Here is a 57,239-nt window from a genome sequence, read left to right on the forward strand (position 1 = left end):
GTTCCACCGCCGCATCCAAGATTTCTTGGGGGCGATCTTCTTTTTTACGCTGCCAGCGCGGACCGAACTTCGATGCGTTTTTTTCGATTTCTTCTGCCATCATATTTCAAAGTTAGTTTAATGAAGTCCCGTTCATCATAGCCAACCGCGGAAACCGAAGCTCAACGGGTTCCAAAGTTCCGCCTGAGATTCATAAACCAGAGCATAATCAATCTGGAAGAAGTACTTTCTCTTGCCCAAACGCAGACTGAATTTGTAACCCAAACCAAACGTGTAGTTGAATTCGTCAAAACCGCCACGCACAATCAAATTTTCAAGAGCTTCCCATTCCATACCAAAACGACCCGTCCAAATATGCCAATCCGGGTCAAAAACGAGGAGTGTATCCGCAACCTGGTAATCGAGCGCTTCCATCCAAACGGAAATCGGACGTTCTAAAAGTTTCGTATGGTAACCGAGACCGATCTGCAGAACCTTGGGGCGCACACCTTCGCTCTGCTCCACGGAATTGTCATTCGAAGCATTGCGAGTCCACTTTGCCGAAAGGTTCTTGCTAAAGCTCAAGTTGCGAATCACGACTGCAGTCGACCAATGTTCGTTCCATTCTCGATGCCAGCCAAGGTTCAAAACGACAGGGCTCTGGTAAGAATCCACGAGATCCGCATCTTCATAGTCGCCCGAAATATCCAGGTTGTCGTAGCTCATCGCCAAAGAAAAGCCGATACCGTCTTTACGGGTCAAACGATAACCGACGCCGATGTAAGTCGTCGTAAAGTAGGGCTGCGCACTGCCGACCGTTTCATCATCGCTGTTGATGACTTCAAAGTCCAAATCGGTTCGGTACAAAACCGCAGCGCCAATGCCCATCCGTTTTCCCACCGAAGATTCAATGCCAAGCGATCCGCCCGCGCGATCGAGATCGCGCTTTTCCGCCGCAAGGGCGTATCCCACATTACTGCGGAACGCGAGAAGGGCCGGGTTAAAATACACCGAAGGCATTGCCGACGTATCTGCCGCACCGATGTTTCCACGTCCGAGTTCACGCCCACCGGTCGCCATACGTTCCACAAAACCGTCCATGCCGCCAAGAGCCGCCTTCTTATCGGCAAAAACACTCGCACAAGCCATCAAAAAAAAGAGTACAAATAAACGCTTCATCTTATTTGCCTCCTACGGTCATCACTTTGCCCCAACCGACATGCCCGTGATTATCCTTCACGCGCACATAATAAATGCCCATCGCCACCGCATTGCCGGCGTTATCACGGCCATCCCAATAATCTTCCGTAGCAAGTGTGCTACGCGTTGCACTGGCCGCGCGTTCTGCATCCTTGACGATTGTGCGAACGCGACGCATATCGTAGCTAAAGACTTCAATCGTAATCTTTGAATTCTTGCTCACCTTGTAAGAAACCAAGGACTGGTTATCCGCACCGATGACCGAAGGAATCATGCGGATCGAACCCAAGTTATCCTTGAGGGCCGTCTGCTTCATGATGTGCGTCCAGGTTTTTCCCGTGTCCGCCGAAACCGAAATGCCCGCACCATTCGTACAAGCGACAAGGCCCGTTATCTTGGCCGTCATCGGGAAGGCTGCGATGGACGTCACTTCTACGTTGCGATCGACCACGCCTGCGTTCAAGCCGTAAAGCCACTGGTTATCTTCATCGTCATACGGAATTGCACCGATACTGTCGAGTTTCAAAAGACCGCTTGCGCTTCCTTCCACCGCCTGAACCGAAAGGAATGCCCTGTCACCGATAAAGGCGACATCACTTGTCGTAAAGTCATTCTTGTCGTAAATATTCTTTTGAGCCTTGCCCGTGGTATCGCGAAACACGACTTCGGCAAAAGCCTTTCCATTATAAGAACGCCACAGTTTATCTTCCGTGCTGGACTTGCCACGCTTGCTCGTTTCCACAATGATCTGTTCCGGATTTCCACCGATCCAGACGCCTGTTACACGAGAAGTATCCAGGCCCTTCACGCCTGAAGCCTTGAGCTTAAAATTCGAAATGTCGAGCGTAAAAAGCCCACCCGCCGTCGCCAGATAAAAAGTTCCATCCAAAGAACGGGCCATGCCAAACACCGCCGGATTGTTCACCGTATCCACGACCGAAGAGGACTTCAAAGAATCGAGAGTCAAGCTCTTTTTGTTCACCACGAAATTCGAACGTTTCGGAGAGTTGATACCACCGCTTACGTCTTCCTTCGCCACCCCGTAAATGCCGCGAGCCATCCACAAGACGCTCGATGTCGAATCGTACACAAAGGCGGAAATCGCATGAGACATTTCCGAAAGTTCCGGAAATTCCCCCTTCGGAGCCGGAAGAGGTTTTGCAGTCACAGCATTTGCCGTGCGAGCGCTAAAATAACCATAAGGAGCCAAATAGCCCGAATCGGTTTCCGCAATCAGCGGTACGACAAATCCGAGCTTGCCCGCATTTGCAAAAGGCGTGCGACGGTGTTCCGCCGTCACATCCGAAAAGACCCCATCCTGTACCGGTGTCAGCGAATCCGGCAAAAGTTCCGTCGCCGTAATGGAATACGAAACCGTTCCCGAAGTCGGCGAAAGCGAAACGAGCGAAAGTCCGCTGCCCGCATTGCCACGGCTCACGACCCAGATCGAACCCGTCGTAGATGTAGGTCCTGCCGCATACGTGAAATTACTGACAAAGCTTTCCCCTTTAGCCGCAAACGCAGAGACGGCAAAAAGTCCAAGCTCAAGAATCGCTTTTTTCAAACGCTTCATTTCCCCTCCTAGCGCATATCGATGACGTCGACGCCTTTTTCCGGTTTCAGAATAAAGTCTTCCTTGTTCACTTTATCTAAACGCTTCAAGTTCGAAACTTCATAAGTAGAGACATTTCCCAGGCGATCGACCGATACAAGGCGCAGCGGAGAAGCGTCTTTTGTCGAAAGCCAAACTTCCATTTCGGCAAAATCCTTGCCATATTTGGAAGCGTCCAAGGTAATCACGTTCGCCGACTTTTTTCCGATCTTGTCTTGCTTCATCGAAAGAGGCTTGCACTGGAGATACTTAAACAGGATCTCCGACGGGTGCATATTGCTTTCCATGTCTTCTAAAAGCTTGAGCAGGACCTGGCGCTGTTCCTGGTTCCACTGCCAAAAGTTCGTACCGTCGCAATAGATAGCCATTCCCTGGAGCTGCAAACGGAACATGTCTTTGCCGGTCACAAGCAAGTTCCCGCTCTGGTAACCGGTCTGCGGAGAGCCTGCATAATCCACGCGGATTTTAAAGTCAAAATTCCAGGCTTTGCCCGAATCGAACCATTTTTTGGAAAGCGTCATGACGGAATCCGCCGGAGCAGCCAAAGCGTTTACGGCCAAAGCCGTGATCGCAGTCGTCAAAATTTTTTGGAAAAGTCCCATAATAGGCCTAATTTACAAAAAAGGGACCCCTACTTGATGGATTCTTTTCGTGCATATTTCTATTTTGAAGCCCAAATGAGTTTTTACGCAAAGGAAACTATGATCAAGCACCTTAGCCTTTTTGTTCTTGCCGCAGCCACTGCATCTTTCGCAGTCGATGTTGAATTGCACGGCGAAATCGATGCCGATTACGCTTCTTACTGGGATAAGGACTTTAGCCCGACCAACGCCGCGAACCAAGACATTAAGCTCGAATCCAAAGTGTTTCTCGACGAAAACGTCTCCGTGAGCATCCAGGGTCGCACCCACAGTAACTACGTCTCGGAAAACGGTACAGAAGCTTCCCAGGTGCGCCACGAAAACCGCGCAACCGCCATGGGTGACAAAGAAAACCGTTGGACAGGATTTAACTTTGACGGAGTGTCTCTCGCATGGCAGTTCACCCCGCTCGCCCGCATCGTGTTCGGTGACCTCACCTACAATGCAGGTTCCTTCTCTTATTACTACTGGCGCGACACCGAAGACTATGCGGTTATCCTCCGCGATCAGAGCATCCGCGGTATCGGCTTCGAAGTGGAAAACGGCAAGGCTTACATCGGCGCTACCGAAAACAACTCCCACTCGCTCGCCGCGTTCATCACCTATGGCTTCGACCTGATTTCCAAGACGGAAGAACGCTTCACGATTACCCCGAGCCTTGACTGGGTCTTCGGCAAGGAAATCGGCCGTTCCTACACCTATGCTCTCGGTACCGAAATCCAGTACGCCAAGAGCAGCGACCTCTTCAGTTACGGTATCAACGCGACCTGGGGTACACACCCGTACAAGGGTCACGGCGTCCACACCTTCCTCGTGGAACCGTCCTTCAACTACAAGTTCTTCAACATCGCAGCGTCTTACTACCAGGCTCTCCTCGCCGAAAAGGATTCTTCCGTCGTCGACCAAACCTTCACCGAAGACGAACGCATGTTCTACATCGAACCGTCCTTGGATCTGCACAAGAAGTTCTCCATGGGCTTTACCTATGAATTCCACGATCCGAGTACGGAACAGCACAACGACAGTCGCCACTTCGTCGGCCCGTCCTTCTATCTCTACCCGACCGTCGAAGCGGAAATCATCTTCTGGGCAGGTTACAATATCTGCAGTAAAGGTGCAAACCACTTCTCCATGGGGATGAGCGGACACGTCGAATTCTAAACGACCCGTGGCACATTCAAAACGTATTCAAGCCCTTGATTCCATTCGAGGGCTTCTTTTATTACAGATGACGCTGGACCATTTCAGCGGACCGATCAGCCATGCGCTGTACCAGAGTTTCGGCTTCTTCTCTGCTGCGGAAGGATTCTTCTTTCTTTCGGGATTTGTCGGCATGCTCGCCGTCATCAGCAAAACGGCGCGCGGCGAAGACACGAGCTGGATGCGAAAGCGCGCCTTTCGCATTTGGAAGTTCCACATCAGCTCGGTGATTTTCCTTGCCCTCACCGCGTTCTTGCTTCTTTCCAAGATTGCTCCTTTTTTCAAAGGTCTGTACGCACATCCGTTCAGCGGATCTGTTTTAATCGCAGCCCTCGCCTACCTGCCCGAATGGCTCGACGTACTTCCGCTGTACTGTTTTCTTCTTCTTTTTGGATCGTTCGTCGTCCCCTGGATGACCCGAGGTCATTTGAAGCTCGCCTGGGGAATTTCTTTTGGCATTTGGACGCTGTCGCAAGGTCCACTCCGCGAATCGATTCTGCACGTTTTCCCCAGCTGGATGAATCCCGGATTTTTTGATCTTTTCTCGTGGCAATTCGTATACTTTAGCGGAGCCGCCCTCAGTGCCATGTGGAAGCGTCCGAATTCCCCGCTGGCTTCGCCTTCGAAACTCCTCGACCATCTTTTCCCGATTGCCCTCGTCTTTTGCGTTTTCTGCTTTTTCTGGTCCCATGGCTTTTGGGGAATTCCCCAACCGAGCGAAATCCTGATTTCCAAGGCCCACGTCGGCATTCTGCGGTTTGCAAACTTTATCGCCTTCGTCTGCATCATTTCGTTTATCGTGCGTCATAGGCCCACCTGGCTCGACTTTAAGCCTTGCGCAATCTTAGGCCGTCACAGCCTTGAAGTCTATACAGCCCACACGATTTTCGTCTACCTGTGGATGGCAACGCCGAACGCGGTGCAGTACCACTTGCCGTACAACGTGACCGCACCTCTCTTGTGCTGCGTTCTCCTTCTTTTCATCGCAAAAGCTCTCGACAAAAAGCCGAGAGCTTAAAATTCCCCACCCATGTTGAAATTTTTGAAGGCTTAGAAGGCGAGCACAAAGCCCGTCACAAAAAGTCCCACACCGAGCACGCCGAATCCGAGAGCGACAATACCCTTCGTGTCGCCTGAATCGTTCAAGTCCTTATTCTGTTTCACAAGCTTCTGCGTATCGGCGCTTTCAAAGGCGCTCTTCTCGTAAGCGGTCTTCTTGTCCGCCGCTTCGCTCCAATCGCTTTCCGCCAAGTACCAGAACACGCCACCAGCGATTATCGGCACAATGGAGCTCCACAAAAGGCCACGGCCAATGTAGCGGCGGGAACGTTCGCGTTCATATTCACGCTGCATTTCCACAACGCTTGAATTATCGACCGCTTCAAGTTCCACGTAAATCGGGTTCGGCATAAAGGCGCGGACTTCGACCGTGACAGCGGTATCCAGGTAGCCGATCTTGCGCATGTAAACCGTTTTCGCGACCGACGGTTCCGTTTCAATCGCCACGTCCGTCAGGTATTTCGGCATCACGCTTTCCGTCGGCTGTTCATCGATATAAACTTCCACGCCGTCCGGGATCGTTGCCACGGTGAGCTTTGTCGTCGGGCGTTCCACGGCAATGTGAACCTTGTTCAAAGAATCCGCATTGATCTTCACCGTCTTCGATCCCCACCAGTCCACGTCCTTCAAACGCTTTTTGACCGAGAACGTGTACTTACCCGGCTTGATTTTTTGGACGGTATCCGGGGCAAACATTTCCAGGGGTTCGCCGTTGATAAAGAGTTCGCAACTGTCCGGGTAAGAGCTCACAAGGATATTCGCACCTCCTTCCGGATAGAGAGGCTCGTATTCCTCTTCATCCTCGGTATAGACAAAGTCCGAAAGCGAAAGATTCACCGGTTCCTTGTTTTCCAAGTTCGTCATGCGTTTAAAGTCAAGCTTGTAATACTTGATGTACTTCTGCTCCACAGGGATTGCAGCCTCTTTTGCAATCGAATCCTGCACTTCTTTCGCACGAATGGAATCTTCCTCCGCTTGGATTTTGGCTAAGGAGTCCGCTTCCGCCTGCTGTTCCTGTGCAAGGAGAGCCGTTTCGAAATCGTTTTCCGCTGCGGCTTGAGCCTTGGCCACCGAATCCGCCACACGCGCAGCTTCCGCAATCGAGTCGAGCCTTGCAAGAGAATCTTCGACCGCTTCCGCCGAATTGACGACCGCATAATTCGAAGACTCTTCCGCCGCATGTTCTACGGAATCCGAAGCCGTAGAATCCGGATCTATCTTGTCTAAGAGCGCTTCATCTGCCTTCTGGATTTCCGCCTTCTCTGCGGAATCAAGCGGCAACAGATAAACCGTATCTTTTTCAAGCTTTACAAACTTTGCATCCTGCTCCACGGAATCGGTGAGCAGAACAAAACGAACGGGCACATCACGCGCAAAGACGGCCACCGAAAGAATCATCAGCGACGCAAAAAAGATTTTAAAGGACGACATCATACATCGTTAAAATAATTTAAATCGTAAAAAGGGGAACATCTATTCACCTTTATCCAGGAGATTCAGATGAAAAAATATCATTGCACTGAATGCGGTTACATTTACGATCCCGCAGAAGGAGATCCGGAAGGCAACATCGAGCCGGGTATCGCCTTTGGACACTTGCCCGAGGATTGGGTTTGTCCCGTTTGCGGAACTGAAAAGAAAGACTTCGAAGTGGAAATCGACTAGTCTCAAATTACAGACAAATTAATTTTCGTTTTCCAGTTTTTCGAGCTTTGCGCAGAAGATAGGCCCTCGTCCCGCACAGCGGTCCGGAAGCATTTGCAAGCCGAATTCGGTTTGATCCGTTCCGGGAATGTCTGGCTTCATTTCCAAAACGCGGACTTTGCCCTTGCGTTTTTTCAAGATTTTGCGCACCACGTCGTCGTTTTCCATTTTGGAAAGCGCACAGGTGCTGTATATCATTTGGCCTCCCGGTTTTAGAGCATCGACAGCGCTCGCAAGCAGCGAGCCTTGTGTAATCGCAATGTGCGAAATGCGCTTCTGAGACCATTCGGCTAAGTATTTTTCGCTTTCCATCACGTGCCGTTCCGAGGAACAGGGCGCATCGAGAAGGATGCGGTCAAAAGTTTCCTTGCGGTACATGCCAAAGCGGACACCGTCGTAGCCGGAGACCTGAACGATTTTCCGATATTCTTCGGGGAGCGTGTTTTCGAGCACATGCGAAAGGCGCTGTCTGCGGTCGGGCGAACGGTCGTTAGACTGCAAGGAACCTTTGCCTTGCAAGGCTTGGGCGAGGATGAGCGTTTTACCGCCCGGGGCTGCGCACATGTCGAGAACGTCCATGCCGGGTTCTACGCCAAGAGCTCGTGCCGCAAACGCAGAGGCTTCATCCAGATAATACGGTTCCTTTTCGGGGTATTGGATCGTTTCGTAAACGGCTTCTCCACGGAGAGCCGGCAGTAAGGCGTTCCAACGTTCGCCAAAGTATTCCGAGTAGAAAGCAAAGAAATCGGGAGCTGCCATGCGGGCTAAATTAGAAACTTTAGAAGGGTTTAAAAAATAAGAAGGCCGATTCCTAAGAACCGACCTATCTTATTGAGCTACCTGGACTCGAACCAAGACAAACAGATTCAGAATCTGTTGTGCTACCATTACACCATAGCTCAGTGATTTGACCCAAAGTTAGAAAAAATGTTTAAAACGGCAAGGGGGGTGCGACAAAAAGAGCCCAAACTTGTGTTTTTTCTACCGAGTTCAGCCAATCCATGAGCCGAATTTGGTCCGAAAAGCTCCTAGAGATGTAGGAATCATCCGTAAGAATCGACTGGAGGACCACCGGGCGACGCTCCGAAATCCCTGCCAAGCGTTTGGCTTCGGTTATCGCGAGATCCATTCCGCCAATCCGGTGCACAAGACCGTTTTGAACCCCTTGACTGCCCGTGAAGACGCGCCCACCGGCAAGGCTTTTGTCCAAGGAATCCTTCGAAAGTTCCGTCGCTTCGCTGACCACACCGAGGAAGCGGTCGTAGAAGGCGTCCATGTAATTCTGCAATGCCTGTTTTTCTTCGTCGTCAAATTCGCGGCCCTGCCCTTCGGCATCGGCATGCGGATGCGTCTTGATCGGTTCCATACGAAGCTTGAGCTTGTCGAGCAGCCCCTTAAAGCTGACCTTGCCGCCAAAAATGCCGATGCTTCCGATAATGCTCGCCTTTTCGGCGATGATTTCATTTGCGCCGCATGCAATGTAATAACCACCGCTTGCGCCCATGTCGCCAATGCTCGCAATCACCGGCATTCGGGTCTTCGCAATCGTGCGCAAGCGATGCCAGATTTCATCCGAAGCCTGTGCCGAGCCTCCCGGGCTGTTGATGCGCACGATCAGCGCGGAATACTCCGGAGAATGCATCAGGTTTCCCAAGGCGTCCAGAACTTCCGCAGAACCCGTGCTGCGTGTTCCCGTGATCGGATCGTATCCGCCAGAACCGTCCACGATCGAGCCTTCGATATTCAACAAGGCAATCCTTGAACGCGGGCGCCAGTCCTCGTCGAAAATGCGCAAGCCCGCTTTCGGCACAAAGTCCGAGACCATCACAAACGGAGCTTCGATCCCGTAAAGCGTCTTCAGCACATAAGGAGCGACTTCGTCCAAGTACAAAAGCGTATCCACAAGCCCGACCCTTTTCGCATCCTGGGCGAGCAAGCTCGGATGAGCCATCATTGAATCCAAAGATTCCGTATTTGATATCCGAACGCGGGAGTCCGCCGTCATGGACCTCCACCAATCCTTGTAAAGCGTCTCGTAATTCGAACGGGCTTCGACGCTCATCGAGTCCGCGGTGTAAGGCTCAACCGCCGACTTGTAAGCTCCATGACGCAAAAGTTCCACCTTCACCCCGATCCAGTCAAAAAAGCCTTTGTAATAAAGGACTTCCCCGCCGACACCGCGGTAATTCACCCGAGCCGAAGGTTCAAGCACAATCTTTGACGCGGAACTTGCCGCAAGCAACGTCGTCGGACGGATCTCGTCGAGGTAAGCAACCGTAACACGCCCCTGTATATTGAGCTTTGCAATGCCTCTTTCGATTTCCTTCGAAATCGCGGTACCCGCTTTGTAACCGGAGAAATCAAAAATGATTACTTCCGCGCTACCGTCCGCAAGGAGCAGTTCAAAGTTTTCCCGCAACGATTCTAAGCTGAGCGACTGTTTTCCAAAAAAAGAAAAGCCCTGTTCCGTTTCCTTCAAAGGCATCGAAAGCGGAACGCGCACCACACGGGAAAGCATGTTCGCATCCGCGATTCTTGCCGAATGATACCCAATCGAAAAATGGCGAGGCTTCCAATCGTTGTCAATCGAAAGCGTTCCATGGACCGTGCGTCCAAACGCATGCGAAAGATAAACTCGGTAATCTTCCTTACCGTGAAGCGGAATCTGCACCCCGACGTTCAAGAGCTTCAAATCGGCCTGCAACAGCAAACGGTGCGTGCTCTGGTTCACCCCGGCATAGCTGACCGAAAAGCCGTCCCATAGGCGAACAGTCGCCCCGTATTCCTGCATCCGGCGTTGCTTTTCTGGGCCGAACTGCAGTGCATGGCGGCTGTCAAAACCCAAAGCGAGCCAGTTGAACGGGCGCACCAAAATGCCAGGCGTCATCGAAAAATCCGTTCCGTCAAAATCGGCGCTGCGGAATGCACCCACCGAAATTCCAAGGAACGCCAAACGGTCGAGCATCGGAATGGAACTGATCCAATTCCATCGCGATTCATCGACTCCTTCATAGTCGGAGCGGTATTCAAAAGACGCACCGAAGTAATCGCCGTTCGCACCCAAGGACATTTCATAAACATCGTCCTTGGTACATCCAAAATTCAAAACAGCCCCTGGAGAATCGAATGCGGAAAGGCCCGCCGGATTCCCAAAGAGACCGTTTGAATTCGGGAGAGATGGAAACATCCATTCCCCCGGAAGGTATGCGAAAGAAGTAACAGTCAGGGTGAATAGAATCTGGGCGATATATTTTTTCATTTCTGAAAAAATATAACCTTATTTGCACTTCACATAGAATGTCGGATTCTTGGAGAAGACGCTATCCGCAAGCCACTGACCGCTCGCCGTGAGCTCCATATTGCGGCTTTCGAAAGCGGATGCTCCCTCGGGCACACAGGAAGCCGACCAGTTCGCCGAAGAAAGCTGGAACTTGTCAACCCATTCCTGCCATTCCGAATTGTGTTCAGAAACATCACCATCGCCGTTCGCATTAATCGTTCCCCATTCAGAAACGATCACGGAAAGACCGCCCGCCATCGCCTTTTCGGCGCGAATGCCCTGGTTCGAAATCTTATGCGATCCTGCATAGTAATGGAAGGAATAGGAAATATTTTCGCCTTCCACCGGTTCCTTCACAAAAAGGTCCGGAGTCTGATCCCACGCAGGGCTTCCGACGATGACCATGTTATCCGAGTACTTGCGGATTACGGGAATCACCGTTTCTGCATAGAGCTTGATCCAGTTCCAACGCGCATCCGTCGGTTCGTTATAAATTTCAAAAATCACGTTGTCATAGGCTCCCCACTTCTGGGCGACATATTCAAAGAAGAGCATCGAAGATTTAGGATCGAGATGCGCCTTATGAGAATGGTAGTCCACGATCACATAGATATCGTTCTTGATTGCCGATTCGATTGTGGCATCCAAGAAGGCGCGATACTTTTCCGTATCCGTAAAGTAATTGCCACGGCCCCAGTTCAAATCCACGCCCATTGCAGCACGAATCAGTTCGATGTGCATGGAATCGACCATCCATGTAATCTTTTCGTCGTTGTAAAAATCCGTGCCGTTTTCTATGAGGCTCCAGTAAAGGCTCATGCCACGGACCTGGACTTCATTTCCCGGAGTCGAATACGCAGGGCAAGAACCGTAAATGCGTCCATGGCCGTCTGCATTCAAGCCAACCTTCATTTCACCGTACTGACCGACCGGTCCCACGCGGCGAGGTTCGATCGTCGGTTCCGCGACATGCACGTCCAATTGGAGCAAGGAATCCTGCAAGTCATAAACCTGCCGGATCGAATCCTGTTTCAAAGAATCGCGAACAATGGAGTCGCGAACAATGGAATCCCGAATCGCAATCTGGCGAATCGAATCTTGGATAATGGAATCGCGCACAAGCGAATCGCGAATGATGGAATCCCGTCTTGCGACTTCCGCCAACGAATCCAGAAGCTGTTCATACGCAATCGAATCTTGGATTGCAATTTCTTTCGCAATGGAATCCGCTATCGCCTGCTGGCGAGCCCGTTCTTCTTCAAGCACTGGAGACGGAGAAAGATCTTCGTCACAGGCAGACAGAAGAGAGAGAAGTAGGGCACCCAATAGATAGCGAATTTTCATATAGCCTCCCTAAGCTTTTTCTTCAATATATTTTTTGCCAAAGAGAAGCAGCCTAAGATTTCTACCGATTCTGTTTACAGCTGAACACAGGCTCTCAGAGCTGAGAAATTAGAGACGTGATCGCCACGCGCACTCACTACTCATTCGATCGAATAGCCGTCACAGTCGGGCAAGTCACTTCCAAATACGAACCGTTGTCGTTCGAAACAGCAACCGTCGGCGTTACCGATTGTCCCGCAGCCGTAAACGTTAGCGAAGCGTTAGCCCAAGTCGGGTTCACATCGCTTGACCAGGTATAGGCCGAAATACCAAGGAGGCTTTCACAACCTGAGATATTCCAGTTAGCAAGCCCATAGCCATTCGAAACATCTACCGTTTCCGCAGACGCCGTGCATTTACAGCCTGTAATCGGAGCGACCGTCACCATTAGCGGAGAACATGTGATTGTATCGCCGCCCGCAATCGAAAGCCTTGCGATGTAAGTTCCCGTTTCCGGATATTGGCCAGAAACATTGCGAAGTCCCTTTCCCGAACCCGTTCCTTGATAAGAGCCTTCAATAATCCATTTGAACTTAAGGGAGCTTGCCACACTAGTATCTGCAGGACTCGTCTGGGTAAAGACCCACGTTGCCCACTGCGTCATCACAATGGAATCTTTTTGCGGAGCACAGGTTCCAAGAATTTCAACCGATTCCGCACTGCTTGAAGATTTTGCCGAGGAGCTGGATGGTTTCGTTTCCCCCGCCACACTCGACGAAGAATTGACTTTGACGCTGGACGAAGAATTGACTTTCACGCTCGACGAAGAGCTCACAGCACTTGACGAGGAATTGCCGTTAGGGATCGTCGAAGACGATGAAACTATCTCGCTTGAGCTGGATGAAATCGTCGAAGACGATGATTCCATTACAACGGATTCGATTCCAGAAACAGTCCTCAAATCCGTATCTTCACACGCAACCATCCCAAAGATAAGCAAGCTTGCGGCCAGGGTAAAAAATTTCGATTTTTTCATTACAGCCTCACCGCCCAAAGAACGAAACGAGCACCGACGTTCCACGCCCGAGCATCGTGCTTCCTTTCATTCACAACGAAAGTCGTGGAATTTGTCAAATCGTAAGCACCGAAAAGCGCGGCTTCAAGAGACACCGCCCCCAGCGGGAAGCGGTAACCGGCAGAAATTTCGAGCGGAACTTTCACATGAGATTCAAGTCCCCAATAAATACTCTGTTCCTGACTTTCACACAAAGTAATTTTATCCTGGAGAGCGACCATAACCGCCGAGCCGAGCTCTGCCCAGACGCCCTTTTCCTTGCTGGACTGGAACCGTACAGCGGCTCCGCCACCCAAGCGCCAAAAGCCTTCATTGATCGTCGCCTGAGTTCCTTCGCTAACATAGACTGCTTCATATTCGCCAAGAGCCGACAGGCGGAATGCGAAATGATGATACCCGATTAACCCCGAAAGTCCAAAAGCAACATGCGGAGCTTTCAGGTGATCTTCCTGAAGTTTGACATTCCACATGCCAAAAGCACCATCCAAAGCAACGCCCAAATCCACCCACAGATTTTCTGAGGACGCTTCACTTGCATTAGGCGCAAGAACAAGGGTAGAACTAGAATCTGACGGCTGCGCAAAAGCGCAAGATGCCACAGCAATTAAAAATCCAACGATTCGAAAAATACGTTTCATTTCCTAGGAAAATATATACCACACCTCTCTGCAAAAAAAGCAAAAAGATTTTAATGATGTTTCCCGTTTAAAACAAAAAGACCTCTCCGAAGAGAGGTCTATAATTACTGCAAATGGATTGCATTACAAGGCTAAGATTTCATTTTCAGATAGGCCGCTTTGTTTGGAAATAAGCGAAATGCTGACTCCCGCATCCCGAAGTCCCTTTGCCATCTCCCTCCGTGCTTCAGCACGTCCTTCAGCACGTCCTTTTGCACGGCCTTCTGCACGGCCTTCGGAAAGGCCCTCTTCGCGGGCACGAGCCTTCTCCACATAAAGTTCGTAATTGTGATCGCCCATCTTCATCGCCTCGCTTACTAAGAACTCATTTGTAAATGTACTCAATTTTGCACGCTCCTGCAAGAGACGGAACATTGGGTCAACGACAGCGTTCCCAACAGTCTCGTCGTTAAGACTTTCAAAAAAGCGAAGCCACAGCGCAAGGCGACTGTTGTCCTTGGTAAAATTCCCTTTTAGGAACTTGGGAATTTCTACAAGCGTGATGGTCTGCTTTTCGTAAAACACCTCGTTTTCCTGATTTTTGAGACGGATGCTGTGGCGATAATTCCCGGAACGGGGAAAGCCGTTGAACATTTGCAGACTGATTAAATTTAAGTTGCGGAGGCAGTAGTCCTCACCCTTGACGCGGCCCGCAACCACATGCTTTGCGGCATAAAGCACCAAACGGTCGGCATAGCTTTTGCCATTCACATGCTGAACTTCAAGGACAATTCGATCCTTATGTTGGTCATCCGCCACGATATCCGAAGTCGATGTTTTTGCAAAAGCTTCTGGGCTTACAGGATTTGCAAATGTGACGTGATCAATGCAATCGGCACCATCCAATTTGAGCACTGCATTCAGAAAATCAACGGTGACAGCTTCGTTGGCGGGATTTCCCAAAAGCACTTTGAAAATATCGTCATTGTAGACATAAACATATTTATAGCGTTCAGTATACTTTGCAATACAGGCGCGCGTATCGCCGCCAGTCTTGTGGATTTCGCAAATGTCCCGAAGCATTTTCGCATATTGTTCTTTTGTCATTATTTCCTCTGCTAGTTACTTACCACTCCAACAAGATGATTCCGTTTGAAAGCATTCGTTTTATTGCAAAATTCATGCCATAAACGAAATGCCGATTTTCGTCAAAAAACAGAAGAATTCTTCAGCCGCAAAACTGATTAATCGCTCATTAATCACTTTGAGCCATTCCTAACACAGAGAAATCACAGCAAAAAAAATAGCCGGCGGTTTTGAATGCATACAAAAAAGACCTCTCCGAAGAGAGGTCTTTTTTGAAATTTACTAGGCTAATACCAGCTATTACCACCAGTTAGCACCGCATTTAACTTCGGAGGTAGCGCCAGTCAATTCAAGGCTCATAGTACCAGAGCAGTCCGAAGCGCTCACGCCTTCAATTGCAGCATGATAAGTACCAGAAGTCGCCGCACCTCCGTTGACAGATGCGCTCCAAGATTCACCGGTAGCGCTTGTGCACCAAATTTGGCAGCCGCCAGGATTCGTCGCACCCATAGAAATAGTGTAAGATCCAGCTTTCGGCAAAGTCACCAAGTCATTAGCTTTAAGAATTTCATATTCCGGAGCCGAGGAATCCGTCACCTTCACGGTACCACAAGTCACTTCTTGCTTCGTTCCTTCGGCGTTCGAAACCGTCACCGTCGGAGTCACATCGCCCTTCGCAGAAACCGTCATCGAACCTGTGTTATCCGAACCCGTCACGCCTGCAGACCAAGCAAAGCCCGTAATTGTCGCATCCGAAGTGCAGCCTGTTACCTTCCAAGAAGCCGTTGCCGTTGCACCGGCGATATCCACCGTTTCCGCATCAGCCGTGCAAGAGCAACCCGTAATCGCAGCACCGTTCACCTGAAGAGCCGAGCACGTGACCGTATTGCCGTCCACGACAAGGGTCGCACTATAAGAACCGCTTTCCGTATAAGTTGCTGTAGTCTTCTTCAACCCGGTACCATTTGCCGTGCCTTCCGTCGAGCTCGGCATCGACCAATCATAGGCAGCCTGTGCTCCAGCCGTAATGCCAGCCATACCAGCCGGGGTCACCTGGGTAAAGGTCCACGTAGTCGATTCACCCTTGTTGATCGTCGCCGGAACCGGTGCACAAGTACCGTTTACCGTACCGTCATCCTGAATTTCAACAGAAGAACTCGACACGACTGTCGAAGACGAAGAGGTCGAAGCGCTCGAGAAGTTAATCACAGCCGAAGAGCTCGACTTTTCCGTTGATGCGGAACTTGTTACTGCAGCAGAAGAAGAACCCGGTTCCGTAATTTCTGAGCTAGAAGAAGATTCTTCAATAACAGTATTATTCGCCTTTTTAGCGCATTCCGCATCGCTTGCACAGGCATTCGTGGCCGTTTCGACACGACCTACATAGTAAGAAGAATCATAAACGAAGACGTTACCCTTGTCTTCCGAAGTAACACCAGATACGTCACCGCTGCCACAAGCGACAAAAGCGCCACCGGCAATCGCAGCGAGAGCGAGTCCATACATCAACTTTTTCTGCATAAGAAAGGCCTCTTTCTTGTAAATTACAACAATCCAATGAGGAATTTAAACTTTTTTAGGCTAAACGCAACATATTTATGCGGTACAAAAGTTCCTCTTTTTCAAATCCCGTGAGTCAAAGCACGCAAAAAGGCTCGCAATCCCCCTCTGGAGCATTTTTGCCTAAATTTTTATTTACAAAAGGCGTACGGCATCGTTGTCTGCGAACAACGAATAAATTGTGAAATTCCGCTATCCTACGAAACCACAATAGATTCAGGAAAGGGAACTTTGGCTCAATTCAGAGTTAAAGGATTCAGGTTGGATGCCTATGAAAAACACATTCTGTAAAAAAAGAGCCCTGATTGCAGGGATCGTCCTCAGTTGCAGTTTTGGCTTAAGCCAAGCCGCCATTTCTCCGACTGAAGTGGTCACTCTTCCGTCCGACGCGAAGCTCGGCGGCGGTGACGCTGTCGGTTCTACTTTATCCCGCTCCACCTATAACGGCGGAAAAGGTCCGGGCATTTGGATTGTGGCTGACGGCGGTTACCGTTTGTACCATAATGGAGCCCTTCTTGCCGAAGACAACCAGGCTGGACGCGTTCGCTTTGTGCCGATGACGTTCCTTCCGGGCGAAAACGCCATTTCTGTAATCGGCGTCGATGAAGACGGCGCCCACGGCGTGATGGTGCAGATCGATGAACTGCATGAATCTTATTACAGTGGCGGTACAGGCTGGTACGCAAAACCCGACTACGGCATTTACAATAACGCATGGAAAAATAAGGGCCGCGACTTGAGCCAATGGGGCGGAGCTACCACCCTGAGCTATTCCAATACGAAAATGCCAAACGGAGCCGATTTAACGGGTTGGCCGTCCGGTTCGCAGTCCAAGTGGATTTGGACGGGATCTTCCACCGATACCACCGTGGCCCTTCTTTACAACTTAAACATCACGGCCGAAGGCTTTGGAGCATCCACCACCGGCGGCGATGCGGGATCCATTGTCATCGCCTCGGATTCGGCTTCGATCCGAAAATATTTGCAGTCTAGCGAAGCGGTAACGATTCTTGTTCCGGAAGGAACCTATGATTTTAGACAGTTCCGCGATGCCGTCACGGAAGCGACTGCCGCAGGGCGCACTTGGTGTAAATCCGCCTGCGGTGCAAATGACAAGAATTCAAGCAATACGTTCTACCGCATCAACTTTGCAGCCAACACCTGTAGCGGTCTAGACGGAACGACGATTGTCGGAACCGGTGAAATCCAGTCGTGGGATAATTGGATTACCATCAAGAACAACAAGAGCCTCATCGGCATGGGACGTGGGGCCAATCTCCGCGGAGCCTCTCTCAACAACCGCAAAAACGAAGGCGCCGGTAACAATATTTTCCGCAATCTCGCCATTTACGACGTGAACCCGCATTTGATCGAAGCGGGCGATGGTCTAGAAATTTCCGGTAACAATGGCAATGAAGTTTCGAATTTCTGGTTTGACCACATCAGTTACAAATGGATTTCGGACGGCATGGACCTGGAATTTGTCAAGGGTCTGACAGTTTCCTATGTCGACTATGACGGAGCAAACGAATACAACTGCTATTACTATGATCCCTATATGCATCTTGTGGAAAACGCACAAGCGACCATTCACGATATGTATTGGCATAATTCCTTTGGACGTGTTCCGAAAATTTATGCCAAGGACGGAAGTAGCGTCACCCCCACGGTGCACATCTACAACTCCTATGTGGATTATAACCATTGGCATATTATCGATGTCAACGGCACCTCTTCTTTAACGTCTCAACTGCTTTACGAAAACAATTACATCGGCACGGCCAATATCCAAGTCGCCGGCAAAGATGCCTATAGTAAAGTCAACATGAAGAACAACACGATCAAGAAAGCAAAAAGTTCGACTCCGTACAGCAACAACGGAACCGCAACAAGCACCGCTTTCACCGATAACGTGTTTACTCCGAGCTATTCGTACACTTTGCGCACGAACAGTACCCTTCCGGATTCCATGCCTCTGCTCACAGGTGTAGGTGGTCGCTACGGTAGTATGCCCAGCTACAATCAGGCGACAGGGATTTCCCCCATCGCATCTACGGTAAGCGTTTCGGCAACACCTGCCCAGAATGCAGTTACTTTATCTGCAACCGTCAAAAGCAACAGCGGCTCTGCCATTACCAAGGTGGACTTTTACATCGGCACGACGCTCGTCGGTTCTGCAACGTCTAGCCCGTACATGACAACCGTTTCCGATGTCTCTGCTGGCACCTACAGCGCCATTGCGATTGCAACGGATAAGAACGGTCTCGAAGGCGTTTCCTCGTATACCACTTTTGAAGTCTCGGGTGAAGCGGTTCTCACCAAGGCTACCTTGACCAAGAACGGCGCCGGTTCTTCGAATCAGACAATCACCCTGGGCGAATCGATTGCGTCCTTCAGCTATGTCTGGGGCAACTGCTCCGGAGTTGAAGTCACGGGTCTTCCAAATGGAGTCAACTACACCTTGAATGAATTCGAATCCCGTGTAACGATTTCGGGAACGCCAACGGAAGCGGGAGCATTCACTTATACCATCGCCACAGTTGGTGCAGACACAAACGTTTCCGTCGTCCGCAAGATTACGGTGAACGATCCAAATGCAAGTTCTTCGAGCGTCGCCGCGGAATCGAGCAGTAGCGAAACCGCAACTAGCAGCGCTACGGCAGAATCTTCGAGCAGCGCAGAAGAATCCACGGTGATTTCTGGAAACGTCAACTACGTCCGAGAAGCGACCACCTACTACCGCATTTTCGACATGCAGGGTCGCCCGCTCTTCTCCGGTGCACAAAAGCCAAACCAGATGCCCGCCGACCGAGTCATCGTCATCGAATACACAAAGAGCGGAAGCATTAATCGTCGATACATCCAGGCACAATAATTCGAAATTTCTCTCCTGTAAATATCAAAAGCGAGACTCTACGGAGCCTCGCTTTTTTTTACTTCAGAATCTTACCAACAAGCTGTGATCGCTAAGGAAGAATTACCCGGAACCGTCACTGTAATCGGGAACGTTGCAGAGAGCTGTCCTTTACAACCGCCCCACCATGCATTCGCATTCCATTCCACGCTTTCAGCAAACCAACTTAAGCAATCCGTTCGATCTCCCGAAAGTTGAATCGTCTTTTCGCCTGTGTTACCGCTACAAGACTGAATTTCATACGTGTACCCGCCATCCAATGTTGTTGGCGCCGATTCCACGATGACCACGGCATCTCCGCTGCTCGAGCTTCCTTCTGACGAACTCGAACTTTCCACACTGGAAGAACTTTCTGCTGAACTTGAACTTTCCGCGCTCGAAGAACTTATCTCTGAACTGGAGCTTACAAAGCTCGAAGAGCTTGTCTCGGAACTGGAACTTTCCACGCTCGAAGAGCTTGCCTCGGAGCTGGAGCTTAAGACGCTCGAAGAGCTTGTCTCGGAGCTGGAGCTTACGACACTCGAAGAGCTTGCCTCGGAGCTGGAGCTTAAGACGCTAGAAGAACTTGCCTCGGAACTGGAGCTTAAGACGCTCGAAGAGCTTGCCTCGGAGCTGGAGCTTAAGACGCTCGAAGAGGACGAAGCAATCTCCACAGAACTAGAGCTAAAGACAATCTGAAAAGAGCTCGACGAAAGAGCGCTACTCGACGAAGAGACATCCCCTGTAGATGAATTCCCTTCCACAGACGAAGAGCTTTCTGTCGACGCAGAGCTTTCGCCACCCAGTTTTTCAGCGCATTTAGCATCTGCCTTGCAAGCTTCCAACGCCTTTTCCACTTCCTGGGCATAATAGGTAGAATCCTGCAAATACTGCAGGGTTTCGTCGTCCGAAGTCACATCGGAAATATCACCCGAACCACAAGCCACAAAGACACTGGCAACGGAAAGAGCAAAAATGAGTCCCGAAAAAAATTTTTTATTCATAAAATTCCCAAGATCGTTAAAGATCCTAAAGAGAAATGTAATAACTTTCGGCAGACTGTAAACTTTAGTTTGCGGTATCTTCCGGATTAATCTTACGTTTTCCGGTAATAAACTGCTTCACAAACGGATTTGTGGTGTTTTTGATTTCATCGACCGTACCGACTTCAATAATACGTCCCTTATACAGCATCGCAATGCGGTCCGCGACCTTAAACGCGCTGACCATGTCATGCGTCACCACGACCGAAGTTACACCGAGTTTACTCTGCATATCGAGAATCAAATCGTTAATCACATCGCTCGTAATCGGATCCAAACCTGTCGTCGGTTCATCGTACAAAAGAATTTCAGGGCTCAAGGCTATCGCACGTGCTAGGGCGACGCGCTTTCTCATGCCACCCGAAAGTTCACTCGGCATCTTGGTGCGAAATTCCGGCACCAGGTTAATCAGCTTGAGCTTTTCCGTTACCACTTCCTGAACCTGTTTTTCAGAAAGTTCCGGATGATGTTCACGGAGTGCGAAGGCAATATTTTCACCCGTATCCATGCTATCGAAAAGCGCTCCGCTCTGGAACAGCATGCCCATCTTTTTACGAATGGTTCGGGTGTCAAAAAATTTGGGAGTACTGATCGTTACACCATCGACCACGACTTCGCCACCATCCGGTTGCAAAAGTCCAATCATGTGTTTCAAGATTACAGACTTACCACCGCCCGACTGACCGATGATCACCATCGTTTCACCCCGGCGAATGTTCAGATTCACATCTGCCAAAACCGTCTGCGTACCAAAGGTTTTCTGCAACCCGCGCAGCTGAATCATGATGTCATTGGGATCGATATTCACATTGGGCATAACGAAACCTATTGGAAAAGAATGGCGTCAGTGGCAAGGTCCAAAATCAAAATCATCAGGCAGCACGAAACCACCGCATCCTTTGTCGCAAGACCAACACCTCGCGCACCCGGAGCCGCATTGATTCCGTGAAGCCAACCGATCAAAAAGATAATGACTCCAAATACAAACGATTTAATGGCACCGCCGAATAAGTCCATCGGATTGAACAAATACTGCATACCCGTGTAGAACGTATACGAGGAAATGTCGAGAACGAGCACCGCGACAATCCAACCACCGATCAAAGCGAGGCAATTCGAAATGACCGTCAAACACGGCACCATCGTCATAAAGGCGACAAAACGCGGCATCGCCAAAAAGCGATACGGATCCAGCCCGAGCACCTCATGAGCATCGAGTTCTTCCTTTTCGCGCATCGAAGCGATTTCCGCCGCAAGAGCACTTCCCACGCGACCCGCCAACACGAGCGCCGTCAAAAGCGGTCCAAGTTCAATCAGCACCATTTTACAGGCGGCTGTACCCACCCACTTGTCGGCAACAAGCCCGCGGAACTGGAACGAGGCTTGCACCGTCGCCACCATGCCCGTGAAGATCGAAGTCACAAACAAAAGCGGCATCGACGAAACACCGATCGCCACCATCTGCTTGAGCACAAGTCCCCACGTGCGAAACACGTAAGGCAACTGGCGCAAGGTAAACCACAGAATACAGCATAATTCTCCAACGCTCGAAATGCCGTTGGTAATCATCTTTCCCATGAAAAATAGTGGGGCGAGGAGAATCTTTACCATACCTAAATTCCGATGTCATCCACCGAACCGAAGCCCATGCCGCCATCCGGGCCCGCTTCTTCTTCGGGAATGTAGTTGTCGAAACGCGTGTACTGCGGAATCCAAGTCAGGTCAATGTCGGCCGTTGCACCGTTACGGTGCTTTGCCACGAGCAGTTGAGCCTTGTTCTTATCCGCTTCATCATGGCTACGGTAAAACGGACGTTCAATGAACCACACCATATCAGCGTCCTGTTCGATAGAACCGGATTCACGCAAGTCGGAAAGCTGCGGACGAGCTTTGATACTGCGAGCGGCATCCGCACGTTCTTCCGTTTTACGGGAAAGCTGAGCAAGAGCGATAACCGGGATTTTCAAATCCTTCGCCAGCACCTTCAATCCACGGGAAATCGCACCGACGGCGACCGCACGGTTTTCTTCCTTGCCTGTTTTCATCAGCTGCAAGTAGTCCACAATCACTAGGTCCAAGCCAACCTTGCGTTTTAAACTTCGGCACTTGGAAAGGAGTTCCATAATGCCCAAGTCCAAGTTGTCATCCACGTAGAGCGTATTCGACTGCATAATACGGCTTGCCGCGCCCGGGAGCTTTGCAAATTCATCCTGGTTCAAATGACCCGAACGGAACTTGGAAAGTTCAATTCCCGCCAAGGAACAGATAATACGCTGCATCAACTGTTCTGCGCCCATTTCCAAGCTAAAGAACGCGACATGCTTTCCGTAGTTCACACTGGAATTCGCCGCAAGGGTCAGCGCAAAAGCGGACTTACCCATACCCGGACGTCCAGCGAGAATGATCAAGTCGGAAGGTTGCAAACCGTTCGTCAAGCGGTCAAGATCCGTAAAGCCTGTCGGGCAGCCCGAGAAACCGTCCTTACGCATTTCCACGGCTTTTAAAATTTCTTGCACGACTTCACTTGCTGGGCGCAGGGAATTCTTCACCTGCTTTTCAGCAAGTGCCATCACGGAGCCTTCGAGCTTCGAAATCACATCGTCCGGTTCCGCCGTCGGATCCTGCGCCTCGCGGATCGCTGTCGTCGATACGTTAATCAGGCGGCGCATCACCGCCTTTTTCTGAATGATTTCTGCATGGTAACGAGCATTCGCGCCGCTCGCCACGGATTCGATCAGCTTCAAGAGATATTCTCTTCCGCCTGCCGCTTCGAGTTTGTTCTCCGTTTCAAGCGCGTTGCTGAGCGTCACCACGTCGATCGGCGTGTTGAACTGGGAAAGCCTCTGAAGCGCTTCCCAAATAATCTTGTGACGTTCCTGGAAAAAGTCATCGGGATCGAGCAGCGAAACCACGTCCGAAAGGACGTTCGGGTCTTGCATCACACCGCCGAGGAAAAACACTTCCGCTTCGACTGCCTGGGGTGCTGCTCTACCGCTGTACTCGTAATTTTCTTGTTCCTGATCCATTCTAAACCTATTTGGAATTTAACCAAAAAATCCGCACTTCGGAATTTGAATTTTCCAAGTGACAAGCTTCAGCTGGCGATTCGTGAGCATTTCTTCCGGATCGATCAGAGCCGTTGCCTGGGTCTTTGCAAATTCAAGCGGTTTTCCGCCAAAGTCCACCACTTTCACGTTATTCTGCGAAAGAGCCTGTTTTAAGAGTTTATCACCAAAGAAGATGACCGTCTGCGGCTCCATCAGCAAAACTTCCTTTTCGAGCATCTTCTTCAAAACAAGAGCGACCTGCGGAAGTACCATACGGGAAACCTGCTTTTTGCAGAAGTACGTCACCCCGATTTCTTCCGGCTTGACATTCAAGCCTCCGAACATGCGAGCGACCATTTCACCCACATCGGACTTTGCATAACCGTTTTCGAGATATTTCGGAAGCGGAGAATAAACAACAAGCAGCAAACGCGGTTTGTTCAAGTTGCCTTCACCCCGAATGAACGGAGTCTTGGCATAAAGCTTTTCAGCCGCCACGAGCTCGTAAAACTTTTCAAGGGAATCCGCCTTTTCGTAAGCCGAAGGAACGGCGGATTTTGCCGATTCCGGAATCTCAATCTTCGCAGTCGGCATTAAAGCCGGACGTGGCTTTGGAGCAGGGGCAGGACGTGGAGCAGCCGGTGCAAAGCCCGGCGTAAAATTCGGAGCGGGCTTAGGCGGCGTGAACTGCACAGCAGGCTGCGCCTGCAGCGGAGACCAAGCCCAAGGTTCATCCGAATACAGTTGATCCGAATCCAAATCGATCTGCGCACGGAGATAGTTTGCAAGTTCCGAAAAATCAGGCATAGAACGCCTCCCGCTTGGCACTCACCAACTTCACCACATCCTCGGCGAGTTCTGCCTTGGAGCGCATCAAAAGTTCCGGCACAGGTTTTCCCTTTTCGAGAATCGCAAACGGAACGCGGTCATAGCCAAAACCCGCACCGTCCACGACAGGCGTATTCAGCACCAAAAAGTCTGCACCGCTCTTGGAAAGTTTTTCTTCGCCGTGTTTTTGCACATCATCGGTTTCAAGTCCAAAGCCGACAATCACCTGTTTTGCGGCTTTATTTTTGACCGAGTCCCGCAAAATATTCGGATTCGGTTCGAGTTCCAAAACGAGCTGGCCGCGGCTATCCTTGATCTTTGTTTCCGATACATGCTTTGGACGGTAATCCGCCACCGCTGCGCAATGGACAATCACATCCATCTTCGACTGGGCAGAAAGAACGCGGTCATACATATCCTGCGAACTTGTCACCGGAACATCGAAAACGCCGAACGGCACTTTCACATCCATCGGACCGTGTACAAAGAATACGCGGTAACCCGCCTTCAAAAATTCATTCGCCAATGCGACTGCCGTCTTTCCGCTGGAACGGTTCGATATGTAACGTACCGGGTCAATCGCTTCTTCGGTACGACCCGCCGTAATCAAAACAGATCCCATCTTCGCTTCAGATTCCGGTGAGTAGAATCTCAAAGCGTTGACGATTTCCGCGGGTTCCATAAAGCGGCCCGGGCCCATTTCGCCACAAGCGAGTTCCCCCGCCGGAGATTCCAAAATATGCGTGTCCGCAAAAGAACGGAGCGTTTCCAAATTCTTTTGCACGGCATTCGAAAGATACATCGCCGTATTCATCGCCGGGGCAATCCACTTGTCTCCGGTACTTGACATGTAGCAAAGAGAAACCGGATCGTCCGCAAGGCCGTTCGCAAATTTTCCAATCGCATCCGCCGAAGCAGGCGCCACAATGTACAGATCCGCCCACCGCGGAAAATCGATGTGTTGGAAAGGACGTCCTTCCGGGTTACCGTCTTTCGTGTAAACCGGGCACTTGGAAAGCGAAGCGAAAGAGAGCGGCGCCACGAACTTTGTCGCCGCTTCGGACATCGCGACGCGCACTTCCGCGCCTTCCTTTTGAAGCAAGCGCAAAAGTTCACATGCCTTATACGCCGCAATGCTTCCCGTGACACCCAAAAGGATTTTCTTTCCCGCTAAAATCATTTTGCGGCTCCTTCCTTTGTGCGCAACTGACGCAAATATTCAACAACGGCAAGGCCCGCCTTGGCACCTTCGCCCACAGCGACCGCCACTTGCAGAATTCCACCGAGGCAGTCTCCCGCAGCAAAAAGGCCGGGAACCGTCGTCATCAATTTTTCATCGACAACCAGCTTATTTGACTGCACGGCCGCACCGGTCTTGCGGGCGAGATCCGCAGCGCTAGCCGTTCCCAGGGCCACAAAAATTCCGTCCACCGGAATTTCCTTGCCGCTTGCAAAACGGATTTTCTGCACATGGTCGTCGCCTTCGACGGCGACGATCTTTTCTTTTTCCACGGCATATTCCGCAGGAATTTCCACCTTGGGCTCTTCGCCCAGCGTACAAATGGAAACCTGGGCGGCAAGCGGCAAAAGTTCCTTGGCTTCAGAAAGGGCATAAGCGCCGCTTCCTAAAACCACCACGTTCTTTTTGCGGTAAAAGAATCCATCGCAGACAGCGCAATAGCTCACGCCCTTGCCTTCAAAAGCGTCAAGGCCCGAAACAGGCGCCTTCGCACGCACAGATCCAGCGGCGACCACAACGGACTTCGCCAAAAATTCCCTTTCGCCATCGGCGCCTTTCACGCGCGCATGGAACTGGTCAGCAAACATCAAATCCAAAACTTCACCCGTAAAGATTTCGGCGCCAAGGGCCGTGGCCTGGGCTTCCCCACGGCGTTCGAGTTCTGCACCCGTAATCGGTTCTTCAAAACCGTAATAGTTCGCAATCGCATGCGCACGGGCAAGTGCACCCGTATCCTTTGCGACGATCAACACCGATAGCCCAGAACGCAAAGCGTACAGGGCCGCCGAGATTCCCGCAGGGCCTTTTCCAACGATCAACACGTCAAAGTTATTCTGCATAATGGACCTCTGCCGGTTCTAAGGCTAAAGACTTTCCCGACTGCATGGCGGCATCAAGCTTTTGAGACTTGTCTATCGAAAGCCACCAGTACACCGGTATGCTTTCATCTTCACGTCCAAACTTCGCATAAACATTCTTCGGCAAACCAAAGCGATTCCAGTACAGAATGCGGTGGAAGTCGCACTGCCACATCAAAACGTACGGAACGATTTCCGTCAAACGCTTGTCCAAGGCTCGAAGAATTTCATTGCGCTTCGCAAGATCGAATTCGGTTTTCTGCAATTTCACAAGACTATCGACAACCGCGTCCTGCAAACCGGTCACGTTGTTTGTACCCGGATCGTTTGCCGTTTCGCTCGACCAGGAAGCTTCCGGATCTTTCAAACGGGAACTTCCCCACGCGATCCAGTACATGTCAAAGTCCGCATCGTCCAAGCGTTTGCGGAGCGTGCTCTGCGACATCTGTTCGATTGAAGCCTGAATGCCCGCCTTCTTGAGTGCTTCCTGATAGAGCGTCAAATGGCGCATATCTTCGCTTGCGGTGATGAACGTGATTTCAAACGGCTTGCCGTCTTTTTCTAGCATGCCCTTTTCACCCGGAACATAACCCGCTTCGGCAAGGAGCTTTCGCGCCGCATCCATATCGAACGGATAATTCAGCGACGTCGGATTTTCATGATTTTCCCAAAGGTCCGGGTAGTAGCTGTTGAGCAAGAAGTACTGGTTGTACATATACTTTTCGTTCATCAGCTTGCGGTCCATCAGGTAAGAGAGAGCCTTGCGAACGCGCACGTCCTTGAACTTATCGCGGCGCAGGTTCATCGCCATGCCCTGGAATCCGATCGGTTCACGGTTAAAAATGCGCTGTTTCACAGCCCAGCCTTTTTGCACGGCGTCAAAGTCCGTCTGTTTAATCCAAATGGAAGACGTGTAAATCGCATACGCGTCGAGATCGCCTTTCTTAAAGGCTTCGAGTGCCTTGGTGCGGTCTTCCATAAAACGGTAACGGATCTTTTCAAAGTTGTACTTGCCGCGGTTCCAGTTCTTGTGGAAGCCCCACCAGTTCGAGTTGCGGGAAAGTTCCACGTAGCGATCTTCACGGAATTCCGAAATCTTGTACGGGCCTTCCACCACCGGGAACTTGTAACGGATCTGGTTAAAGTCCTGATCCTTCCACACGTGCTTCGGGAAAGCCACAAGGCCTGCCGCTTCCCAGAAGTTCGCCCAATGCACATCCTTCGCCGTGATCGAAATCGTGAGCGAATCGAGAATCTTCGGACGTTCAAAACGGGAAAGTCCCACCTTGAAAATCGGCGTCAGATTCTTCGGATCCATGATGACATCGTAGTAATACTGCACATCTTCGGCGGTGATCTGCACACCGTCGCTCCACTTGGCGCGCGGATCGATATGGAATGTGAAAGTCATGCTGTCCGCAGAGATTTCCCACTTGTCCGCGAGAATTCCCACCGGGCGTTCTTCCGTTGTGTGCAGCGACACGAGCGGTTCAAACATCAGGCTCATCAGCCCCGCGCTAAAGCTGTTGTAATCCTCCCACATGTTGAAGGACTTCGGCATCGCCGAACCCCACAGGCGAATCGATCCACAAGCCACTGCAGACGTATCTGCAATCGGGTCAAATTCCCCATCCGCATCCGCCGGGTACACCGTCGATGCCGGGCAGTTCACCGCACCTTTCGAAGCGGACTTTTTGTCCTTGGAAGATTCCCCGTTGCAAGCCGAAAGGCTCGCTGCGAGCAAAACGCCCACGGTCAAAAGCACAAAGCAAGCTTTCACAGAAAATTTCATTTTTTCCCCTTCGCCCGAGCTTTCGCGCAATCCTTTTCCGCACGGGCGATCGATTTTTTCGTTACCTTCGGCGGTTTCACGTTTAACAGAGCTTCATTCGTCTTTGCGGCTTCTTCTTCCTTGAACTTTTCCAAAGCGATCTTCGCCGCTTCCTGCTCCGCTTTCTTCTTCGAAGCACCCGTTCCACGGCCGTATTCCTTGTCCTGGAACATCACTGTCATCTCAAAAACCTTGCAGTGTTCCGGGCCCGATTCCGAAACGAGTTCGTAATCCGGATGTGGAAGCGCTCTCGCCTGCATATATTCAAGCAGGGCGCTCTTGTAATTGATAAAGTCCGCTTCCGAAACCACCTGCTGCACATTCGGGAAAATGTGGCGGTTCAAAAAGGCTCGGCAATGCTTGATATCGCTATCGAGATAGATCGCGCCGAGAATCGCTTCAAAAGCGTCCTCCAAAAGGCTGTCGCGGTCGCGACCGCCATTCTTCGCTTCGCCCTTGCCTACGCGCAAATAGGTTCCCAAGTTCCAGCTGCGGGCTATTTTCGTCAAAGCTTGACCCGAAACGATTACGCTCTTCATCTTCGAAAGATCGCCTTCCGGCAAATGCGGATAAGTCTTGTACAGGTATTCCGTCACGAGCATATTCAGCACAGAATCGCCCAAGAATTCCAAGCGTTCATTGTTTTCCCAATAAGGGATTTCCTTATCCGAAAGCCATGAACGGTGCACAAGGGCATGCGCCAAAAGTTCCGGATTCTTAAAGGTGTAACCCAGACTGTTTTCTAAATCGTTTCCCGACTTCTTGCGGAACCACAAAAAGATGCGGTGGATGACATTCTTGTCTTTCTTTTCCATATAGGAAAAGATAAAAAATAAGCCTCTCCCAGATTGGGGCGAGGCCTTATCACTCGGGATTTCCTTTAAAAAGCAAACAGCTCTTTTGTCACGCTGCCTCATACAAGGATTTGCACAAGGACGAGTTTGACAAAAGAGCTGCGCCGAACAGTCGAGAACTTACTTGTTGAGCTTGTTCTGGATGTAGGAAAGAACGTCAGAAACCTTGATGAACTTTTCTGCATCTTCATCGAGGATTTCGATGTCGAATTCGTCTTCGAGAGCCATCACGAGTTCAACGCGGTCGAGGGAATCAGCGCCGAGATCGTTCACGAAGGAAGCTTCGCGAGTCACGTCTTCCGGCTTGACACCGAGCTTTTCAACGACAACAGCCGTAATTTTCTTGAGAAGTTCTTCTTCAGTCATTTTTAACTCCATTTGAGGTTTTGTGAAAAATTAGAAACTTTTTTTAAAATATCAAGCTCCAAGGCCGCCATCGACACCCAGAACTTGTCCAGTGATATAGCTAGCTTCATCGGAAACGAGGAAAGCGACCGCGTTTGCGACGTCCTTCGGTTCACCAATGCGCTGTACCGGAATGGCATTCTTGTACTTTTCGAGGGCTTCCGGGGCGATTTTTGCCGTCATATCGGTACCGATAAAACCCGGTGCGACCGCATTCACGGTAATGCCACGAGCAGCAAATTCCATCGCATTCGTCTTGGTGAGGCCAATGATGCCCGCCTTGGAAGCGGCATAGTTCGCCTGACCCGCCTGAGCGCGAATGCCATTGATGCTTGCCATGTTCACAATGCGACCGGAACGGCGCCCCATCATGTGACGGGCGACAGCGCGCGTGCAGAGGAACGCGGAGCGAAGGTTCGTGCGAATCACGTCGTCGAAATCCGCATCCTTCATGCGCATCATCAAACCATCACGGGTAATGCCCGCATTGTTCACCAGAATATCGACCTGGCCAAAAGCTTCGAGGATCGCCTTGAAGGTGACCGCCACCTGATCTGCATCCGAAACGTCGCAAGCAAAGCTCTTTGCTTCAGAGCCCGTTTCCTGCGCAATCTGTTCTGCGATTTCCGGACGTTCCTGCGTCGAAATCACAGCGACGCGTGCCCCCTGAGCGGCGAGCGTCTTCGCAATTTCGAGACCGATGCCACGGGAAGCACCCGTAACAACTGCAACTTTACCTTTCAAATCAATCATAGTTTTCCTTAAGCTTTGAGTGCCTGTACGGCTTCGACAGATTCCACCGCGGTGAACTTCACTGCGCGGTCGATCTTGCGCTGAAGACCGGCGAGGACGTGACCGACACCCACTTCCACACCGGAAGTCACGCCAAGTTCCTTAATCGCGTATGCCATCGACTGATTCCAACGGACCGGGCTCACGAGCTGACGCACCAAGAGATCCTTGATTTCAGCACCGCTTGTCACCGTCTGAGCCGTCACGTTTGCAATGAGCGGTTTCTGGAGATCGTTAAACTTTGTGTTCGCAATTGCGTCGGCAAGACCCGCCTGAGCGCTCTGCATGAGCGGGCTGTGGAATGCACCGGAAACGGCGAGCGGAACAGCCTTGACGCCTGCAGCGCCGCAATTGTCCACGAGAGCCTTCACAGCATCGACTTCACCGGACACGACGATCTGGCCCGGGCAGTTGAAGTTTGCCGGAACGACAATGCCGACATTCTTCACAGCGTCGCAAAGTTCCTGGATTTTGTCGTCGTCAACACCGATGATTGCAGCCATGGAACCCGGATGTTCCTGACCGGCCTTCGCCATCAAGGAACCGCGGAGACGCACAAGCTTCAAGCCGTCTTCAAAAGAGAAGCCTCCAGCAGCGCAGATTGCGGAATATTCACCGAGAGAGTGACCGGCGACGAAATCGAAGTCAACGCCTTCCGACTTGAGAACTTCAAGAACCATCATGGAAGAGACGAAGAGAGCCGGCTGAGTGTTCGCCGTAATCTTCAAATCTTCTTCCGGACCTTCGAACATCACCTTCGAAATCGAAAAGCCGAGAGTATCGTCAGCCTTTTCGAGGAGCTGCTTCGCCGGAACGAACGATTCAGAGAGAGCCTTGCCCATGCCCACATACTGTGCGCCTTGGCCCGGAAAAACAAAAATTGTCTTAGACATAGTTTACTCCAAGATATATTAACTAAGTGCTTTGCGACAACAAAAAATCGTCCGAGAACGAGATGTTCCGGACGAAATCTTAAACAGTTGTTCAATAAAATCCAAATCCGAAGTCTGTTCAGACTGACCCAAACGGACCAAGAACAGATTTGAACTTTTCATCATTAAGCTTCGATACCTGCGAGCTTCTTGCCGATCTTTTCCGGCACATTGTTCGCGGCGAACGTATAGGCAACCTTAATCGCCTGTTCGATAGCCTTAGCATCGGAACGACCGTGGGCAATGATACCGGTACCCTTAAGACCGAGGAGAAGAGCTCCACCCGTGTTACGGTAATCCCATGCTTCGTTAAACTGCTTACCAGCCGGAGTGTCAATCACGCCGAACGTCTTGGTATGCAATTCAAAGAAACCTTCATACATCTTCAGAAGAACGTTGCCGACGTAACCGGAGCAGACAACGACATCCGCTTCGCCGAGAAGAACATCACGGCCTTCGATATTGCCGATAAAGTTCACCGGGGCATTCTTCAAAAGCTGGTACGCTTCCTGAACGGAAACCGGACCTTTCTTTTCTTCTTCGCCCATGTTCAAGAGGCCGACCTTCGGATCCTTGATGCCGAGATAAGATTCTGCAAAGACAGAACCTGCGAGAGCAAAATCTCTGAGGACGTTCGGCTTTTCATCCACGTTGGCACCTGCGTCCACGAGAACGCTGCGGCCCTTGGCATTCGGGATAATGCAGCCGATAGGCGGACGGGCGAAATCTTCGCTCGTACGGCCGAGAATCATGAGGCAGGATGCCATCATGGCACCGGAGTTACCGGCAGAAACGCTAGCCTGGACGAGACCCTTCTTCTGAAGGCCCACGCACATCACGAGACCGGAGTGCTGCTTCTTGCGGAGCACTTCAGTCGGATGTTCGTCCATAGCAACGAGTTCAGGAGCGTCTACAACCTGGATCAGCTTACCTTCGTAACCGAATTCTTGGAGCTTTGCCTTGACCTCGGCCTCAGGACCGCACAAAACAATCGCAAACTTTCCTTCAGAACTATTGACCGCGTTGATGGCTCCCTGGACAACCACGTCCGGAGCGTTATCACCGCCAAACGCATCAAGAGCAATGCTGATCATGGTGTGTAAACTCCTATCTAATTCTTAAAAATTAGTCTTCCTGAATGTGAACGACTTCTACGCCGTTGTAATAACCGCAGACCGGGCAAACGCGGTGCGGACGCTTTACGGAACCGCAATGGTCGCAAGTAGCGAGAGCCGGCATCTCGATCTTCCAGTGCGTACGACGCTTGTCACGACGAGCAGTAGAGGTTTTTCTTTTTGGTGTTGCCATTTTTGAACTCCTAATCGTTCGGCTTAAGGTTCCGGAATCATCCGTTCGGATGTTCCATCTTGGCCTTAAGCGCTTTCAATTTTTCCCAACGAGGATCTTCCTTCGGTTTTTCCGACTTTTCGCCGATTTCCCAAACGAAGGCCTTGTCCGGATCGTCCTTAACCGGATGGAGGGGTTCCTGGAGAATCACCAGTTGCCGAACACATTCGGTCACATCTACGTGGTCCTGAACCTGCGGTACGCGGAATCCAAAGATTTCATCGTCCGAATCGTCCAGTTCCTGCTCTGCCAGTCCCGAGGTGAGTTCCACCCAAAAGCTAATCGGCGTCTCAAACGGATGGTCGAAGAGCTCGAGCGTGCGAGAGCATTCCAAAATCTGTACCCCAGAAAGAGTCCCCGTGAGCATCCACTTGTTCGAATCTTCGGGGACGACCGTCAATTCAACTTGAAGCGGACCCTGGATACGGAGTTCTTCAAAAACGTTCGCATCGGAATTATCCTTTACGAAACTCGCCTGCAAAGAACCTTCACAGGAAGCAATTTTTGAAATCTCAATTCTCAAGGTAGCGCAAATATACTAGAAAAAAATTATTCAGTCAATAAAAGGAGGCAAAAAACACCTTCAAAGGGGATCTTTTCCGGCTATTCCTCGCTTTCAAACGCATCGTTTGCGGTCGTCGGAGGGGTGTAAGTGATGCCCTGGAACTTCAAAGTATCTCCATGAGGCAGGTTCACCCGAATGCTCTTGACGTAATCTGCAGGGTCAAATTTGCCCGACTTGAGATTGCGGATTACCAGTTCGTCGCCCGAATAGAAGACGAGATCCTGGTAGTCGGACGGCACATTCACCATGGTGATGGAGTTGCAAGAACTGACCGTTTTAAAGTTACTGGTTCCACGAAAACCGACTCGAATGCTGTACGCCCAGCAGAGGGTATCCTGCGTGAATGCGCCTTCTGCAACGAGGAAGACCGAGCCGAGGAAGTTCGAAGTTTTTGCAAGGGTCACCGTCGAAACATGGAGCGTGTCTTTTGCTTCTTCCAAATCGTCCTTGTCGATGTAGTCCGAAAGGCCCATGAGAACGCCGCCCGCAGAATCCTTGCTGCGAAATTCCACGCGGAAGCTGTCTTCGATCAAATCAAAAGCCGGAGCAGCCACACGCCAGACGCCCATCGAATCCGTGACAGCCTGCGTCACAAAGGCTGCGCTATCCAAAACGCCAAAGCCGTAAAGATCCGTCACTACATGGACCGAAACGCCCTTCGCCGGCTTGCCGTTTGCGTTCTTGACGACGCCCTGCAAAATCTTTACCTGGGTCGGTTCGTTTTGCGAAGCGTCCCAGCGCAGCTTGCCGACATCCAAAGTGTCACCGGCAGAAACCATCACCGAAAGCTTACGGATAATCGTCGAATCCGCATAGCCCGAGGAGCGGAGCTTTGTAATCACGCTCGAATCCGCCGGGAGGATCGTCAAAGAGTATGCGCCTTCCGGAAGAGCGATCTTAAAGGAATCCGGAGCGAAAACGTCGATCGAGAACGTCGTCGAATCGAGTTGTACCCTAAAGTGCGAACCTGCGAGGAACGAGGCGTTGCCCGTATATTCCAGTTCGCCCACCACCAAGGCCGATTCGCGGAGCTTTACGCGCAGGCTGTCTTCACTCTTGGAAGAGACATGGCGAATAATCTGCGTTTCGGAGAGTGTCGAATCGTTTGAATGATAGCGGAATTCAAAATTCACCGTATCGGCAATGGTGCTGTCGAAAGCAAAGGCGCCGAGCGAATCCGTTTCCGTTTCAATAAAGTCCAAAATAGAAGCCGAACGAGCCACGACCTGGCGCACCGAGATCCCGCTTCTTGCAGAACCGTTGGCAAGGGTCACCGTACCAGCGATCGTGTTTTCCGTATCGGTCGCGGTCCCTGCAACCTTGTCGGAACAAGCCAAAAAAACGAAAGCGCCGAGGAGAAGCGCGAAGATGCGCAGACTAATCTTCATCATCGGAATCTCCTTCGGTTTCATCCATTCGAGCTTCGTTCTCCTGGAGAGCTTCGAGCTCCTTCGAGAGCGGGAAGAATTGGATATTCAGTTCACAGATCATCGACTCATGATCGTCCGAGCGGACGATATCGACCACTTCCTTACGAAATGTATCAATTTTATGGATGATGCGTTCAAGCCCTTGCGGAGAAACGCTCATCGTCGTACACGAAACGTTACGACGTTCGGTACTGTAACGGTCCACGGCAGCCTTGCCGAGGTCCATCATTTTCTTTTGGAAGTCGTGAACGATAAACGGTGGAATTTCTCGGCCACTGGTGATTGTCTTGTTGACAGAACGCCAAAAACCGTTTTCTTTTTCGATAAGGCCGAGATTCGAAAGCAGCTTGATCGCCTGCTTTGCCTGCGGAACCGTAATGCGCGGGTTGAGGAACAGGGCGAGATCCTGGTAGTTGTCCGAAACATTCAAAACGGACAGAGCCTCACGGACGGCGACATAATACCATTCCTTATAATATTCTATCTGCTGACGGGAGAGCGCCTTGGTCGTACGCGGAAGAAGGGCGGACATTTTTTCAAAGATGACCTGCTTCGATTCCGGGGTTTCCGCATGGGTGAAGTCCACCATCAAGCTGAAGTAGCGGCCTTCCTTTTCGGAAAGTCCAAGCGCATGGATGAACTTGGGAACCATTTGCGGGGTCAAAGACTTACGGCCCTTCACAAGATCAAGATAGAATCCGCTGGACGTGTAGCCCGCTCGCTTAGCGAAAGCGCGATACGAAAAATACCGTTGTACGGACTTACGGTACTCGTAATAATCCTGCAGGTACTTTCGATAATTGTAATAGGCGAACACGTTCATAGCGCATTAAAAATATATTTTCTCCTATTTTTTGGGAACACCTAATTGTGCAAAGATTTTGTAAGTTTTTAGCGAAATTTCGTTAAAAGAACAATTTGGGAACACTTTTGGGAACAACTCCTCTACTCTTCGCGCGATTTTTTGTCTATTTTCAAGGAACACCCAATCCCATCCCTAGAATCGCGATCTATCAAAAGGTCGCGATTCTTTTTTATCTTGTAGCGCGATGAACGCTCTCAAGAACATCCTTTTCAAGATTCTGCGTCTGATCGGCATTTTCGCTCTGATCTACGTTTGCCTTCTCCTTTACATGGTTATGTCGGAACGCCGCCTGGCGTTCCCCCGTGCAGAAATCGACGACGCTTCCGAATCGGCGCTCCGTGACAACGCCGTCCTTTGCCACGTCGAAAACGACAAAAAGCTTCAGGGCTGGATCCTGAACGATTCCCTGCCGACAACTGCACTGTACTTTGCCGACCGTGGCGAAGATGCGGCGACCTTCCTCGCCAACGCAAAGAGGATTTCGGGATTTCGACTTGTCACGTTCAACTACCGCGGTTCCGCCGGGAGCGAAGGAACGCCAGGCGAAAAGTATTACGACTCGGACATTCGGGCAATGGTCGGCTGCGCCCATTCGAACGACCTTATCTTCATCGGTCATGGCACGGGAGCGATCGCCGCGTACAATTCTTTTGCAAGCGGGCTTGGCAAAGGAGCCCTTCTCGTTGACCCTGCAGAGAGTTTTAGTTCCGCTTTATCGGCACGTTACCGAATTTTCTTTCCGAAATTCCTGAGCAGGACCCATTCGCGGATGATTTTTAGCGATGAACAATCCAATCCGGCGACCGTCATCGCAGACGACCCTCGTCGTGGTGAACTTGTACGCAATTTATTGAACAAGCATTCTAAAAAATTTACCTTGGTCGAGCGAGAAGGCAATTCTTTACTAGAAGTCATGCAGGCCGAGCTTACAAAAATAAAAACAAAGTAACACTTATCATCTTGTCCCATTTCGGTGAATTTTTTAATATTAGTCCTGTGTACCCCAAAAGGTGAGGTTTAGTGTTATGGATAGCTTTAAAGCTAGAATGGATATCCGTGGTTTTCTTCGCTTCTCTAAAGAACTCGCGGAAAAGTTCAAACTCAAAACAGCCGTTTACGCAGATCTGATGGTGGATAAGGTCGGCGGTCGAATCGCCATTATCCCGACGAGCAAGCTCAAGGCAACGTCCTTCCGCATTCTCCCGTCGAACGGCACTTATCTTCTGTATCTCCGCGGCGCAATGAACGTCGTCGGCATGAAGGTCGTTTCGGGAGACGTCGAACTCACGAAAGAAGACGACAAGATCATTTTCCAGAAGAAAAATTCAAAGAAGACCGGTGCGTGGGAACTCTTCGCCTGCCGCAATTCCGCAGGCCTTCCGATGATTTCTATCGATGCCCGCGGAACGATGATCCTCGACAAGCGTTGCATCACCGCTCTCAACACAATAAAGAATTCGACGGCGACTCCGGAATTCGATCCCAAGAAAAAGACATTTAAATTAACTTTCGGCAAGAAGGGCCTGCTCAACATCCGCACCATCGAAAGTCACGCCAGTCTTTCTATGATGGGGACGTTCCACTCTTTCGGCGTCAAACTTCCGGAATCTCATGTGCGTTACTGCGTCCAGATTTCGGGAAACGTCATGACTTTCAAACTATAGGGGTTCAATCATGTTCGAAATTTTCAAGGCGTTTTACCCCGTCCATTACAATTTCGGCGCATTTGCCCTGCTATTGCTCTTGTTCGTGATCTTTTTGCTGACCAAGAAGAATTTCAAGTGGGCAATCATCTTCATCATCGTTGACATCGCCTTCAACGTATTCATCTACCACAAGACGGCTCACCGCGTTTGGATCATTACCGAAACGCCTGCCGCACAGAATGAATGGGACACTCCGGCTCCGAAAACTTACAAGTTCTCTGCTCCGGACAACTGGGTGATCGAAGGCGACAACGGCGAAAAGATGCACTGGTGCTGGGTGGAAACCTGGGCGGAAAAGTTCCTGAGCTTCGACTTTGTCGATAGACTTTGGGGAACGAACAAGGCGAAGCAGCTTCGCGGCGCTTCCGAAGAACGCTTGGACCAGTAAGCCTTTAAATTTTCGATCGACCTTTACAAAAAGTTCGGGTGCGCATCCGGACTTTTTCTTTTGCCATTTTTCTTTGAAGTTTTGGAAGCGCTTACTTTTGAAATGGGACAACAGAAATTTCGCCATTTTCAAGCTTTGCATAATTCAAATGGAAAAGCCACTGCCCCGGGGAAACGACCTTGCCTTCTGCGTTTTCCCAAATGCCCGGAATATGGTGATGCCCGTGAACGCAGATGTCGCAGTGATTGTCTCGCATTCTTTCGGCAGCGGCATCGAGATACGAGAAAATGTCGATAACGCGGTCCTTGCCCGCCTTACGGCTATTTCTACCGACAAAAGTTGCAATGTCCATTCCCCAGTCCGGATGGATTTGACGGAAAAGAAATTGCGCCCATTTGGCGTCGATCAGTTTTCTCGCGGCGCGGTACCCCTTGTCTGCCTTGGCGACACCGTCCCCGTGCATCAGGTAAATATCATGCCCCTGAATGTTTTTTGCAACGTAGGTACGGTGAACTTGTACGCCAAGTTCCTTCGAAAAAAAATCGCCCAGCGCAAAGTCGTGATTGCCCGTCAGATAATGCACTTCCGTTCCGGAATCCACCAAGTCTCCTAACACGCGGTAAAGCGGCATGTGTCCGCGAGCCACGTAATGGCGGTACTCGTACCAAAATTCAAACAGATCGCCGACGATAAAAAGGTGCGACGCACCGCCAATCATTCCTTTTAAGAAATGAACAAGAGTTTCTTCGCGATCTTCGATGGATCCGGGAGGATTCACGCCGAGATGCGCATCCGAAATGAAGTAGGCGACTTTGGTTTCCATATTTTGAAATCTAATAATTCTAATTTTAAGGGGTGAAATTCTGGCTTTGCATCTTGACCGTTCTTCTCTTTTCCGCTTGCGCGCCTAAGCTTTACCATGCGGATTTTTCGGCAGATGCCTCTGCAGATAAAGCCTTTGCTTCGCCCGATTCATCCGCAATCCATTTTCACGCCCGCGAAAACGGCAAAACGGTCGAATTTCCGGAACGTTTACAGACCGCCTATGCGCAAGGGATACAAGACGCCGTGCCGAACGGCTGCACCTTAGAGCTTTCTTTCGACGGAAACGTGGAAGAGCATTATGCGAGCCTCTGGTACTTGGGAATCCTTGTCCTTGCTCCGCTTTGGCCCGCCATGCCGCGTGCAGACGATATTTTCCTTTTGTTGCATTCTGAACTTGTCTGCGACAGCGTGAGCGTGGAACGTGCAGAACTTTTGGAAGAAGAACATCCGCGCCTTTTTTGGTACGGTCCATACCGCGGCGGATACATGCAGGAACGCGCCGACATGATTCACAGAAAGCTGATCGCACGTTTAAGACAGTCCCTTTTGCAAAACACCCCAGTGGATGAATCCATCCGCTCGGACATTTACTAAAATTCAGACTATGCATACACTTTACGTTGTCGCCACTCCGATTGGAAATCTTGAAGACATGACCTACCGCGCCGTGCGCATTTTAAAAGAAGTACCGCTCGTGCTCGCCGAAGACACCCGTCATTCGAGACTTCTGTTTGACCACTTCGACATTCACACGCCGATGGAAAGCTATCACGACTTCAACAAGGAAGAAGTTACACCGAAATACGTGGAATACCTGAAGAACGAAGGCGACATTGCGATTATCAGCGATGCCGGAACTCCAGGCATCGCCGACCCTGCATTTAACCTGGTACGCGAATGCGTGCGTGAAGGCATTGATGTGCGAAGCGTCCCAGGTGCCTGTGCTATGATCAACGCCCTCGTTTCGAGCGGCATGCCGACCGACCGTTTCCGCTTCGAGAACTTTTCTCCGAAAAAGAGTGCCCAACGTTTGCACTTGCTTGAAAAGCTCAAGGAAACCGCCGACTCGACACTTATCTTTTACGCAAGCCCGCACAACCTGGTCAAGTTTATCGGTGAAATCCAGCAGGTCTTTGGCGAAACGCCTATCGCCCTGATGCGCGAGCTGACCAAAAAGTTTGAAGAACACCTGGTGGCGACACCTTCCGAACTTTTGGAACATTACAAGAAGTGCAATCCCAAGGGCGAATACGTTCTCCTGTTCCATCCGCAAGGTAAGGGTGGGTTATGATTTTTTTCCTTTTTATCCAAGCAGTCCTGAACATTGCGCTTGTTATGTCCGATCCGGACATGGAAGGCATTTACCTTTTTAAGGCTCAACTGATTCCATTTCTCTGTGCGCTTCCCTTTATTTTCAAACGTGATTTTCGAAAGAATTTTTCAAAGATGCTTTACAGTTTCTGCGGCATCGGATTCCTTTCGCTTGCGATCGATTACGCGTTTCGTTCCCACGTCGGTCTGATTCAGCTTGCCACGGTCTTTGTACCTTTGGCGCTTTACGGACTGTTCCATTTTGCCGTTTGGAATGTGCAACGCGCTAAAGAAAGATTCTCTTTAGCGGCTCTGGCGATGAGTTCGCTCAGCTGGGGACTTTACGCCTTTGCATTTCCGCCACTTCCTCTTGGTCCAGGTGCCCTCGTATTTCTTGTGCCGTGGTTCATTGTGCTTCTGCGCTCCAATATGCAGACAGCTCTTTTCGCTTCGTTCTGGTCGGGCTTCATTTACAACGTCATCAATTACTATTGGATTTACAACGTGATGAACGTGGGACCGGCCGTTTTGATCATGATCGGTCTAATTCTCTTGATTTCTTACTTCAGCGTTTACAATACAATCGCCGCGGCGGTTTTTGTGAAAGCCCGCGATGTAAAAATCAAGGGTATTCCTGTTCTGCTCATTCTCTTCCCGCTCTTTTACGCGGGTCTTGAAATGACGCGGAGCATTGGAGACTTTAGCTTTCCGTGGAGCCATCTCGGGTACGCCTTGGGAAATCAACTTCCGCTGTTACAGGCACTTTCGATCATCGGCATTTTTGGTTACACAGCCATCATCATCGCAAGCAATTTGGCGGTCGCCGAAGCCTTCGTGAAAGGCAAAAAGTTTTTGATTGCCGCACCGGTTGCGATTTTTGCCTTGCTCTTTGGATACGGAAGCTTTGTGCTTTCTAAACCGGAAGCGGCTCCGTTCTATATGGAAAACGAGGCAGAAGCCCCGAAGGTTGCGGTTGTTCAGCCGAATATTCATCAGACGAACAAGTGGAACAAAGCCTACTACGATTCCGTCGTGTCCAAGACTTGGCAGATTGTAAACGACAGCGTCGATTGGAAATCCGGAGACTTGGACCTGGTCGTTCTTCCGGAGACCGCGATTCCCGACTTTATAAGGTTCCGCAGCCGTGAAAAGCTTTGGCTCAAGAACCGTATCAAGGGAACGCAGACAAGTCTCTTCATCGGAGCGTTGGACTTTGACCGCGAAGGAAAACCGCCACGTCCGGTAAACCTTTACAACAGCGGTTTCCTGTTCCGCCCCGACGAAAAGAATTACACGCGCTACATCAAAACGCACCTGGTGCCGTTTAGCGAAAGGCTCCCCTTCGATGACGTGTTCCCGATTTTGAATTACGTGGACGTTGGGCAGGGCAACTTTGTTCCCGGCAAGGAACGCCCGGTCTTTGAACCGTATTTCTGGAGCCCGTTCATTTGCTACGAAACAATCTACGGTGCCGAAGCCAGACGCTCCATCCGTAACGGCTCCCGCCTGATGGTAGACATCACGAATGACGGCTGGTTCGGGAAAAGCACCGCCGCAGCCCAGCATTTGAACCAGCTACGTTACCGCGCCATCGAAAACGGCTATCCGATTGTCCGTTGCACGAACACCGGAATTTCCGCATTCGTCGACCAGTACGGCCATGAAGATCTAAAAACAGAGCTTTACACGGAACGCGTCATCACACGTCGCATTCCACTCCGCTCCAGGGATACTCTTTATTTCCACATAGGCGATGCAGTCGAGTATGGACTGCTCGGATTCTTCTTTGCCTATCTTGCGGCGCTGTTTATCCGATTAAAGACATGGGCCAGTGCCCAACCTTAGGGCGCACAGTCACCTGGGCGCCATTCAAAAGGGATTTCGCCGCTTCGACAGCCGGAGCGGTAACCCACTCGTCATCCTTGCCGAAGCGTACTTCGCAATTCGGCACAGATACCGGTTCTTCTATTTTGGCTTCCGCCAAATATTCGAAGCCCTTGGCAATCGATTCCGGTTTGATCTTTAAAGCGGTCTCCATCCAAAGATCCTGATTGACTTCTTCGGAAGGGCCAAAGAGATCTAGTATTCCCTGCAGAGCGACCTTTGGCATCTTCTGCACTTCCTTTGCCATCAAGAGCACTTGCTTTTGAGGCCAGGCGTCTTCTCCATGGCAAAAGTCGAGAATCGGAGCGAGCAAAATCCACTTCTGGTTCGCCGGGCGATTCTCCAAATTTTTCAACATGACCAAAGCCGAAAAATCGATACCGACAAGCACATCTGCATTTTTCACAGCCGACAGCGAATACAGATCCTGCAAAACAGGAACCTCCTCCGCATAAGAAATAAATGTGTGTTCAGCGTCCAAATCGACCACGGAAAGTTCATCTTCCCAAACGTTCAAATCCGAAGCCAATCCAGAAAGCCACGTCCAATTCGACATAAGCTATCCTCGCATTAAAATCATTCTTTGAAAAAAAGATATAATCATCTTTTCCGTTACGCAACATTTTATGTGATGTACGTAATAAAAACGCCGAATCCGGAGTTCAAAACGGTCCATTTCGGAATAATCGTTTTGCACAATTTCTCTCGTAATTTCGATCTTTTATAAATTTTGCCTTTAAAATATGACTTCCGCAACAAATGAAAGAATCGGTTGGATAGATGAATTCAAAGGCTGCGTGCTTCTGCTCGTGTGCCTGTTTCATGTGGAGCAGTCCTTTACAAGCATCGACATGGGACTTTCCCACGCAAGCGCATTCCGCATGACCGCCTTCTTTTTTATTTCGGGAGCCCTCTTTAGCACGCGCCGGTTTCCGACCTTTGTTAACTATACAAAGCACAAGGCGAAGGTTTTGCTGTTGCCGTATGGGCTGCTTTCGCTTTTATTCTTAGCCTTGGATCCGGTGCTGTACAACTTTGAGCTTTATTATCCACGGTCTCCCAAGATGATGCTCCTCGGGATCGTTCCCGACATTCAAAATGTATGGCAGTATATCGGTTGGAACCTGTTCAAGATTTTTGTCGTCGGAAAATCCTCGGTCGGGTCCGGGCCTATTTGGTTTGTGTTCAATCTTTTTTGTGTAAGCGTCGCATTTTACCTGCTTCAAAAAATCACCCGGGGACACTTTTGGAAAACCTTTTTGCTCGCGGTCCTAAGCCTTATCGCCGGATGGGTGATGAACCGTTACCAGGTACACTTGCCCTTTGGATTTGAACGGGTCTGTACAACGCTCTTTTTCTTTGCCTGCGGATCGCTTTGCAAAAATGCGATTATCGCTCTTGGAAAGCAAAAGTCTTGTATTCTCGTTCTCGTTGCCGCAGTCTCTATTTGGCATTATCTCTTTTTTGAAAATGCGAGCCCGTGGTTCAGTATCATGAACAACCATCTCGGAAAAAATATCGGATCCTTCCTTGCGAGTTCAGGCTTTGGAATTTTATCGCTCGTTTCCGTGTTTTTGCTGATGGACCGTTTGCCCGCTTGGAAAGGCTTTGCAACCGCCAAAGGAATTCTTCGAAACATTTCCCGCAACGGCCTCATTATTCTCGCCGTTCACTGGTGGATTCTGCTCGTACTTCGAATCGTTTTCAAAGCGGAACTCGACAAGCCTGGGCTTGCCTACATTTCGATTCCAATCGTCATCATAGGCGTTATCCTTGCGATCCCGCTGTTCCGTTGCAAATTGTACCGTTTGATTTCCAAAGAAAAAATCAGTGCAAAAGAAAGCCTTTCCATTCACTGAAAAGGCTTCTCGTTTTGAACTATTCCATTCTCAATACGACGGCGCCCGTTTTCCGGGTTTCCCTCATATCGATAATGCGCTGATTTTCCGAACCTCGGAAGCGGAGCATGAGATTCTTTTTTTCGATCATGAAAGGCCCGTCCACCAGAACATCGATCGAATCCAAGATTTCATCGGTGACGTCCGTATGTTTTTTTCCGCCCGCGATCAGGTCGCGGTCATAAACGTAGCCGGAAAACATCCAAATGCTCTTTTTCGGAAGTTCCTTTTTTATGCGACGGATCAATTGCACAATCGTTTCTTGATTCGACGGTTCAAAAGGTTCCCCGCCGAGGATGGTAATGCCCTCGTAGTAGCTCTTCGAAAGTTCGCTTAGAATGAAATTTTCGATTTTATCGTCGTAAGGGACGCCAAAATTAAAGTCCCACGTTTGAGCATTGAAGCAGCCTTTACAATGGATGGTGCAACCGGAAACGAACAGCGAAACACGAATGCCCGTTCCATTTGCACAATCCACTTTGTAAATCTGACCGACATGCATCTGGCGCGACCTTAGTGAGATGCGTTCGGATTCACAGAGCCTGTTTCCTGAATTTCACCGAGACCGATGTGAAGCACACGGTCTGCGATTTCCGCTGTACGACCCTGATTCCAGAACTGAGTGCCGATGTAGCCACAGGTTCTGCGTGCCACATGCATTCTCGCCTGTTCACGGTTGCCGCAGTTTGGGCATTCCCAAACGAGCTTTCCCGTCGAATCCTTGACCACGCGAATTTCGCCCGAATAACCGCAGACGTCGCAGAGGTCGGACTTCGTATTGAGTTCTGCGTAAAGAATCGTGTCGTAGATGTGCTTCATAATCGCGAGAACAGCCGGGATGTTGTCCTGCATATTCGGCACTTCTACGTAGCTGATAGCGCCACCCGGAGAAAGTCTCTGGAATTCCGCTTCTTTGGAAAGCTTTGCGAACGCATCGATTTCTTCTGTCACATGGATGTGATAGCTGTTCGTGATGTAGTTCTTGTCGGTCACGTGCGGAATCTTGCCAAAACGTTTCTGCAGAGCCTTGGCAAACTTGTACGTGGTACTTTCGAGCGGGGTTCCGTAAACAGAGTAGTCGATATTTTCTTCGGCCTTCCACTGGGCACAGGAATCGTTCAAGAGCTGCATGACCTTGAGACCGAAAGCGTCACCGGCAGAGCTCGTATGCGAAACGCCTTTCATGTAGAACACGCATTCGGCAAGGCCTGCGTAGCCGAGAGAAATCGTCGAATAGCCATCATAAAGAAGACGGTCGATTACTTCACCCGGTTTGAGACGTGCCAATGCTCCGTCCTGCCAAAGGATCGGGGCGACATCGGACGGTGTACCGAGAAGACGTTCGTGACGCAAACGGAGAGCTCTGTGGCAAAGGTTCAAACGATCCTTCATGATTTCCCAGAACTTGGCTTCGTCACCACCCGAAGAGCAGGCTGCATCGACGAGGTTGATCGTCACCACGCCCTGGTTGAAACGGCCGTAATACTTGTGAACGCCTTCGACGTAATTTTTTGCATTGCCAAGGTTACCCTTTTGCGCATCCGTAAAGCGGTCCGGGGTGAGGAAGGAGCGGCAACCCATACACGGATAGCAGTCTCCCTTCATCGCAAGAGCCATCTTTTCGGAGATGTAGTCCGGGACCATACGCTTTGCAGTGCATTCCGCGGCGAGCTTTGTCAGGTAGAAGTACTTGCTACCTTCTTCGATGTTGTCGTCCTGCAGCACGTAGATGAGCTTCGGGAAGGCCGGGGTGATGTAAAAGCCGCGATTGTCCTTCACGCCGAGGATTCTCTGTTTGAGCATGACTTCGATAATCAAAGCCAAGTCATCACGGATCTGTCCTTCCGGAACTTCGTGAAGGTACATAAAGACGGTCACAAACGGAGCCTGGCCATTTGTCGACTGAAGCGTAATCAGCTGATACTGGATTGTCTGACAACCGGATTCCACTTCACGGCGGACTTCGTCTTCCACAATCTTCTTGAGTTTTTCTTCATCGACATCGACGCCTGCTTCGGCGAATTCCGCCTTCAGACGCTGGGAAATCTTCTGACGGCTGATGTCCACATAGCGAGCAAGGTGGGACATCGTAATCGTCTGTCCACCATACTGACTCGAAGCAACCTGCGCCACGATCTGGGAAGCCACGGTACAAGCCGTGTTGAAACTTCTCGGCGTATCGATATGCGTTCCGCTGATGCACGTGCCGTTGTCAAGCATGTCGCCCAAGTTCACAAGGCAACAGTTGTGCATGTGCTGGGCAAAGTAGTCTGCGTCGTGGAAGTGGATGAGGCCATCCTTGTGAGCCGCCACGATGTCGTCGGAGAGCAGGTAACGATTCGTGTAATAACGGCTCCATTCGCCTGCCATGTAGTCACGCTGCACAGAGAGAACGGTCGGGTTCTTGTTCGAGTTTTCCTGCTTGACTTCTTCGTTATCCCGTTCGACAATGCCCGAAATCTTCTGGTCGATGTTGCTCATCTTACGAAGTTCGTTGTGCTTGTAACGGTAGGTGATGTAGAGACGCGCCACGTTGAACTTGCCCGTCGCCATCAAGGAGTTTTCCACCTTGTCCTGGATTTCTTCCACAGAAAGGTCGCGACTTGCGTTGCGGGCATCGCGTTCGATACCGTTTACAATCGCAGCGATCTGTTCTTCGGTTAATTTATCCGAAAGAATACCTTCTTCCTTATTCGCCTTACGAATCGCGTTTGCAATCTTTTCACCATCAAAAATGACACGTTCCCCAGAACGCTTCATGATGTAAATCTGAGGAGCTTCAATGTCCATGTTACCATCGAGGGATTCATCGTAAATCGCCATCGTTTTTCACCTCTTCGAAAATTTATGTTTCTTTTTTTCTGTAGTCTTGCACCCAAATATACCAAAATCGGACCGCCCCTCCTGGTCCGCTTTCGGAGCTTTCATCGTGAACTTGTAGGCCCTCGTCGGTCCTTCAAAATCGCTTCAAATTCGCCATTTTGGATATGAAAAAAGCTCGGCCATGGCCGAGCTTTTGTGAGTCTTATCACACCCGGTTTACAGGCCCTTCTTGAACTTTTTCAGCATCGAGGAAAGCTTGCTCTGCGGTTGGGCATTTCCCTTGCCCTGAGAGGCATTTGCACCGCCGAGACGAGCCTTCAAATCGGCGAGGGTCGCATGCGGACGGATACCGCCTTCACGACGCTGACCGCCACGCGCATTGCGCGGAGCTCGTCCCGCACCGGCGACGCCATCGACCTGTTCGGGCTTCATCGAAAGGGAAATGCGTTTCTGGCCTGCATCCACGCCGAGGACGCGCACCTTCACTACATCGCCGACCGTAAGAACGGTCTTTGCGTCTTCCACGAACTTATCGCTGATTTCAGAGACATGCACCAGGCCGTCCTGGTGAACGCCGATATCGACGAATGCGCCAAAGTTTGCCACGTTCGTCACGACGCCTTCCATCCAGCTGCCCGTCACGAGATCGTTGATGCTCTTGATCGAATCATCGAACTTTGCATAACGGAATTCCTTACGCGGGTCGCGGGACGGCTTTTCGAGTTCGGAGAAAATGTCTTCGAGGGTATGCTTACCGACCGTATCCGAAAGGAATTCATCCGGGGAAAGCGACTTGATGGCGCTTGCGTTACCCACGAGATCCTTCACGGCGACGCCGGCCTTAGCAGCCATACGTTCGACGAGTTCATAGTTTTCCGGGTGAACGGCGCTGCAATCGAGCGGGTTTTCGGCGCCCGGGATGCGGAGGAAGCCTGCCGACTGTTCAAAAGCCTTCGGACCAAAGCCCTTCACCTTCAAAACGTCCTGGCGGCTCTTGAAAGCACCGTTCTGTTCGCGGTACTTCACCACATTTTCAGCAAGCGTTGCCGAAACACCTGCCACATGGGTCAAAAGCGGTGCACTTGCACTGTTCAAATCCACGCCGACCATGTTCACGCAGCTTTCGACGACTTCGTCGAGGCGCTTCTTGAGTTCACGCTGGTTCACATCGTGCTGGTACTGTCCAACGCCGATCGACTGCGGATCGACCTTCACGAGTTCGGCGAGCGGATCCTGCAGACGGCGGCCGATAGAAATCGCGCCACGGGTCGTCACGTCTTCATTCGGGAATTCCTGAATAGCGAGCGGACTTGCGGAATACACAGAAGCGCCTGCTTCGGAAACGATCACACGGGCCGGCTTTTTTCCCTTGAACTTGTGGCTCATGGCGGCGACAAAAGCGTCCGTTTCACGGCTAGCAGTGCCGTTACCGATTGCGATCAAGTCCACTTCGTACTTTTCAGCGAGAGCGGCGATATAATCGCCCGCTTCGGCGACGCGCTTCTGCGGTTCGTGCGGGAAGATGACGCCGTGATCGATAAACTTACCGTTCTTATCGAGAACAGCCACCTTACAACCGGTACGGAAGCCTGGGTCGAGGGCGAGAACGGCGTGGTGACCGGCCGGCGGAGCGAGAAGAACGTCCTGAAGATTCTTGCTGAACACCTTGAACGCTTCTTCTTCTGCCTTGTCCTTCAAGATCAGGCGGACTTCGCTTTCGAGGCTCGTCTTGAGCAAACGATCCCAAGCGTCCTTGCACATTTCTTCCAAATACGGTTTCCAGATGCTGTCGCCCTTGATCACCTGGCGCTGCAGGTAACCGACAAGAGCTTCATCCGGCATTTCCACGGAAAGACGGAGAACCTTTTCCTTTTCGCCACGGCGAAGGGCAAGCATACGGTGGCTCGGAATCTTCGAAACCGGTTCGGAGAAGTCGTAGTAGTTCTTGAACTTGGTTTCCTGCTTTTCGAATTCCTTGCGGACCTTCGACGTCATGACGCCTTCCTTTTCGATCTGCGCACGCAGATACTGACGGCAGGTCGCGTTGTCAGCGAGTTCTTCAGCGAGAATGTCGCAGGCGCCAGCGATTGCCGCCTTCGGATCGGCAAGGCCCTTTTCTTCGGAGAGGTAAATCCGGCCGATTTCTTCCGGCGTATTGGAGGTTTCTTCCTGAGCCATGATGATACGAGCGAGCGGTTCGAGACCGCATTCCTTCGCAATCGTCGCACGGGTACGCTTTTTCGGCTTGTACGGAGCGTAAAGGTCTTCGAGAAGGGTCTTTTCCTTGCAGGATTCGATCTTTGCCTTAAGTTCCGGAGTCAGCTTGCCCTGTTCTTCGATGGACTTCAAAATAGTCGACTTACGGTCTTCAACTTCTTGCAAATATTCACGGCGGTGCTGGATGTCACGGAGTTCGATTTCATTCAACGTTCCCGTCTGGTCCTTGCGGTAACGCGCAATAAACGGAATCGTACCGCCCTGGTCCATCAATTCCAAGGCTTTGGCCACACGCCATTCTTCTAAGTTCAGTTCTTGGGAGATGACTTGCGAAAAATTCATAGTTCCTATTCCTCAAATGTTTAGTCACGGGGACAATTTAACATCTTTTCCGGTTAAAACGGGAAAAACAAAGGTAGCACAAAGGTCATGATAAAACCCATTCCGAACTGCAAAGGACCGCCGATTTTCAGATAATCGTTGAAAGTATAGCGGCCAGCATTCATGACCAAAGCGTTCGGAGGGGTGGAAAAAGGCGAAATAAAGCAGCAACTGGCCGAAACCGTCACCGCAAACAGGAACGGATACGGGCTCACACCGAGACCCGCGGCCGCACTCATCGCAATCGGGGTCAAAAGGACCGCCGTCGCCGTATTGCTGATAAAGATTGTAACAATGGACGTTGTATAATAGATACCGGCGAGCAGAGCATAAGGCCCGATCGTCCCCAGATATTCCACCAAGGCATTCGCAATGATGCCCGAGACGCCCGTTTTTTCAAGAGCTGTCGACATCGGGAGCATCGCCGCAATCAGCACGGTACTTTCCCAGTTGATCGACTTGTAAGCGTCCTCCACGTTGCGGAAGCAGCCCGTCAAAACCATGAGCAGCGCAGCGATCAGCACCGCCGCCACCGAAGACACCGCGTTCGTCACCATCAAAATGACCATCAAAACGAGAATCGCCGCCGCAAACGGCATCTTGTGGTCGAGCGGGACCGCAGCAGCCGATTCCAAGGGTTCCCCAAGGACAATCCATTCCGTATTCGACGAAGAAAGCTTGCGAATGTTCTCCCAGGTTCCCTGCACAAGAAGCGTGTCGCGGGATTCCAGGTTCTTTTCCGTAAGCCCATGGATGATATATTCCCCGTTGCGCTGGATGCCAAGCAGGTTCACCCCGTACTGCGCACGCAGATTCGTTTCCATCACATTGCGGTTGATAAAGGAAGAATCCGGCATCACGAGCACTTCGGCAATGCCCCAGTTGCGAAAATGGAAAGATTCCCTTTCCGCTTCCTTTTCCGAAAGGATCGGAGCGCTCATCTCCTTGGAAAAGCGTTTCACGTCTTCGATGTCACCCATCATATAAAGGATGTCGTCTCCATAGGCGACGCTTGTCGGGCCGGCGAGTTCCTGGCGACCTTCGCCAAAGAACTTTCCTCGGGAAGGATGGTCCACCTCGATGACCGTCAAATTGTAATGGGTCGGAAGCTTGAGTTCCGCAAAAGAACGCCCGATCAGCGGAGAATCGTAACGGACACGAACGCGGGTCACGTTGCGCGAAAGACGGTATTCTTCGGCAAGCTCGTTCAAGGACTTGTTTTTGCGTTTATTGGACTTCTTTTCTTCCGTCTTTTTGCAAAGCAAATGCGAAGCCGGGAGAAGCGCAAAAATAATGAGCAAAAGCACCACGATACCTATTGGCGTAAACGAAAAGAGCTTTAAGCTCGGATATCCCGCCTTGATCAAAGCCTCGTTGATCACCATGTTCGGAGGCGTACCGATCAAGGTCAGCATACCGCCGATACTGCAAGCAAAGGCCATCGGCATCAAAAATCGCTTCGGGCCGGACTTTGCGCCCGCCGCCACGCTCATCACAATCGGGAGCATCAGCGCAGCCGTTCCCGTATTCCCCACAAAAGCTCCGATAAAGCCCGTCACGAGCATAATCACGACAAACAAAACGCTCTCCTTGTCGCCCGCGATCTTCACTATCTTCTGGCCAGCGACACGAGCAAGACCCGTTCTAAAAATCGCACCGCCGACGACAAAAAGCCCAAGGATCATCAAGACGATCGGATTCGAAAAGCCTTCGAGCGCTTCATCGACCGTCACTACGTCAAAAACCATCAAAATCACAAGGGAACAGAGCGCAACGATATCCGAGCGAATCTTCCCCTGTACAAAGAAAAACATCGAAACTGCCAATACAAGCAGTGTAACAACGAGAGAAAACATACAGCCACAAAATTAGCAAATTCAAACGGAGGCAATTTGCAGAACCCCTGCCGAAATATTAGTTTTGAATTCAAAAATGTAAAATTCACCCCGAATAGGAATGTTTATGTCTGACTGCATCTTTTGCAAAATTATTAAAGGCGAAATCCCTTCTACCAAAATCTACGAAGACGATGAATTCTTCGCCTTCAAGGATTTGAACCCGCAGGCGCCCATCCACACGCTCGTCGTCCCGAAAAAGCACATCACGAGCCTTATGGATATGGAAGAAGCGGACGCCCCGCTGATGGGCCGTCTTCTTTACCGCGCCCAGGAAATTGCGAAGTTGCAGGGCCTCGGCGAAGGCGGAGCCCGTTTTGTGTTTAACTGCAAGGGTGACGCCGGACAGACCGTTTGGCACATCCACTGCCACATTCTCGGCGGAAAGCGTCTCGACGACGGTTTCGGCGCAAAATAAGCTTCTCTGATACCGTTTTGCTCAAACAGACCAAAGTCATCGTTCTCCATCGAATGCCCTACAGCGATTCCTCGTTGATCGTGAAGGGCTTTTGTTTTGATTTTGGAGTCCAATCCTTTTTGGTCAAGAGCGCAAAGAGCCATAAGAATCCATTCAAAAGCTCCCTCGATCCGCTTGCCGAAAGCGAAATCGTCTTCCATGATTCCGGAAAGAGCGATTTGCACTTTATCCGGGAGGCAACCCTGATCGACTGGTTCCCGAATCTGCGCAAAGACCTGGAAAAGACCGCGATGGCGGAAGTCATGGCGGAAATTCTTTTGCGCTACCTGCCGACCGGACTTTCGCAGGAACTTGAGTTCCGTTACACGGAAAAGGCTTTGCAAGTGCTCGACAGGGGAAAGTGTCCGCAAGACGCGCTTGCCCGTTGGATGTGGCACATTGCCGATTGCGCGGGGTATGCGCTTTCCGTCGACGATTGCATTCGCTGCGGAAATTCCATCTCGGGGAATCCCGCCGATTTCCTTTTTGAATCGGGCGGGGCGCTTTGCAAAGACTGCCTCGGCTTCTTTTTGCCGCACTATTCCCCTGAGTTTTTAAGCGATATCGCCCGTTTGACCGCTCGAATGCCGCTTCACGACCCGCGAGCCCTCGAAGGGGAGTTTTTCAAGTATCTCAAAACACATCTCGGCGAAAACCGGGAAATCAAATCTTACCGTTGGTTACAGGAGGTTCGTGGTTATGCTTTCAGCACAACAGATTAAAGAACGTAAAGGAAAACAGAAGATAGCCCAGATTACCGCTTACGACTTTGGCTTTGCCAAAATCGCGGAAGCCGCCGGCATCGACCAGATTCTCGTCGGTGACAGTCTCGCCAATACCATGCTCGGGTACAAAAGCACGCAATCCATCGGCATGACCGAAATGCTCGTCTTTACCGCAGCCGTTTGCCGTGGCGCTCCGAACACGCACGTCATCGCCGATATGCCCTTCAAGAGCTATGACGATCCGAAATCGGCTCTGGAGAATGCGAAAAGATTCATGGACGTCGGCGCAAGCTCTGTAAAGCTCGAAGGCTTTATGCCCGACGCGATTGAAACGCTCATCCAGAACGGCATTCCTGTCTGTGCACACCTTGGACTTTTGCCGCAAACCGCAGTCAGCATGAAGCAAGTCGGCAAGACCGAAGAAGAAGCGGAAAGACTTTTAAAAGAAATCACCGCGATCGATGAGCTCGGCGCTTACGAATGCGTGCTAGAACACATTCCAGAGATTCTTGGCGAAAAGCTCACCAAAGCCGTGAGCCTAATAACCATCGGTATTGGCGGCGGTCCGCACACCGATGGTCACGTCACCGTTTTGCACGATGCACTTGGCATCAACAACGGAAAGATTCCTCCATTTGCAACAAAGTATTGCAACATCTTTGACATCGCCAAAAAAGGGATCGAAGATTATGTTTCCTTTGTTCACACCGAGGCGCTATAGAGTGTTATTTCCGATTACCAAGTTGGCAAAAAATTTTTTAAAATAAATGTTGATATTTTGTGAAAATCAAGTTATTTTATTGTCATAGTTATCAACAAATCCAAAAGAGGAACAAAAAAATATGGCAAACGCAAAGAAAACTGTAAAAAAAGCCGAAGTGAAGAAGGCTGCTCCGAAGAAGGCTGTCGCCAAGAAGGCTGCCCCGGCTAAGAAGGTCGCTCCGAAGAAGGCTGTCGCCAAGAAGGCCGCCCCGGCTAAGAAGGCTGCTCCGAAGAAGGCTGTCGCCAAGAAGGCCGCCCCGGCTAAGAAGGCTGCTCCGAAGAAGGCTGTCGCTAAGAAGGCCGCCCCGGCTAAGAAGGCCGCTCCGAAGAAGGCTGTCGTCAAGAAGGCCGCCCCGGCTAAGAAAGTGGCGAAGAAGAAGTAATTTTTAGTTTTCTCTCTTTGCTAAAAAAATCAACAAAAAGACCTGGCTTCAGCTGGGTCTTTTTGCATTCATACACCGATTTTCTAAATTTTGGGTATGATTTCCGAAAAAGACTTGAAAGAAATTGAATCTCTCAGCCTCGAAGAAAAGGCCACCCGCGTGGAAAAGCTTCTCGAAGGCAAAGAAACGCCCAGCGCCTTTGAACTCGGACTCTATCTCGCCCTGAAAATGGCTCTTGAAATCAAGACCGGTCAGGAACTCGGCAGTGCCACGGGCAAAATTGTCGCCGGCTGGATGCAAAAGTATTCCCCGGAGCTCGTCGAACAGGCGATTCCTCTTGCCAAACAGTTCTTTACCGATCCCGAAAAAATTGCAAACCGCATCCGCAACGGTCTTCTCGCAGCAAATGGCTAAACTGGTTAAAACGCTCCCCGCCTCGGTCGACATCGGCAGCCATTCGACAATTCTTTTGATTGCTGATTTTGAAACCGATGCAAATGGCAAAGAAACGCTCCAACCCAAAATTCAAAAGGTGGAAGTTTGCCGCCTTGGCGAAGACGTTTACAATACCGGAAACGTTTCCGCAGAACGCCTGGAAGAACTTTCGAAGATCCTTTCGAACTTCCGCGCAACGGCACACGCCCTAGGTGCAGAAATCAAAGCCTGCGCCATGACCGAAGCCGCCCGCAAGGCGGAAAATGGAGATGAGATTATCGCTGCGGTCGAAAAAGCGCTTTGGACCAAGCCGCAGATTATTTCTGGCGAAGAAGAAGCCGCCTACACGTTCCGCGCCGTCGAAGAATGGCACGGCGAAGGCATTGTGACTTTGGATATCGGCGGAGGCTCGACCGAAGTTTCCGACGGAAAGAAAGCGGTCTCGGTTCCGGTCGGCGCGCTTTACCTTTTTAAGCAAATGGGTGCGATTCCAGGTCCGGAATACAAAAAGTGGGAAAAGGAAATCCTCAAGGGAAATCCTTTGCGCCCGTATTCCAAAAAGCAGATTTACCTTGTCGGCGGAACGGGTACAGCCCTCGCCATGGTATTTTTGAACCTGCCGGAATTTGACTTCAAGTCAATCGAAGGTTTGGAGCTGAATCTCGATCAGCTCGAAAAAACGATTACAAAAATTTCCAACGTGTCGAAGGAACTCCGCGCGAGCATGCCGGGCCTTGAAAAAGGTCGTTCCGACGTCATCATCTGCGGCCTGTATTGGCTGCGCAGCCTGCTCGCCCGTTTGCACGCGGAAAGCTTCCGCATCAGCACGGCGGGTCTCCGCTTTGGGCTTCTTTACCCGCCTAAACCGGAAGAAAAAAACGTCGAAGAAAAGAAGGAACGCAAGCTCCCACCTTGGTTGCAAAAGAAAAAGGATTCTGAAGATGCGAATCAATAAATTTCTTTCGCTGTGCGGTGTCGCAAGCCGCCGTGCTTCCGACGATCTGATTCGTCAAGGCCGTGTAACCGTCAACGGAGACGTCTTGGAAGGACTCGGCCGAGAAGTCGATGAGCACAAGGACGATGTCCGCGTTGACGGCAAACGCGTGCGCCCGCCTAAAAGGACTTCAATTCTGATGTTCCACAAACCCGCAGGCTGCGTTTGCTCTGCAAGCGATCCGCAGGGTCGCACAACCGTCTACGATTACCTCCCGGCGGAATACCGTTCGATGAAGTATATTGGACGTTTGGACTTGCAGAGCCGTGGACTTCTTTTGTTTACCGACGACGGCGATCTGCTATACAAACTCACGCATCCGAAGTTTGAAGTTCCCCGCAGCTATTATGTTTGGACGACTCGCCCGCTTTCCCATGCCGACGCCCAGAAACTCGTCGATGGTGTCGAAATCGGGGAAAATGAAAAGGGAGTGATGGAATCCGCCCACGCCGAAGAAATTTTCTTTGACCAGGGATTCTTTGAAATGGTTCTTTGCGAAGGCAAGAACCGTGAAATCCGTCGCATGCTCGAACAGGTCGGTTATACGATCCGCGACTTGAAGCGTGTAACTTATGCGGGTATTGGGCTTGGAAACCTGCCGACCGGCGAATTCCGAGAACTCTCTTCCGCGGAAGAAAAAATCCTTCGCGAAGCGGTTGAGGATTAACCAATGAAACGCAGCATTTTTATCGGAGACATTCACGGTTGCTACGATGAAATGATGAAAATGCTCGACGTCGTCCATTACACGCCGGGCGATGACTCCATTTATTTTACCGGCGACCTGATCAATAAAGGTCCCGATTCCATAAAAGTCGTACAGGAACTTCTCGCCAATCCGTTCCAGTACGTCATGGGAAATCACGAAGCCTGGCTTTTGAATTTTGTAAAGATTCCCGAAAACGAATGGACCGAAAAACAAAAGCGCTCCGCAGAAATTCTCGGCGATCCATTCTGGCTTGCATCCATTGTTAAAAATTGGCCCCTCTGGATTGACACGCCTCAAGCGTTACTCGTCCACGCAGGCATTGAACCGGGAAAGGCAAAGATCGAAGACATGGATCCTAACGTGCTGCTTTCCGTGCGCACCTGGGACGGCAAAGGCGAAGACCTGAACAACCCCGAGGATCCCGCTTGGTTTGAATGTGTAACCTGGCCCAAAACCGTCATTTTCGGACATTGGGCTGCCAAGGGACTCGTCGATAACGTTCCAGGATTCATCGGACTCGATTCCGGCTGCGTCTACGGGAAATACCTTTCCGCCTACTGCCTTGAAGAACGAAAGTTCTATTCTGTTCCCGCGGCACGGCCGTACAGCCCGATCAAAAAGAAGAAACGCGTACCTACGAACGCCTGAGTTTCAAATTGGCTCAAAATCGTGACGCAGAGCCAAATGTTTTTTCCAAAAGCCAAGGAACCATCGTTTAAATCCTTTGCTTTTTAAGCGTCAATTTCTAAATTGTGTCGCACTATGACAGCGCAAGAACTTTTCAATCGTCTCAAGAGCATTCAGCCGGGTGCCGTTCTTTGCAACTACACCATGGAATACTGCGAAAAATTGATTCCGATTATCAACGAAATCAACGAACTCAAAAAAGAACGCAACGCGGTGATTCTCGCCCACAGTTACGTGGCACCGGAAATCGTCCTCGGTGTTGCCGACTACGACGGTGATAGTTTCAAGCTGAGCCAGGACGCTACCAAGGTCCAAGCCGACATGATTATTTTTGCCGCGGTCCGCTTCATGGGCGAAACGGCAAAGATTTTGAATCCGACGAAAGAAGTGATCATTCCGGGTCCGCTTTCCGGTTGCAGCCTCGCCGACAGCATTACCGGCGAAGACGTGAAAAAGCTCCGTGCAAAATATCCGGGTTATACGGTCGCCTGCTACATCAACACGACCGCTGATGTGAAAGCGGAATGCGATGTCTGCGTCACGAGCTCCAACGTTTACAAAATCATCGCAAACCTTCCAAACGACAAGATCATCTTTGTCCCGGACCGTTTGATGGGGGCAAACCTTCAGGAAGCTCTTGAAAAGAACGGCATCCACAAGGAAATCGTTCTGTTCTCCGGTTGCTGCTATGTGCATGAAAAGTACGATCCGGAACTCATCAGTTTCTTCCGAAGCCAGAATCCAGGGCTCCGCGTGGTGAGCCATCCGGAATGCCATCCGGGCGTCGCCCTTTTGAGCGATTACGTCGGCAGTACCGGTCAGATGGTCAAGTACATCAAGGACCAGCCGGAAGGCACCCCGTTCCTGCTTCTCACGGAATGCGGCTTGAACGCTCGCATGCATTATGAATTCCCGAACAAGCAGTTCATCGGCAGTTGCAGCATGTGCAAGTACATGAAGTCGAATTCGCTCGAAAACATTCTTGAATCTCTGCGTCACCCAGAAATGGCTTCCAAGGTGGAACTCTCCGCCGACGTAGCAGCCCGCGCCAAGCACTGCATTGACGAAATGTTCCGCTACGCAGCGATGTAATCTTGCAACGGAGGTCCGATGAGATTCCTTTCGAAGCTTCTGATTCTTTTGTTGATTGTGACCGGTACAAGTTTTGCCGGTTACCGCGGAAAAGTCATTTGGCACCGAAGCTACTTCATTTCCCTCGGCGTGGATGCGCTCTTCTCCTTGGGCGGTGACTTGAACGGTGACGGAGCTATCGAAGCCAACGGCGATGACACCGATGACGTCGTTTACCTTCCCCACATCGGATCTTTCCCATTGCCGAACATCGAAGCGGGTGTAAACTTTAACCAACACACGATTGCCGTCCATTTCGGCATTTGGCAGCCTGACGTCCGATACGGCGAAGATACGGATTACTTCACCGAAGACGATGCGAACTACTGGCGCCTTGGCGTGGAATACCGCTACTACTTCTTC

56 protein-coding genes and 1 tRNA gene (2 of these 57 running past the window's edge) are annotated in these 57,239 nt (G+C 50.7%); 21 read left to right on the forward strand and 36 right to left on the reverse strand.

Annotation, left to right across the window (positions count from 1 at the left end; genetic code table 11):
• The 4 genes in view from BGX16_RS04085 to BGX16_RS04100 are tightly spaced (at most 32 nt apart) and all read right to left on the reverse strand, a layout consistent with a single transcriptional unit that may run on beyond the window.
• On the reverse strand, positions 1–103 hold the beginning of the coding sequence (locus BGX16_RS04085) for a TetR/AcrR family transcriptional regulator (RefSeq protein WP_100424907.1). The gene continues 557 nt to the left of window position 1, outside the view; the window shows 103 of its 660 coding nt (coding positions 1–103); it begins with the start codon at positions 101–103; its stop codon lies beyond the left edge, outside the window.
• Between the two features lie 32 nt (positions 104–135).
• Positions 136–1,158, reverse strand: coding sequence for a PorV/PorQ family protein (locus tag BGX16_RS04090; RefSeq protein ID WP_100424908.1), 1,023 nt, complete (start codon positions 1,156–1,158; stop codon positions 136–138).
• Position 1,159: 1 nt separating this feature from the next.
• Positions 1,160–2,752: a hypothetical protein gene (locus BGX16_RS04095; RefSeq protein WP_100424909.1), complete on the reverse strand. Its 1,593-nt coding sequence runs from the start codon at positions 2,750–2,752 to the stop codon at positions 1,160–1,162.
• An 8-nt stretch (positions 2,753–2,760) separates the two neighbouring features.
• Positions 2,761–3,393 (reverse strand): LolA family protein, encoded by a 633-nt coding sequence (locus BGX16_RS04100; protein ID WP_100424910.1) that lies wholly within the window; start codon positions 3,391–3,393, stop codon positions 2,761–2,763.
• A 99-nt stretch (positions 3,394–3,492) separates the two neighbouring features.
• On the opposite strand from BGX16_RS04100, the gene BGX16_RS04105 reads away from it, so the two are divergent.
• Together BGX16_RS04105 and opgC are read left to right on the forward strand one after the other, a co-directional pair.
• Positions 3,493–4,593, forward strand: coding sequence for a hypothetical protein (locus BGX16_RS04105; protein WP_100426744.1), 1,101 nt, complete (start codon positions 3,493–3,495; stop codon positions 4,591–4,593).
• A gap of 7 nt (positions 4,594–4,600) precedes the next feature.
• The gene (opgC, locus tag BGX16_RS04110; protein ID WP_157797860.1) at positions 4,601–5,650 is read left to right on the forward strand and encodes an OpgC domain-containing protein; all 1,050 of its coding nucleotides are present in this window, start codon (positions 4,601–4,603) and stop codon (positions 5,648–5,650) included.
• Positions 5,651–5,682: 32 nt separating this feature from the next.
• On the opposite strand, the gene BGX16_RS04115 is transcribed toward opgC, so the two are convergent.
• Positions 5,683–7,089, reverse strand: coding sequence for a hypothetical protein (locus tag BGX16_RS04115; RefSeq protein ID WP_100424912.1), 1,407 nt, complete (start codon positions 7,087–7,089; stop codon positions 5,683–5,685).
• A gap of 102 nt (positions 7,090–7,191) precedes the next feature.
• Here BGX16_RS04115 and rd point away from each other — a divergent pair, with 102 nt between their 5' ends.
• Positions 7,192–7,356, forward strand: a complete 165-nt coding sequence (rd, locus tag BGX16_RS04120; RefSeq protein WP_100424913.1) for a rubredoxin — start codon at positions 7,192–7,194, stop codon at positions 7,354–7,356.
• Positions 7,357–7,374: 18 nt separating this feature from the next.
• On the opposite strand, the gene BGX16_RS04125 is transcribed toward rd, so the two are convergent.
• The 8 genes from BGX16_RS04125 to BGX16_RS04160 all read right to left on the reverse strand — a co-directional run bounded on the left by BGX16_RS04125 (position 7,375) and on the right by BGX16_RS04160 (position 16,297).
• Positions 7,375–8,154, reverse strand: coding sequence for an RsmB/NOP family class I SAM-dependent RNA methyltransferase (locus tag BGX16_RS04125; RefSeq protein WP_100424914.1), 780 nt, complete (start codon positions 8,152–8,154; stop codon positions 7,375–7,377).
• A gap of 72 nt (positions 8,155–8,226) precedes the next feature.
• Positions 8,227–8,297: transfer RNA gene (locus BGX16_RS04130), tRNA-Gln, on the reverse strand.
• Between the two features lie 29 nt (positions 8,298–8,326).
• Positions 8,327–10,654, reverse strand: a complete 2,328-nt coding sequence (gene sppA / locus BGX16_RS04135) for a signal peptide peptidase SppA (RefSeq protein ID WP_100424915.1) — start codon at positions 10,652–10,654, stop codon at positions 8,327–8,329.
• A gap of 18 nt (positions 10,655–10,672) precedes the next feature.
• The gene (locus BGX16_RS04140; protein ID WP_100424916.1) at positions 10,673–12,019 is read right to left on the reverse strand and encodes a glycoside hydrolase family 5 protein; all 1,347 of its coding nucleotides are present in this window, start codon (positions 12,017–12,019) and stop codon (positions 10,673–10,675) included.
• Positions 12,020–12,155: 136 nt separating this feature from the next.
• The gene (locus BGX16_RS04145) at positions 12,156–13,034 is read right to left on the reverse strand and encodes a hypothetical protein (protein WP_100424917.1); all 879 of its coding nucleotides are present in this window, start codon (positions 13,032–13,034) and stop codon (positions 12,156–12,158) included.
• Complete coding sequence (locus tag BGX16_RS04150; protein WP_146139520.1) at positions 13,034–13,711, reverse strand: hypothetical protein; 678 nt, start codon at positions 13,709–13,711, stop codon at positions 13,034–13,036. Before BGX16_RS04150 ends, BGX16_RS04145 begins: the two co-directional genes overlap by 1 nt.
• A gap of 123 nt (positions 13,712–13,834) precedes the next feature.
• On the reverse strand, positions 13,835–14,797 hold the full coding sequence (locus BGX16_RS04155; RefSeq protein WP_100424919.1) for an Rpn family recombination-promoting nuclease/putative transposase: 963 nt from the start codon (positions 14,795–14,797) through the stop codon (positions 13,835–13,837).
• 279 nt (positions 14,798–15,076) lie between these two features.
• Positions 15,077–16,297, reverse strand: a complete 1,221-nt coding sequence (locus BGX16_RS04160; protein ID WP_100424920.1) for a hypothetical protein — start codon at positions 16,295–16,297, stop codon at positions 15,077–15,079.
• 310 nt (positions 16,298–16,607) lie between these two features.
• On the opposite strand from BGX16_RS04160, the gene BGX16_RS04165 reads away from it, so the two are divergent.
• Entirely contained in the window at positions 16,608–19,211 is a 2,604-nt protein-coding gene (locus tag BGX16_RS04165; RefSeq protein ID WP_100424921.1) for an Ig-like domain-containing protein, read from the forward strand.
• Between the two features lie 71 nt (positions 19,212–19,282).
• On the opposite strand, the gene BGX16_RS14510 is transcribed toward BGX16_RS04165, so the two are convergent.
• The 17 genes from BGX16_RS14510 to BGX16_RS04250 all read right to left on the reverse strand — a co-directional run bounded on the left by BGX16_RS14510 (position 19,283) and on the right by BGX16_RS04250 (position 35,223).
• Positions 19,283–20,233 carry a hypothetical protein gene (locus BGX16_RS14510; RefSeq protein ID WP_157797862.1) on the reverse strand — a complete coding sequence of 317 codons (951 nt, stop codon included), beginning with the start codon at positions 20,231–20,233 and terminating at the stop codon, positions 19,283–19,285.
• Positions 20,234–20,297: 64 nt separating this feature from the next.
• The gene (locus BGX16_RS04175) at positions 20,298–21,089 is read right to left on the reverse strand and encodes an ABC transporter ATP-binding protein (protein WP_100424923.1); all 792 of its coding nucleotides are present in this window, start codon (positions 21,087–21,089) and stop codon (positions 20,298–20,300) included.
• 8 nt (positions 21,090–21,097) lie between these two features.
• Positions 21,098–21,883 carry an MlaE family ABC transporter permease gene (locus tag BGX16_RS04180; RefSeq protein WP_100424924.1) on the reverse strand — a complete coding sequence of 262 codons (786 nt, stop codon included), beginning with the start codon at positions 21,881–21,883 and terminating at the stop codon, positions 21,098–21,100.
• A 2-nt stretch (positions 21,884–21,885) separates the two neighbouring features.
• Positions 21,886–23,298, reverse strand: coding sequence for a replicative DNA helicase (gene dnaB, locus BGX16_RS04185; protein ID WP_100424925.1), 1,413 nt, complete (start codon positions 23,296–23,298; stop codon positions 21,886–21,888).
• An 18-nt stretch (positions 23,299–23,316) separates the two neighbouring features.
• The gene (locus BGX16_RS04190) at positions 23,317–24,126 is read right to left on the reverse strand and encodes a hypothetical protein (protein ID WP_100424926.1); all 810 of its coding nucleotides are present in this window, start codon (positions 24,124–24,126) and stop codon (positions 23,317–23,319) included.
• Entirely contained in the window at positions 24,119–25,327 is a 1,209-nt protein-coding gene (gene coaBC / locus BGX16_RS04195) for a bifunctional phosphopantothenoylcysteine decarboxylase/phosphopantothenate--cysteine ligase CoaBC (RefSeq protein ID WP_100424927.1), read from the reverse strand. Before coaBC ends, BGX16_RS04190 begins: the two co-directional genes overlap by 8 nt.
• Entirely contained in the window at positions 25,324–26,226 is a 903-nt protein-coding gene (locus tag BGX16_RS04200) for an NAD(P)/FAD-dependent oxidoreductase (RefSeq protein WP_100424928.1), read from the reverse strand. The genes coaBC and BGX16_RS04200 overlap by 4 nt, the downstream gene beginning before the upstream one ends.
• Positions 26,216–28,036, reverse strand: a complete 1,821-nt coding sequence (locus BGX16_RS04205) for an extracellular solute-binding protein (protein ID WP_100426745.1) — start codon at positions 28,034–28,036, stop codon at positions 26,216–26,218. The genes BGX16_RS04200 and BGX16_RS04205 overlap by 11 nt, the downstream gene beginning before the upstream one ends.
• Positions 28,033–28,890: a ribonuclease III gene (gene rnc, locus BGX16_RS04210; protein ID WP_157797863.1), complete on the reverse strand. Its 858-nt coding sequence runs from the start codon at positions 28,888–28,890 to the stop codon at positions 28,033–28,035. Before rnc ends, BGX16_RS04205 begins: the two co-directional genes overlap by 4 nt.
• A gap of 159 nt (positions 28,891–29,049) precedes the next feature.
• Positions 29,050–29,295, reverse strand: coding sequence for an acyl carrier protein (gene acpP / locus BGX16_RS04215; RefSeq protein WP_100424930.1), 246 nt, complete (start codon positions 29,293–29,295; stop codon positions 29,050–29,052).
• A gap of 51 nt (positions 29,296–29,346) precedes the next feature.
• Entirely contained in the window at positions 29,347–30,087 is a 741-nt protein-coding gene (gene fabG, locus BGX16_RS04220; RefSeq protein ID WP_100424931.1) for a 3-oxoacyl-[acyl-carrier-protein] reductase, read from the reverse strand.
• An 8-nt stretch (positions 30,088–30,095) separates the two neighbouring features.
• On the reverse strand, positions 30,096–31,019 hold the full coding sequence (fabD, locus tag BGX16_RS04225) for an ACP S-malonyltransferase (RefSeq protein WP_100424932.1): 924 nt from the start codon (positions 31,017–31,019) through the stop codon (positions 30,096–30,098).
• Positions 31,020–31,183: 164 nt separating this feature from the next.
• Positions 31,184–32,152 (reverse strand): phosphate acyltransferase PlsX, encoded by a 969-nt coding sequence (gene plsX / locus BGX16_RS04230; RefSeq protein ID WP_100424933.1) that lies wholly within the window; start codon positions 32,150–32,152, stop codon positions 31,184–31,186.
• Between the two features lie 31 nt (positions 32,153–32,183).
• Positions 32,184–32,366 carry a 50S ribosomal protein L32 gene (gene rpmF, locus BGX16_RS04235; protein ID WP_100424934.1) on the reverse strand — a complete coding sequence of 61 codons (183 nt, stop codon included), beginning with the start codon at positions 32,364–32,366 and terminating at the stop codon, positions 32,184–32,186.
• A gap of 37 nt (positions 32,367–32,403) precedes the next feature.
• A complete protein-coding gene (locus BGX16_RS04240) occupies positions 32,404–32,886 on the reverse strand; it encodes a YceD family protein (protein WP_241899442.1) in 483 nt (160 codons plus the stop codon).
• A gap of 122 nt (positions 32,887–33,008) precedes the next feature.
• On the reverse strand, positions 33,009–34,361 hold the full coding sequence (locus tag BGX16_RS04245; RefSeq protein WP_157797864.1) for a hypothetical protein: 1,353 nt from the start codon (positions 34,359–34,361) through the stop codon (positions 33,009–33,011).
• A complete protein-coding gene (locus BGX16_RS04250) occupies positions 34,348–35,223 on the reverse strand; it encodes a TIGR02147 family protein (protein WP_100424936.1) in 876 nt (291 codons plus the stop codon). The genes BGX16_RS04245 and BGX16_RS04250 overlap by 14 nt, the downstream gene beginning before the upstream one ends.
• A gap of 226 nt (positions 35,224–35,449) precedes the next feature.
• Here BGX16_RS04250 and BGX16_RS04255 point away from each other — a divergent pair, with 226 nt between their 5' ends.
• The 3 genes from BGX16_RS04255 (at position 35,450) to BGX16_RS04265 (ending at position 37,359) form a co-directional block, all read left to right on the forward strand.
• Positions 35,450–36,214, forward strand: a complete 765-nt coding sequence (locus BGX16_RS04255) for an alpha/beta fold hydrolase (protein ID WP_100424937.1) — start codon at positions 35,450–35,452, stop codon at positions 36,212–36,214.
• A 76-nt stretch (positions 36,215–36,290) separates the two neighbouring features.
• Positions 36,291–36,929, forward strand: coding sequence for a hypothetical protein (locus tag BGX16_RS04260; RefSeq protein WP_106520349.1), 639 nt, complete (start codon positions 36,291–36,293; stop codon positions 36,927–36,929).
• 10 nt (positions 36,930–36,939) lie between these two features.
• Positions 36,940–37,359, forward strand: a complete 420-nt coding sequence (locus tag BGX16_RS04265; RefSeq protein WP_100424939.1) for a hypothetical protein — start codon at positions 36,940–36,942, stop codon at positions 37,357–37,359.
• 91 nt (positions 37,360–37,450) lie between these two features.
• Here BGX16_RS04265 and BGX16_RS04270 read toward each other — a convergent pair whose 3' ends face one another.
• A complete protein-coding gene (locus BGX16_RS04270) occupies positions 37,451–38,182 on the reverse strand; it encodes a UDP-2,3-diacylglucosamine diphosphatase (RefSeq protein ID WP_157797865.1) in 732 nt (243 codons plus the stop codon).
• Positions 38,183–38,214: 32 nt separating this feature from the next.
• Here BGX16_RS04270 and BGX16_RS04275 point away from each other — a divergent pair, with 32 nt between their 5' ends.
• From BGX16_RS04275 to lnt, 3 genes are read left to right on the forward strand one after another with little or no spacing between them, the layout of a single operon-like run.
• Positions 38,215–38,778: a hypothetical protein gene (locus BGX16_RS04275; protein ID WP_100424940.1), complete on the forward strand. Its 564-nt coding sequence runs from the start codon at positions 38,215–38,217 to the stop codon at positions 38,776–38,778.
• 10 nt (positions 38,779–38,788) lie between these two features.
• Positions 38,789–39,475 carry a 16S rRNA (cytidine(1402)-2'-O)-methyltransferase gene (rsmI, locus tag BGX16_RS04280; RefSeq protein ID WP_100424941.1) on the forward strand — a complete coding sequence of 229 codons (687 nt, stop codon included), beginning with the start codon at positions 38,789–38,791 and terminating at the stop codon, positions 39,473–39,475.
• Positions 39,472–41,340, forward strand: coding sequence for an apolipoprotein N-acyltransferase (gene lnt, locus BGX16_RS04285; protein WP_241899443.1), 1,869 nt, complete (start codon positions 39,472–39,474; stop codon positions 41,338–41,340). The genes rsmI and lnt overlap by 4 nt, the downstream gene beginning before the upstream one ends.
• Here lnt and BGX16_RS04290 read toward each other — a convergent pair.
• Positions 41,303–41,935: a hypothetical protein gene (locus BGX16_RS04290; RefSeq protein WP_100424942.1), complete on the reverse strand. Its 633-nt coding sequence runs from the start codon at positions 41,933–41,935 to the stop codon at positions 41,303–41,305. The genes lnt and BGX16_RS04290 overlap by 38 nt on opposite strands.
• A gap of 187 nt (positions 41,936–42,122) precedes the next feature.
• Here BGX16_RS04290 and BGX16_RS04295 point away from each other — a divergent pair, with 187 nt between their 5' ends.
• Positions 42,123–43,238 carry an acyltransferase family protein gene (locus tag BGX16_RS04295; protein WP_100424943.1) on the forward strand — a complete coding sequence of 372 codons (1,116 nt, stop codon included), beginning with the start codon at positions 42,123–42,125 and terminating at the stop codon, positions 43,236–43,238.
• Between the two features lie 19 nt (positions 43,239–43,257).
• Here BGX16_RS04295 and nrdG read toward each other — a convergent pair whose 3' ends face one another.
• The 4 genes from nrdG to BGX16_RS04315 form a co-directional block, all read right to left on the reverse strand.
• Positions 43,258–43,779 carry an anaerobic ribonucleoside-triphosphate reductase activating protein gene (gene nrdG, locus BGX16_RS04300; protein ID WP_100424944.1) on the reverse strand — a complete coding sequence of 174 codons (522 nt, stop codon included), beginning with the start codon at positions 43,777–43,779 and terminating at the stop codon, positions 43,258–43,260.
• A gap of 11 nt (positions 43,780–43,790) precedes the next feature.
• Positions 43,791–46,046: an anaerobic ribonucleoside-triphosphate reductase gene (gene nrdD / locus BGX16_RS04305; protein WP_100426748.1), complete on the reverse strand. Its 2,256-nt coding sequence runs from the start codon at positions 46,044–46,046 to the stop codon at positions 43,791–43,793.
• 270 nt (positions 46,047–46,316) lie between these two features.
• The gene (locus BGX16_RS04310; protein ID WP_100424945.1) at positions 46,317–48,659 is read right to left on the reverse strand and encodes a Tex family protein; all 2,343 of its coding nucleotides are present in this window, start codon (positions 48,657–48,659) and stop codon (positions 46,317–46,319) included.
• A gap of 53 nt (positions 48,660–48,712) precedes the next feature.
• On the reverse strand, positions 48,713–50,554 hold the full coding sequence (locus tag BGX16_RS04315) for an SLC13 family permease (RefSeq protein ID WP_100424946.1): 1,842 nt from the start codon (positions 50,552–50,554) through the stop codon (positions 48,713–48,715).
• Between the two features lie 106 nt (positions 50,555–50,660).
• Between BGX16_RS04315 and BGX16_RS04320 the strand changes: the two genes are divergently transcribed.
• The 10 genes from BGX16_RS04320 to BGX16_RS04365 form a co-directional block, all read left to right on the forward strand.
• Positions 50,661–51,011, forward strand: coding sequence for a histidine triad nucleotide-binding protein (locus tag BGX16_RS04320; RefSeq protein ID WP_100424947.1), 351 nt, complete (start codon positions 50,661–50,663; stop codon positions 51,009–51,011).
• 17 nt (positions 51,012–51,028) lie between these two features.
• Entirely contained in the window at positions 51,029–51,772 is a 744-nt protein-coding gene (gene recO / locus BGX16_RS04325) for a DNA repair protein RecO (protein ID WP_100424948.1), read from the forward strand.
• Positions 51,750–52,496, forward strand: coding sequence for a 3-methyl-2-oxobutanoate hydroxymethyltransferase (gene panB / locus BGX16_RS04330; RefSeq protein ID WP_100426749.1), 747 nt, complete (start codon positions 51,750–51,752; stop codon positions 52,494–52,496). The genes recO and panB overlap by 23 nt, the downstream gene beginning before the upstream one ends.
• 121 nt (positions 52,497–52,617) lie before the next feature.
• Entirely contained in the window at positions 52,618–52,920 is a 303-nt protein-coding gene (locus tag BGX16_RS04335) for a histone (protein WP_100424949.1), read from the forward strand.
• A gap of 96 nt (positions 52,921–53,016) precedes the next feature.
• Positions 53,017–53,334 (forward strand): hypothetical protein, encoded by a 318-nt coding sequence (locus BGX16_RS04340; protein WP_100424950.1) that lies wholly within the window; start codon positions 53,017–53,019, stop codon positions 53,332–53,334.
• Positions 53,327–54,310, forward strand: a complete 984-nt coding sequence (locus BGX16_RS04345) for a Ppx/GppA phosphatase family protein (RefSeq protein WP_241899444.1) — start codon at positions 53,327–53,329, stop codon at positions 54,308–54,310. The genes BGX16_RS04340 and BGX16_RS04345 overlap by 8 nt, the downstream gene beginning before the upstream one ends.
• Positions 54,297–55,016 (forward strand): pseudouridine synthase, encoded by a 720-nt coding sequence (locus BGX16_RS04350; protein WP_100424951.1) that lies wholly within the window; start codon positions 54,297–54,299, stop codon positions 55,014–55,016. The genes BGX16_RS04345 and BGX16_RS04350 overlap by 14 nt, the downstream gene beginning before the upstream one ends.
• Before the next feature lie 3 nt (positions 55,017–55,019).
• On the forward strand, positions 55,020–55,706 hold the full coding sequence (locus BGX16_RS04355; protein WP_100424952.1) for a metallophosphoesterase: 687 nt from the start codon (positions 55,020–55,022) through the stop codon (positions 55,704–55,706).
• 114 nt (positions 55,707–55,820) lie between these two features.
• Complete coding sequence (gene nadA, locus BGX16_RS04360; protein ID WP_100424953.1) at positions 55,821–56,837, forward strand: quinolinate synthase NadA; 1,017 nt, start codon at positions 55,821–55,823, stop codon at positions 56,835–56,837.
• An 18-nt stretch (positions 56,838–56,855) separates the two neighbouring features.
• Positions 56,856–57,239, forward strand: partial view of an outer membrane beta-barrel protein gene (locus tag BGX16_RS04365; protein ID WP_100424954.1) — the 5' portion only. The gene runs 312 nt beyond the window's last position; only the first 384 of its 696 coding nucleotides appear in the window; the start codon lies at positions 56,856–56,858; the stop codon falls past the right edge of the window.

It is taken from the genome of Hallerella succinigenes, assembly GCF_002797675.1.
Lineage (GTDB): Bacteria > Fibrobacterota > Fibrobacteria > Fibrobacterales > Fibrobacteraceae > Hallerella > Hallerella succinigenes.

Bases quoted from the DNA above. Each gene is read 5' to 3' on its own strand.
- BGX16_RS04090 (WP_100424908.1), bottom strand. From the start codon at position 1,158: ATGAAGCGTTTATTTGTACTCTTTTTTTTGATGGCTTGTGCGAGTGTT.
- BGX16_RS04095 (WP_100424909.1), bottom strand. From the start codon at position 2,752: ATGAAGCGTTTGAAAAAAGCGATTCTTGAGCTTGGACTTTTTGCCGTC.
- BGX16_RS04100 (WP_100424910.1), bottom strand. From the start codon at position 3,393: ATGGGACTTTTCCAAAAAATTTTGACGACTGCGATCACGGCTTTGGCC.
- BGX16_RS04105 (WP_100426744.1), top strand. From the start codon at position 3,493: ATGATCAAGCACCTTAGCCTTTTTGTTCTTGCCGCAGCCACTGCATCT.
- BGX16_RS04115 (WP_100424912.1), bottom strand. From the start codon at position 7,089: ATGATTCTTTCGGTGGCCGTCTTTGCGCGTGATGTGCCCGTTCGTTTT.
- rd (WP_100424913.1), top strand. From the start codon at position 7,192: ATGAAAAAATATCATTGCACTGAATGCGGTTACATTTACGATCCCGCA.
- BGX16_RS04125 (WP_100424914.1), bottom strand. From the start codon at position 8,154: ATGGCAGCTCCCGATTTCTTTGCTTTCTACTCGGAATACTTTGGCGAA.
- sppA (WP_100424915.1), bottom strand. From the start codon at position 10,654: ATGAAAAAATATATCGCCCAGATTCTATTCACCCTGACTGTTACTTCT.
- BGX16_RS04140 (WP_100424916.1), bottom strand. From the start codon at position 12,019: ATGAAAATTCGCTATCTATTGGGTGCCCTACTTCTCTCTCTTCTGTCT.
- BGX16_RS04145 (WP_100424917.1), bottom strand. From the start codon at position 13,034: ATGAAAAAATCGAAATTTTTTACCCTGGCCGCAAGCTTGCTTATCTTT.
- BGX16_RS04150 (WP_146139520.1), bottom strand. From the start codon at position 13,711: ATGAAACGTATTTTTCGAATCGTTGGATTTTTAATTGCTGTGGCATCT.
- BGX16_RS04155 (WP_100424919.1), bottom strand. From the start codon at position 14,797: ATGACAAAAGAACAATATGCGAAAATGCTTCGGGACATTTGCGAAATC.
- BGX16_RS04160 (WP_100424920.1), bottom strand. From the start codon at position 16,297: ATGCAGAAAAAGTTGATGTATGGACTCGCTCTCGCTGCGATTGCCGGT.
- BGX16_RS04165 (WP_100424921.1), top strand. From the start codon at position 16,608: ATGAAAAACACATTCTGTAAAAAAAGAGCCCTGATTGCAGGGATCGTC.
- BGX16_RS14510 (WP_157797862.1), bottom strand. From the start codon at position 20,233: ATGAATAAAAAATTTTTTTCGGGACTCATTTTTGCTCTTTCCGTTGCC.
- BGX16_RS04175 (WP_100424923.1), bottom strand. From the start codon at position 21,089: ATGCCCAATGTGAATATCGATCCCAATGACATCATGATTCAGCTGCGC.
- BGX16_RS04180 (WP_100424924.1), bottom strand. From the start codon at position 21,883: ATGGTAAAGATTCTCCTCGCCCCACTATTTTTCATGGGAAAGATGATT.
- dnaB (WP_100424925.1), bottom strand. From the start codon at position 23,298: ATGGATCAGGAACAAGAAAATTACGAGTACAGCGGTAGAGCAGCACCC.
- BGX16_RS04190 (WP_100424926.1), bottom strand. From the start codon at position 24,126: ATGCCTGATTTTTCGGAACTTGCAAACTATCTCCGTGCGCAGATCGAT.
- coaBC (WP_100424927.1), bottom strand. From the start codon at position 25,327: ATGATTTTAGCGGGAAAGAAAATCCTTTTGGGTGTCACGGGAAGCATT.
- BGX16_RS04200 (WP_100424928.1), bottom strand. From the start codon at position 26,226: ATGCAGAATAACTTTGACGTGTTGATCGTTGGAAAAGGCCCTGCGGGA.
- BGX16_RS04205 (WP_100426745.1), bottom strand. From the start codon at position 28,036: ATGAAATTTTCTGTGAAAGCTTGCTTTGTGCTTTTGACCGTGGGCGTT.
- rnc (WP_157797863.1), bottom strand. From the start codon at position 28,890: ATGGAAAAGAAAGACAAGAATGTCATCCACCGCATCTTTTTGTGGTTC.
- acpP (WP_100424930.1), bottom strand. From the start codon at position 29,295: ATGACTGAAGAAGAACTTCTCAAGAAAATTACGGCTGTTGTCGTTGAA.
- fabG (WP_100424931.1), bottom strand. From the start codon at position 30,087: ATGATTGATTTGAAAGGTAAAGTTGCAGTTGTTACGGGTGCTTCCCGT.
- fabD (WP_100424932.1), bottom strand. From the start codon at position 31,019: ATGTCTAAGACAATTTTTGTTTTTCCGGGCCAAGGCGCACAGTATGTG.
- plsX (WP_100424933.1), bottom strand. From the start codon at position 32,152: ATGATCAGCATTGCTCTTGATGCGTTTGGCGGTGATAACGCTCCGGAC.
- rpmF (WP_100424934.1), bottom strand. From the start codon at position 32,366: ATGGCAACACCAAAAAGAAAAACCTCTACTGCTCGTCGTGACAAGCGT.
- BGX16_RS04245 (WP_157797864.1), bottom strand. From the start codon at position 34,361: ATGATGAAGATTAGTCTGCGCATCTTCGCGCTTCTCCTCGGCGCTTTC.
- BGX16_RS04250 (WP_100424936.1), bottom strand. From the start codon at position 35,223: ATGAACGTGTTCGCCTATTACAATTATCGAAAGTACCTGCAGGATTAT.
- BGX16_RS04255 (WP_100424937.1), top strand. From the start codon at position 35,450: ATGAACGCTCTCAAGAACATCCTTTTCAAGATTCTGCGTCTGATCGGC.
- BGX16_RS04260 (WP_106520349.1), top strand. From the start codon at position 36,291: ATGGATAGCTTTAAAGCTAGAATGGATATCCGTGGTTTTCTTCGCTTC.
- BGX16_RS04265 (WP_100424939.1), top strand. From the start codon at position 36,940: ATGTTCGAAATTTTCAAGGCGTTTTACCCCGTCCATTACAATTTCGGC.
- BGX16_RS04270 (WP_157797865.1), bottom strand. From the start codon at position 38,182: ATGGAAACCAAAGTCGCCTACTTCATTTCGGATGCGCATCTCGGCGTG.
- rsmI (WP_100424941.1), top strand. From the start codon at position 38,789: ATGCATACACTTTACGTTGTCGCCACTCCGATTGGAAATCTTGAAGAC.
- lnt (WP_241899443.1), top strand. From the start codon at position 39,472: ATGATTTTTTTCCTTTTTATCCAAGCAGTCCTGAACATTGCGCTTGTT.
- BGX16_RS04290 (WP_100424942.1), bottom strand. From the start codon at position 41,935: ATGTCGAATTGGACGTGGCTTTCTGGATTGGCTTCGGATTTGAACGTT.
- BGX16_RS04295 (WP_100424943.1), top strand. From the start codon at position 42,123: ATGACTTCCGCAACAAATGAAAGAATCGGTTGGATAGATGAATTCAAA.
- nrdG (WP_100424944.1), bottom strand. From the start codon at position 43,779: ATGCATGTCGGTCAGATTTACAAAGTGGATTGTGCAAATGGAACGGGC.
- BGX16_RS04310 (WP_100424945.1), bottom strand. From the start codon at position 48,659: ATGAATTTTTCGCAAGTCATCTCCCAAGAACTGAACTTAGAAGAATGG.
- BGX16_RS04315 (WP_100424946.1), bottom strand. From the start codon at position 50,554: ATGTTTTCTCTCGTTGTTACACTGCTTGTATTGGCAGTTTCGATGTTT.
- BGX16_RS04320 (WP_100424947.1), top strand. From the start codon at position 50,661: ATGTCTGACTGCATCTTTTGCAAAATTATTAAAGGCGAAATCCCTTCT.
- panB (WP_100426749.1), top strand. From the start codon at position 51,750: ATGCTTTCAGCACAACAGATTAAAGAACGTAAAGGAAAACAGAAGATA.
- BGX16_RS04335 (WP_100424949.1), top strand. From the start codon at position 52,618: ATGGCAAACGCAAAGAAAACTGTAAAAAAAGCCGAAGTGAAGAAGGCT.
- BGX16_RS04340 (WP_100424950.1), top strand. From the start codon at position 53,017: ATGATTTCCGAAAAAGACTTGAAAGAAATTGAATCTCTCAGCCTCGAA.
- BGX16_RS04345 (WP_241899444.1), top strand. From the start codon at position 53,327: ATGGCTAAACTGGTTAAAACGCTCCCCGCCTCGGTCGACATCGGCAGC.
- BGX16_RS04350 (WP_100424951.1), top strand. From the start codon at position 54,297: ATGCGAATCAATAAATTTCTTTCGCTGTGCGGTGTCGCAAGCCGCCGT.
- BGX16_RS04355 (WP_100424952.1), top strand. From the start codon at position 55,020: ATGAAACGCAGCATTTTTATCGGAGACATTCACGGTTGCTACGATGAA.
- nadA (WP_100424953.1), top strand. From the start codon at position 55,821: ATGACAGCGCAAGAACTTTTCAATCGTCTCAAGAGCATTCAGCCGGGT.